A 57,671-nucleotide genomic window follows, 5' to 3' on the forward strand; every position below is an offset into this window, starting at 1 on the left:
AAGTTATAAATATTTATAAAAATGAAAAAGAATGTAGTATTTGGTTTTTTAGGAAATGTACTGGATCAACGTAGTAAAGGTAAACGGCGATGGTTACAATGGCGACCGACTATTGATTTATGTCATCGATCTGATCTACCACTAACTCGATTTGAATTACTCTATTATCAAAACGATTATCATCTGCTTTGTGAAGTTGTTAAAGATATTAAAATTTTATCACCACAAATTGAAGTAAGGCCAATTGCAGTAAATATAGATGATCCATGGGATTTTGAACAAGTTTATACCTGCCTTTTTGATATTTCGAAAAACTACTCATTTAATTCAGAACAAGAAGAGTATTATTTGCATATCACAACTGGTACGCATGTTGCACAGATTTGTTGGTTTTTGCTAGCAGAATCGCGCTATTATCCAGCTAAATTATTACAAATGTCTCCACCATCCAAAAAGGAGATAATGGAAAAAAAATATAACTTAGCGGAAGCCGATCTCATTGCGCAAGTACCTTGTGGTAAAATGAATATCATCGATTTGAATTTGCGTCGTTATGATAAAATCCTAACCCGTTTTCAACAATATGCCATTCAAGCAACGGATCTGTTAAAATCTGGTATCGCTACTCGTAACCAACAATTTAATCAATTAATTGCTGAAATAGAACAGGTTGCCAGCCGATCACATGCTCCTATTTTATTGTGTGGGCCAACTGGTGCTGGTAAATCATTTTTAGCTAAACAAATTTATTTACTAAAACACACTAATCATCAAATTAACGGTCAATTTGTCGAAATTAACTGCGCCACCTTACGAGGTGATAGTGCAATGTCAACCTTATTTGGCCATGTCAAAGGCGCATTTACCGGTGCAAATTCCGCTCGTAGCGGATTACTTAAAAATGCGGACGGGGGAGTATTATTTTTAGATGAAATTGGTGAACTTGGGCTTGATGAACAAGCAATGCTATTAAAAGCTATCGAAGAGAAACAATTTTATCCATTTGGTAGTGATAAACCGATTCAGAGTGATTTTCAATTAATAGCTGGAACTAATAAAGATCTTAAATTGGCTATTGTGAATGGCGAATTTCGTGAAGATCTGTTTACCAGAATCAATTTGTGGAGTTATCAACTGCCGAGTTTAGCCGAACGGAAAGAAGATATCGAACCGAATATTGATTATGAATTGGCGCGTTATGCTAAAGAATATGGCATTATGCCACGTTTTAATCAACAATCAAGGCGTGCTTATTTAGCCTTTGCTACCTCTCCAGAAGCCTTATGGTTGGGCAACTTCCGTGAATTGAATAGCTCGATTATTCGAATGGCAACGTTAGCACCACAAGCCAATATTACGTTGGAACAAGTAGAAAAGGAAATCTTGCGTTTAAAACAAAACTGGGGGAAACTCAAGTCAGATGATCCTTTAATTCCATTAGAAATAGATGAATTTGATCGCTACCAATTGGAAAAGGTAATCGAAATCTGCCAAAAAAGTAGCTGTTTATCTGAAGCAGGCAGACTATTGTTCGCCGTGTCTCGCATAAAAAAACAACGTAGCAATGATGCCGATCGATTAAAAAAATATTTGGCCAAGTTTGGTTTAAATTGGGATATGGTTAATAAACCTTAATCAATGTATCGGTAACATCTATCCCATAAATGCAAAGATTTTTACTGACAACTATATTTATACATTTAAACTAATTAAACGAGATTGTTCATCAAATTTAGCAATTATTCTTTGCTCACCTTTTATTGCAACAAGCTCTGTTTGAGCTGTCAAATTGCTTGGTTTGACTTGATAATCTTTAGCAATTAGATAGTATTTAAGCGCCTGATAATGATCCACATCAAAGTTTGAAATAAATTGAGAAAATATTTCAAAAATTTGGTTTTGATTATTTTTCTGCTCATGGTTATCACTTTCAGATGAAGAACGACCAAACAGATTTTTTATAAATTTTGGCAAAATTTTAGAGGTTTTATTCTGGTTATTATTTTCTGAGTTAATATGATCTTTTTTTATGGTTACCAATGCTATTCCTTGCCCAAAATCAGCAAGATAATACCCATCTGTGTTAAACATTCCTGTAGCAATTACCCCAATTTTGTATAACTCTTGTTGTGTAGTGTCAAATTGAGCAGTAGTGAATAAATTAATATTATTTTTTTCACCGTAGCTTTTTAAACTCAACGCTTGTTCAATAACCGATATGGGCAACTGCGATGCTTCATTATTCCAGGACCAAAGCCATGTTTCAGAAGATAAAGAAAAAGTACCTAATAATTGAATAGAAAAGGTTATATTATCATCAAAATAAATAACACCTTGATTAATATCTATTTTCCAATTGCTATCGCCAATTTTTTCATCAAAATTGAGTTGTTTTTCAAATCCATAACAACCAAAATGCTCTAACAACTCTTTTTCAGATTTGCATGGTGTTACCATTTCATAACAACCAAAATGCTCTAACAATTCTTTTTCAGATTTGTACGGTGTTACCATAACTTTTCCCCATACCCATAATAATTCATTATTTTCCCATTTAAATTTTATGTTTTGATTTAATACTGATATGAAACCCTATGATGCTAATATATTGTTTATTAAATATCAATATTTTTACCTTTACAGCTAAATATTTTTTGTATAGAATGCGCTCGCTTTCCTGAATCGTGCTGCTGCAGGAAAACAGTAATTATCTTCTCAACAGAGGAGACCGTTTTTTATTGTTTTCTAGGTGGCAATGATGTCTACATTTACCCGTTTACAAAAACGTTTATCCCGACTAGGGATTGAAAGTCATTTTTATAATGATATTTATACTTTTAATCAACAAAATACGACCGCTCAAGTTTTATTACCGCAGGCTTTACCTTTAGAAGAAAAAGCTGTCAAGCAGTTACTGGATTTTGCATCGGTCAAGGTACCTAATAGCTTAGGACACGTGTGTGCCGCTCGAGCTACTCCCGATTTTCACCCAGGTGCAATTGCGCCAGTGGGCAGTATTGTGGCAACAACGGAAGATTTAATTATTCCAGCAGCTATTGGCACTGATATTAACTGTGGTATGCGCCTTTTAACAACAGGCTTAAGCTATGATCAAGTGCATGACCAAAAATCAGCAATTATTGCGCAACTAAAACGTGTATTACTGCAAGATGAGCGAGATGTTCCTGTTACACCACAATCTTTTCAAGCGTTGTTTGATCAAGGAATCGCAGAATGGATTGCAGCATTACCACAACAAGATTTGTGGCAAGAGGTTAATGTTAAGCGATTACTTGCCGAAATTAATCAAATATCAGGACAGTCGTTAATCACTGCCGATAGCAAATACGCGCCAGAGGCCTTTTTTGAGTCACGCAGTATTATCCGCCCAGCAAGCTTAGGTACCGTTGGTTCAGGTAACCATTTTGTTGAGTTACAAATTGTTGATGAAATCCTTGATCGACACTTAGCTTATCAAATGGGGCTAAAGAAAGATGCTGTTGTGATAATGATTCATACTGGTTCACGGGATGTGGGATTTTATATTGGCAAGCGTTGGCAAGATAAAGCCAAAGAATTATGGCCAGTAAACGAAAAATATCCAACATCAGGATTATTTGGTTTGGCCGATGATAATGCTGAAAATTACTTACAAGCTATGGGCGTTGCTGCACGTTATGCTTGGATCAATCGAATTGTTATCACTGAATTGATACGTAAAGAATTCATGGCGATTTTTAAACACGATAATAGCCAGTTAATCGTGGATATTTCGCATAATATTATTTTACCTGAGCATGGCATGAATATTCACCGCAAAGGGGCAACGCCGGCTAACCAAGGGGAAATCGTATTAATTCCTGGCTCGATGGGCGATTACTCTTATGTGGCGGTTGGCAAAGGGAACTCAGATTGGTTATGGTCTTGCTCGCATGGTGCGGGTAGAGCTGAAAGACGGCAATCAATGCGTAGCAAAAAAGTGGTGTCTGATAAAGTTAATTTGCCATGGCAATGTGTTACCTTAAAAGAGGAACGTCTACGTGAAGAAGCTCCTGCGGCCTATAAACCGATTACGCCTGTAATCGAATCGCAAGAAAATGCTGATCTAATTCAGTCTGTGGTAAAACTTAAACCTTGGATCACGTTTAAAGCGTGATTAAGCAAACAGCCCAAGCTTTGTTAGTTTGGGCTGTTTTTATAATCAATTGCTATTTTTTAATTTTTACTATTGTATTATGTTTATGTTGCCGTATCACTAGGTATTGAGTGTGGAATAAATTGCGTAGTAAAAAGTTTTAAAGATTGAGCTTGTTTTACTCATCCAGCTCTCAGCATTATTACTTAATAAGTTTGAGGCAATATTTTTTAATCGATTTGGCATTCACATATAACAATCGGCAATTTCTATGTAAGTAAGAAAAATACAATAAGTAGGTTTATTATAGAATTTAGTGACAGAATTAACTGTCACTTTTATTATCCATTATTATTTTTTTCCTCTATACAGAAACAAGCAATTTTATGTTCGTTATAATTAATAAGTTGCGGTTGTTCAATTGTGCAACGTGGAAATGCTAAACGGCACCGAGCATTAAAAGCACAACCCAAAGGAGGATTAAGAGGACTTGGTAATTCCCCTTCTAATTTGATTCTATCTCGCCTAAGATCTGGATTTAATCTTGGTGTTGCTGATAATAGCGCTTGAGTGTATGGATGTTCAGGGTTACGATAGATTTCATCTTTCCGCCCTTGTTCAACGCAGCGCCCTAAATACATCACCATTACGTCATCAGCAATATGTTCAACAACCGAAAGGTCATGAGAAATAAAAACATAAGATAAACCTAGATCTTGCTGTAGATCCATCATCAGATTTAGCACTTGTGCACGCACAGAAACATCTAGTGCTGAAACGGGCTCATCAGCAACCACTATTTCAGGATCAAGCATTAAACCTCTTGCGATAGCAATGCGTTGACGTTGTCCTCCTGAAAACATATGTGGATAACGATTATAAAACTCTTCTTTTAACCCAACTTTTTTCATCATTGATAGTACTTTTGCTTTACGATCATTTGCTGTTAAATCGGTATTGATAATTAGCGGTTCTTCTAATATGGAACCGATTTTCTTGCGTGGATTGAGTGATGAGTATGGATTTTGGAAAACAATTTGGATCTTTTGGCGACGCAATTTTTTAGCTTGCAGATCATCATCCAATAGATTCTGATCTTTAAAATAAAGTTCTCCTGATGTGGGTTTTTCGATCATGGTCAATAATCTTGCTAATGAGGATTTACCACAACCCGATTCACCAACAATCGCCAGTGTTTTGGCTTTACCTAATGTAAAAGATACCCCATCAACAGCTTTAACTTGTTTAGCTTCAGAAAAGAGCCCCGTTTTAACATGATAATATTTTGTCAAGTTTCGAGCATCAAGCAGTAATTCTTTATTTTCCATATTATTGTTCATATTGTGGTAGTCCTTCGCTTGATAATGGATAATGGCATTTTACTTTTCTAGTTGTAGAATAACTCATTAATGCAGGTTCTTCGATATAACAGCGTTCAGTAGCATAAGGGCAACGTGGATTGAGTAAACAGCCTGTTGGCCGATCATATTTTCCTGGTACGACACCCGATAACGATGCTAATCGTTCTTTGTCTTGCGTAAATTCTGGCAGCGAGCGTAATAATGCTTGTGTGTAAGGATGTAATGGTTTTTTAAAGATGATTTCAGCATCACCTATTTCAACAACTTGTCCAGCATACATCACAATAATTTTTTGTGCCGCTTCAGAAACTAACGCTAAGTCATGCGTAATAAGAACTAATGCCATGTTATTTTTGCGTTGCAACTCTAGCAATAACTCGATAATTTGCCCTTGAATTGTAACATCAAGCGCAGTTGTTGGTTCATCAGCAATTAAGAGCTTTGGGTTACATGCAATGGCTATTGCGATCATGACGCGTTGGCTCATTCCACCAGATAACTGATGCGGATAAACATTTAATCGATTTTCCGCATCAGCAATACCCACTAATTTAAGCAGTTCAATCGCTCTTGCTTTGAGTGCCTTTTTACTGCCACCTTGGTGAATTTTTAATGTTTCAATGATTTGGTAGCCTATGGTAAAACATGGGTTTAAGCTTGTCATCGGATCTTGAAAGATCATTGCCACATCTGCACCCACAATTTTACGACGCATTTTGGTTGAGATCTGTTGCAGGTCTTTACCATCAAAATGTAATGCATTGGCATTGACTTTACCCGGTAAATCAATTAGCCCCATTATGGCGAGTGAACTCACTGACTTGCCTGAGCCTGATTCACCCACAATACCAACAACTTGTCCTTGTTCAACGTCATAACTAATGTGGTCTACCGCTTTAAATCCACCAAATTGAACAGATAATTCTTTTACTTCTAATAGTGCCATGACTGTATCTCCATTACTGCTTCAATTTAGGATCAAGTGCGTCTCGCAAACCATCTCCCATTAAGTTGAAAGCTAACACTGTCATTAAAATTACTAAGCCCGGAAAGGTAACTACCCACCATGCAGATTGTGCAAATTGCAATACGTCAGCAAGCATTGTTCCCCATTCTGGGATCGGTGGCTGTGCCCCCATTCCTAAAAAACCTAATGCCGCCATATCTAAAATCGCATTTGAAAATCCTAATGAAGCTTGCACAATTAATGGTGCTAAACAGTTTGGCAGAATATTTATAAACATCTGCCGTAAAGCACCTGCCCCAGCAACTCGGGAAGCAATTACATAGTCTTTATTAATTTCAGCAATCGCCGCTCCGCGGGTTAGGCGGATATAATGGGGTAATGCAACAAAAGCTAATGCGATTGAGGCATTCACAATCGATGGACCAAATATCGCGACTAAAACAAGTGCAAGCAGTAAACTGGGTAAAGCAAGCATGATATCGACAGCACGCATAATGATGTTGTCTAAAAAACCACCTACATAACCCGCAATCAATCCCACTGAAATTCCTAAAATCAATGAGATGATGACGACCAAGCAACCAACCAATAAAGATAAGCGGGCACCATAAATGAGCCTCGATAAGATATCTCTCCCCACATCATCTGTCCCTAATATAAATTGCCAGCTACCATCTTTCATCCAAACAGGTGGTGCTAATAAAGCATCTCTAAATTGTTCAGAAGGAGAATGTGGTGCAACTAAATTAGCAAAAACAGCAAGTAAAACAACAATAATAATAAAGGCTAATCCAACGACAGCACCTTTATTTTTTGAAAAATAAAACCAGAATTCACGCATAGGCGTTAATGGCTTAGGTTCAACCAAACTGATGTCTTTCGTATTGGTCGATTCAGTAATAACCTGTTTATTCATTTGTAAACACACTCTTATTTATGCCTAATACGCGGATTGATAACGCTGTACAACATATCAACTAATAAATTCACCAAAATAATCATGACCGCAACAAGTAAAACACCACTTTGTACTACGGGGTAATCTCGACGTTGTAGCGCTTCAATTAACCAACGACCAATTCCTGGCCATGAAAAGACTGTTTCGGTCAGTATTGCACCAGCAAGCATTGTACCAACTTGTAAACCGATGACAGTCATCACAGGGATCATCGCATTGCGTAATGCATGAATAAGGATGATTCGTATTCGACTAACGCCTTTAGCTCGTGCTGTTCGAATATAATCCTCACTCAACACTTCTAACATAGAAGAACGGGTCATGCGGACAATAACCGCTAATGGAATGGTACCTAATACAATGGTAGGTAAAATTAAGTGAGTAACTGCGTCTATAAAATCTTCTTTTTCACCCCATAATAAAGTATCAACTAACATAAATCCGGTTAAAGGTTTACTTTCATCTAAGAAAAGCATATCACTAACACGACCTGATACTGGCGTTAAATTTAAATGCACAGAAACTAACGTAATGAGCATCATTCCCCACCAAAAAATTGGCATGGAATAACCCGTTAAAGACAACCCGATAGCTGTGTGATCAAATATTGATCCGCGTTTTACTGCTGCAAGCACGCCAATTGGAATCCCAAAACTAGTTGCAAACAACATCGCGCAAAATCCAAGCTCAAAAGTTGCTTTAAATCGGGGTACAAATTCATCCCATACTGGGATTTGGCTTTTAAAAGAGATGCCTAAATCGCCATGAAACATACCTATAATGTATTGAAAATATTGCTCATACAGGGGCTTGTCTAAACCAAATTGTGTTATTAGTTCTGCATGGCGTTCTGGTGTTAAACCTCGCTCTCCTGCAAGTATCGTAATCGGATCGCCAGGAATAAGGTGAACGAAAATAAAAGTCAGCAGTGTAATGCTGATAAAAGTCGGGATAAGTACACCTAACCGTTTTAAAATAAATTGAAACATGTAGTGGCTCTTAAATATTGCTTCTAAACTATCGTTTATAAAATAGATAATTTTATATAAATATATTTATAGTACTCAATCAAACCTAATGTAGCGATTAACCACCTATGTGGTTAATCGCAAGGAATGTTATTTTTCAAGCGTAACTTGGTTAAAATTATGTAATGCTAAAGGAGCCATAATATAACCTTTAACCTCTTTACGTATCGGTAGATAAATCATTGAATGAGCAATCATTAGTGCAGGCGCTTGGTTATGCATCTCAACTTGTGCTTGTTTGTAAAGCTCAACCCTTTTTTCATGATTAGGCTCAACGCGAGCTTGCTGTAATAAATCATCAAATGGTTTATAACACCAGTGTGAATAGTTTGAACCTGCTTTAACTGCATCACAACTCATTAAAACAGAATAAAAATTATCAGGGTCACCATTATCTCCCGACCATCCCATTAGTACTGCATCATGTTCACCATCACGAATACGAGATAAATATTCTCCCCATTCATAACTCACAATTTTAGCTGTTACACCAATTTTAGCCCAATCAGCTTGAATCATTTCAGCCATACGGCGTGCATTAGGGTTATATGGACGTTGCACAGGCATTGCCCATAAATTGATAGTAAACCCTTTCTCTAATCCCGCTGATTTTAATAACTCTTTTGCTTGTTCTGGATCATAAGGATAATCTTTTACTTCATCGTTATAACCCCACATTGATGGTGGAATAAAGTTTTTAGCGGGTTCTGCCGCACCCTGAAAAACAGCTTTTATAATCGCATCTTTGTTCACGGCCATATTTAATGCTTGACGAACTTGCAAGTTATCAAGTGGTGGCTTATCCATATTATAGGCTAAATAACCAATATTAACTCCAGCCATTTCTTTAACAACAATATTCTTGTCAGATTTCATTCGTTCAATATCAGCTACATTTGGATATGGCATCGCATGACATTCTCCTTTTTGTAACTTGGCATAACGAATTGCTGGATCTGGTGTAATTGAAAATACTAAACGATCAAGCTGGGCTTTAGGTCCAAAATAATCGGGATTGGCTTTATAAAGAATTCTTGAATCTTTTTGGTATTGAACAAAAGTAAACGGCCCTGTGCCAATGGGGACTAAATCAACTTTTTCGGGTGTGCCATTTTTAAGCATAGCATCGGCATATTCAGCTGATAAAATGGAAGCAAATGACATTGCTAAATCAGCTAAGAAAGGGGCTTCTGGATGGTTTAATTGAAATACAACAGTATGGTCATCAATCTTTTTAATTTCTTTGATTAAATCTGGGAACCCCATGCTTTCAAAGTATTCATATTGTCCACCAGAAACTTTGTGATAAGGATGATTTTTATCTTTCTGTCGCATAAATGTAAAAATAACATCATCAGCATTTAAGTTTCGTGTTGGTTTGAATTCTTTATTACTATGCCACTTAACATCATCGCGTAGATGGAAAGTATAAGTCAAACCATCTTGGCTGATATCCCAAGATTTTGCTAAAGCAGGTTGGATTTCGGTAGTGCCTAATTTAAACTCCACCAAACGGTTAAAAACAGGCACTGCACTAGCATCCATTGAAATACCACTTGTCACTAACTGCGGACTAAATGTTTCAGGTGAAGCCTCTGCACAATAAACTAACGTTCCTGCAGCATGAAGTTGTGCGCTAGCAAGCATCGTTATTAGCCCCGCGCCCAATAAAAATTTACGTTTATATTTCCTTTGATTACTCATAAAACCACCCCAATTATTTAACTGTAAACCTATTTTGTAATAATTAAATAGAGTTAAGATCATTGTATTTCTAATATTTTTTAAATACAGATTTAGTAAAACACGCTAATTTTGATATTTACATCAATTAGCTTTTACTTTGTTTAAATTCATCTTTTCACTATTCGTTGCACCAATTTGGTGCAAGATGCACCATAATTAAAATTACGATATTGCCTAGGAATTTACAATATCATTCCATTTTTGATTGAAAATAATTTCTAACACAAGCATAACGGTAGTTCAATACTGTGTAACCGATATAAAATGCAAAAATCGTGCCATTTTCAATTCATATTAAAGGTATTACTAAAAAAGAACATATAAATAGATTCTTTGATTTGTTCTAAATTTATTATAGAGCTTGTGAATTAATAATTGATTTTTATAGAATGTATTATAATTATTGTAAATAAAATAATCATTAAATTAATCATGTAAAATTAACTTATTAGTTGATTTAACTTAATTTCAATTGAACACAGTTTAGCGGTAAAACAAGGTGAAAGGCTTATCTGAAAAGTATTTAGACATAAAAAAACTGCTAGACGCAGGCCTTAGCATTTGGTGATTGGTGCCTGGACGCGGAATCGAAGATGTGGGTTGAAGCCTTGTGGTTACTGGATTTGAGAAATTTAGATGAAAAATGTACCCGTATTTGTACCCTTAAATTGGTCTGCTTTAAAAATGTACAATTAAGCCCAATTTTATTACCATAAAGAGATTAGCATTGTTCTTGCCTGAATTCCAGAATCAACAAATCCAAATTTAATATAAAACGCATTGGCTTCATTTGTTAAGCTATGTACCAATAGTGCTCTAGAACCAACTTGTTTAGAGACTTCTTTCGAGCGTAATATAGCATCTTTTAATAATGCCGCACCTAATCCTTTTGCTTTGTAATTTTTATCAATAGCCAAACGGCCTAGAATAATAACAGGAATAGGATCGGGCATATTGCGCTTAAACCTACTCAATGTTAGTTGTCGATGCTGGATACTGCCTGTTGATAAACAATAAAAGCCGATTACTTTGTTATTGTCACAAATTACAAAAGTACGTGAAGCACCACTTTTTTGATTTTTTAAGGATTTTTTCTTCAACCATTCATTCAAAGACAACTCTTCACAATCAAATGACGTAACATCATGATCTTCATTCAATAAGTGCGGTGCTTCTATTTTTCCCATGGTGACTTCCGGGACAATAAAGCTTGAACTTTTTCATTACTATCAAAAGAGGCTTCTATTGCATGATTGAAGGCATTTATCTGTTCATCGTCGATTAAAAAAAGACGCTGATCAAGCAAAACATCTTCAGCCTTTGAGCAGGCCGCTTCTAAAATAAAATCAGTGCGTGATTTAGATAGTAAATGAGCCGCAATATCAATCAATTCTTTTTGGGATGCCTTAGCTCTAATATTAATAGGCGATTCTTTGGTTTCAGTTCTCATTTTAATTGACGTTTTTTATTTACTATGAATATGTATTGTATAGCAAATTGATATACGTGTAAAATGGATTAAAAATTTGCCAATTCTAAAGCCAGAGGTAAAGCTGAGTAAGTTATTAGGGTGCTAATGGAATGTGGTGTGAACAAGAGATATTTATGAGAACAATTTACTTATAAGTAAAATTACGTCGTTTTAATATGATTAGAACACATAGCAGTTTGAAGGATATAACACCTCATGAGATACTTGGGTTTCATTAAGTCTAAACGCTTTGATGTTCTCTAATTGATTAGGTTTACCCTATTCGTCAAGGCGTTTTAGTTCATTAAAAATAGCTCTAAAATAGATTAACTCTTTATTTAATGGCACTGCTTTCTTTTTTCTATCCGGAAAAATTCGTCAAGCATTCTTTTATTACGATAATTTGTAAATGTTTTAGTGGTAAAATCATCAACCAGTGGATTATTAATGCATTCACAGATAAAAGTTAAAATACCCTTTACTTTTTCACTGTTATCAAGTGTTTTGCCATGAGAATTAAACCAAGTATTGATTAAATAAGAAATACGTCACCTATCAATCTTCTCACTTAACCAATGTCTCTCCTTTGGTATTAAAACTCTTGCGAACTGACAAAATTGATTCCTTTTGAAATTATTATATTTATATATTTATGTATTTATATATTATAATGAATAGTTAATTTGAGTATAAAATTAAAAAACACTTAACGTATTGATTTATTTAAGGTCTGTATTATGAAGATAGAAGCGGTTGATTTGTTTTGTGGAGCTGGAGGATTGTCATACGGCTTAATGAAAGCAGGTATAACTGTGAATGCTGGCATTGATTTTGAAGAGGCATGTAAATACCCATTTGAACAGAATATGAATAATGCAAAATTTATTCATTACGATATAAGTAAAGTTCCTGAATCTTTAATAATTGAACAATACAATGCCGGTACAATAAAATTGTTAGCAGGTTGTGCCCCATGTCAGCCATTTTCATCGCTTAGTTACAGCCTCACCAAAGATCGAAAAAAATCAGACAAATGGCCTCTGTTGAACCATTTTTCTAGATTGGTAAAAAAAGTCAAACCAGATCTAGTAACGATGGAAAATGTACCTCAGTTAAGTAAAGAGGATATATTTAAAGTGTTTCTAGATACTTTAGAATCTGAAGGTTACCATGTATTTTATGAAGTTGTAAATGCGGAAAAATATGGTTTACCGCAAAGACGTAGAAGACTTGTTTTGTTGGCGTCTAAATTTGGTAAGATACGATTATTAACACCAGAAGAATTAAATATTTCCCGAAAAACAGTAAAAGATGCAATTTATGATTTACCAAAAATAAATGCAGGAGAGAAAGATCCTAATGACATGTTACACTTTGCTCGAGCGCTAAGTGATATTAATTTAAGAAGGATAAAAGCATCTAGACCTGGCGGAACTTGGAAGGATTGGCCTGAATCATTACGTCTAGAATGCCATAAAAAAGATTCTGGCAGTACATATACCAGTGTTTATGGTCGAATGGAGTGGGACAAACCATCATCGACAATTACAACTCAATCAACACATTTTGGTACAGGGCGATATGGTCATCCTGAACAGCACAGATCTATTACACTTCGAGAAGCAGCTATATTACAGTCATTCCCTAAAGATTATAAGTTTATTGAAAAAGAAGAGGATTTTTCTTTCAAGAAATTAGGTTTAATGATAGGTAATGCTGTTCCTGTTGATTTGGGCTATGCAATAGGAAAATCTTTTGAATTTCATATGAAAAATTATAACAAATACGAGGATTAGGTAACATGACAAAAAAACCTGATTTAACTTTTGAAGTAGATTTAAATGTTATTAACCACTTAGGCGTTGGGTTATACAGTTCAACACCTGCAGCCTTAGCAGAACTTGTTGCTAATTCTTGGGATGCGGATGCAAATCAAGTAAAGATTACTGTGATTGATAATGAAAATAAAATAATCATTGAAGATGATGGTCATGGAATGTCTTTTAATGATTTGCAGAATAAATTTTTAAAAGTTGGTTTCAGTCGAAGAGGATGTAACTCTCAAAATCATAAAAGCCAATCGGGTAAACGGTATGTTATGGGGCGTAAAGGTATTGGTAAATTATCTATGCTTGCATTATCTGAAATTGTGAAAGTTTATACTCAACAAAAAGGCCAAGACGTTGTTTCATTTGAGATAAATGTTCAACAATTTAAAAATGATATTCAAAACGGTCAAACTCATGTTCTTAAACAATTAAATGAGCATTTTAAATTTTCAAAAGAGAATGGAACTAGAATAGAATTAATTGGTGTCCCTAAAAAATTAGATAGGACTGCAAAAAATTTGAAACGCCGTTTAGCTAGGCGTTTTTCAGTAAAAACGGAGCAAGGTGATCATTTTGATATTTTTGTTAACAATGAACAAGTAACTGTTGCTGATAGAGATTATTACTCAAAAATATCATTAGCTTGGTTTTATGATAAAGATACAGAATCAGAAATAACGCAACATGCTACAAATATTCAAGAAGTTGATTCAAAGAAATGTATTGCTTACTTAACTAACACACTAAAAGATGAATCAGGTAAAGAATATAAAATTACAGGATTTATAGCTAGTGTTGAAAAGCCAAAAGATTTAGGAGAAAAAGAAGAAAATGCGAATATGATATCTATTTTCACGAATGGTAAAGTATTTGTTGAAGATGTTTTAAATAATGAGTTAAATACAGCAAAAATATTTCAAAGTTATTTAGTTGGTGAAATTCATGCTGATTTCCTTGACCGAGATGGTACTGACAGAGCAACAGCTAGTAGAGAATCAGCTTTTAGAGATGATCCATTATATCGAGATCTAATTGTAAAATTAAAATCAGATCTTACAACGATTGATCGACAATGGGATGAATGGAGAATATCTAGGCATCTAGACAAAGACGATACAAGTACTCAAGCGATTACCGAGTGGATTGATACTCTTTCTGATTCAAGAGATAAAAAATCAGCAAAAAAAATAATGCGAGTAATACAAAATACTCGTTTTGATGATGAAAATAAAGAAGAAGATTTTAAAAAATCATTATATAAGAATGTTATAGTTGGTTTTGAGACATTAAAATTAAAAGGGCAATTAGATAAACTAGAAAAAATAACTGATGTTCTATCACCTGAGTTTAACGAAATATTCATATCCTTAGAACAGCTAGAAGCAACTTGTTATGCACAAATAACTAAAGAAAGACTAGAGGTAATCAAAAAATTTAAGGATATCAAAGATGATCCAAATTCTTTAGAAAAGATAGCTCAAGAATATTTATTTGAAAATTTGTGGTTATTAGAACCATCATGGGATAGAACATCAGGTAAAGCTGAATTAGAAAAAACTATTACCACATACCTAAAAGATCACACTTCAGGTGAAACGTATTCTGGTTCAAGATTGGATATATCTTATAAAACAAGTTCTGGAAGACATGTTATTGTAGAATTAAAAAAACCTTCTATAAGTATTTCATCCGATGATATAACAAAGCAAGTTAGAAAATATCATAATGCCATACAGAAATATTATAAAGATAACTATCCTAATGAGCCCATTCCCCCATTTGATATATATATGTTAATTAAAAAAGCTCCTCATGATTGGGCTGAAGCAGAAAGAGAAGCATTGCTAAGATATAGTGGGATGATAATAACTTATTCTCAGTTAATTAACGACGCATACAACACATATCAAGAATATCTCAATCAAAACCAACACATTAGTAAAATTGATAATATCCTAAAAAAAGTTTAAATTTTATTAGACAATGTAAATAAGTTTTTGTTTTTACCTATTTTTAACGTACCCTAATATACAAAAAATAGGTAAATTAACTGGTTTTTTAAATAAGCTTACCATTGAAGCCGTACTAAATGCAGAAATGATTGGGCGCTTAGAGCATGATGAACATCATAAAAAGTCAGGTAGTAATCATCGTAATGGCTATAATAAAAAGACAGTCATTAGTGATGATGGTGAGTTAGAACTGATCCTCGCCAAAATACTAGGCAGAACGACCCTACCCTACAGCCAGTTAAAGATAACGAGTAATTCTGTCGCCAAATTCTATAATAAACCGACTTATTGCACTTTTCGAGTTTTGGAGCGGCATTGTCCATTTTTCTGATGGTTGTTCAATAGCTAAATATGGTATGTCTACACCTTTAGCACCCAAAAGATAAGATAGTCTCTTTGTGAATTAAGTTGGTACATAATTATAAACAGTTTCGATTAAAAATTTAAATTACTAATGAATTCCTCTTATAAAGCTTATTTAAAGCTTTATAAGAGGAATACTAATTATTTAATGATTTTTAAATAGAAATACAATACTCTTCAGGAACACTTTTCCCATCGTAATCGGAACTAAAAATTTCACCTGTATAATAGATATAATTACCAGAATAAAATGTGCCACTTTGTTCAAGTGCAATATCATGGCCATATCGTTCGTAATCAAAGTAATTAGTTAAGTTACCGAGTTCTTTTAAACTATAACAACCACTTTCAGCAATCCAGTAGAAACCTAAATCATATTCATTGCTGATGTTATATAGACATTGAAAACAATCTAAGTTATCCGTTAGATTAATTAAGTCTGTAATTGAATTAATATTTATTCCAATGTCAATGGCTGCTTCATAGATTTCCATTTCATCATGACTCAATTCATCAAGTTTACAGGCTAAATAATTTAGTTCATTAAGATTGCTCTTTTCAGAGATATAATTTGTTATGCCATATACAGACGATTTGTAACCACTTAAAAAGAACTCTTTGTAATTAACACTATCAATGCCAATTTGTTTAAAGCATTGTTTTACTTTTTCTGGTGTTGTTGGTAGCTCTAGCCATTCACCAATCAATTGTCCTTCTTTATATTTTCCTAAATGGGTGATAAATACTGAGATCATACCAGAACCCACCGTAGTGGATTTTAGGCATGATGATACACTAGGTAATGTTTGCATAAACAATTCCTTAATTTTTTGATATTAATTGATATTGAGAAATGAATTAAATAGTAGGGTATTTTTTAATTTGTTTTGAACTCATAAGGCATAATAAACTCAGTTCGGATTGAATCTAAGTAATCAGCCCACCATTGGATCATTTTTGTTCTTTCGATAATATGTTGTGCTTTGTGGATATAAGCCGCTCTAACGCCATTACGTTCTTGATGACTCATTTGGCGTTCAACAGCATCTCGTGACCAGAGGTTTGATTCCACTAGAGCACTACATGCCATTGTTCTAAAGCCATGCCCACAAAGTTTTGTTTTTGTATCATACCCCATAGAACGCAATGCTTTGTTTATTGTGTTTTCGCTCATTGGCTTTCGTGCAGAATGATCACCAATAAATACCAGTTCATACATTCCACTAATTTCATATATTTGTTTTAAAACTCCTATTGCTTGATCACTTAGTGGAACTAAATGAGGTGTTTTCATTTTGGAGCCTCGGTGAGAATGAGGGACACCATCAATTTCCTCCCTTTCTGCTGGAATAGTCCAAATCTTTTTATCGAAATCAATTTCTGACCAACGAGCAAATCGTAACTCACTAGAACGAATAAATATAAGTAGAGAAAGTTTAATTGCCAATTTGGTTAACTTTCGTCCTTTAAAATTATCAATGCGCTCTAAAAGTTCAGGTATTTGTTCAAGTTCAAGTGCAGGGCGATGATTCACTTTTACTTTACTTACCACGCCTTTTAAATCTTGAGCTGGGTTATAAGAGATATAACCATTTTGTACGGCATAACGCATTATTGCTGAAGTACGTTGTTGTAATCGGCTAGCAACTTCAAACCGACCATTTTCTTCAACCGCTTTAATTGGAACAATTAACTGGCGAGTAGTTAGTGCCGAAATAGAATAAGCGCCAATTTTAGGAAATAAATATAGTTCTAATGTTCGTAATACTTTTGCTCTATGTGGCTCAGACCAAGTTTTATTATTGGTACACCATTTACGTGCAACTTGTTCAAAAGTAACTTGTATTACTTCTTCAGACTGTTTTGCTTTCTTTTCTACCTGTGGGTCAATATTTTTAGCTAATAATAATTTGGCTTCATCTCGTAGCCTTCTAGCTTCGCTTAATAAAACATTAGGATATTGACCTAGAGACATTAATTTTTCTTTAGTATTGAAGTAATAGCGAAAACGCCAATATTTAGAACCATTGGCGTGAACGAGTAAGAACAAACCATCACTATCAGAAAGCTTATATTGCTTATTGTGTGGCTTGGCGGATTTAATTTTTAAATCGGTTAAGGACATAACGAATTCCTCAATTATAAAAATTTAGACATAAAAAAAGCCGCATATTTGACTATGCGGCCTTGGTTAATAGAAAGTTAACGGCTAATTAGCTTTGGTGTTTATCCATGCTTCAATCTCTTTTAGACGCCAACGAGAGGATCTTCCTAATTTGATAGGAGGTGGAAATTTATTTTGCTTTATCAAGGCATAAAACCATTTATCTGTCATGCCAGTGAGTGTGGTGATATATTTCATATCAATTAGGTAATCTGGATGTGTTTGTGCATCCAAAGGGGATAAGAATGTTGACATTGTTGTACCTCTATTGAGTGAAGTGGGTTAATTACATTCAATAGATAGGTAGAAACAATATTTTTTTACTACTTCGATCATAACGGCTTATTTTTACAAAGCCGTTTATAAGCATACTAATTGATTAATTTGCAACCTTATTTATAAAACTCATAATAGGTTGATTATAAATTTGATCAACATAGTTGCTTTTATAGGCATTTCGAAAGCAAGATGATGACATACTTGAGTCAGATTTTACAGGTGGATATCCATCGGCTTTAAACTCTAATTCACAACTCATCAATGATGGATTTCTTTCACCTATTAGAACCCATTTTATCTTTTGTTGATAACTTTCAGTTTTTATATCTTTTGTGCGTTTTTCAAATTGGTTGATTGTGTTAGTTATATTTTGATTATATGGATCAATTACTCTTTCTATAACATTTTTGATGATGCCATTTTCTATTCCTTCAATATAGGCTAAAATTTCCTGGTAATTTTTAACAGATAATGTCTTTTTACCATCCTTCGTATTTAAGGTTATATTCTTGGTCGAATTACCTTGAAGTAGATATTCGAAAGCCAATCTAGAATCATCATTATAAAGATTAACACTTTTATAACTCGGCTGCATATAGAAACTGAAATCATCATACTTGAACAATATTTTTTGGATAGAGGTTACATCTTCTTCAATTTGCTTTATTCTTTTAGCAAGATCTTTATTACTTAAACTACCATTTTTTGCATGGATATGGATTGTACTACCATGAAAATAACTGAACACAAAAAAAGGATTACAACTTAGTATTCCCGTAGTTGGATCATCATCATGGCCATAGATATCATCAACCAGATAACTAACCAGATAACTTTCTTCCATTTCTTCTATTTCTTTTATGATTATTGCTTTATTTGATAGAAAATATTTTCTATTTTCTTGATAGCGAGCGAAAGCATTGCTTTTTTCTATTTCAAGAAGCGCTTTCTTCAACTTGTCATAAATAAACAGTTTCGCTTTCGCTTCAATGTAACTTTTAGCCTTTGCATCAATGTAATTTTTATATACAGTATAATGGGGATATTTAACATTCTTATATCGTCTCTCTTCCTCTTTAAATTTTAGATAATCATCTAATGTAATATTGATATTTTTATCTACAAGCATAGTTTTTAAATTTCCAGCCATACCAGAAAACGTTAGCTTTAAAAATTGATTTGGATGATCCTTTTTAAATTCACAAGTATATTCAACAATATTTCGATCTCGTTCATCTTTATATGAATCCCATTTCGTTTTATTACAGATATTTCGGTTATCAAGCGCATTACCTACAGTAAGAGTTGAGTCGATATTGTCATACACATAATCTTTAACTTGCTTAACCTGAGATGAATCCCCGCACGCTGTGAGAATCAGTACGGATAAAACAATTGTTATTTTTTTCATTGTTATTCCTTATGGAAAAAAGAATTAATTAGTTTTACTTAAATTGTATTTTTGTGTGGTACCGAAAACTTAACTTGACACATACTAGCTATTGTTTTTAATTGAGTTTATATTTTCATCGATTATTTAAATAAAGTCATATTGTTTAAACAGATCAATAAGATCTTATTGATCGTTAAAAACGATCAATACATATACATTGAAGACTTTTTAAAATTAGAGCCAGCTTTGTTCTGCAAAGGAAAAATGCGATTGTCGACCAATTACAATATGATCTAATACTCGGATATCAACGATATTTAGTATTTCTATTAATTTTTGATTGATATTGCGATCTGCATTACTGGGCTGTGCTTCACCTGATGGATGATTATGGGCAAAAATAATGGCTGCTGCATTATGTTTAAGTGCTTGTTTAATTATTTCTCTGGGATGGATTTCGACAGAGTTAATTGTGCCCATAAAAAGTGTTTCTACTTTAAGTAGTTGATGTTGATTATTTAGATACATAGCAACAAAGTGTTCTCGTTCTTTTTGTGCTAATTTTAGTCTAAGATAATCAATAACCTGTTTTGTTTTGGTGAACTGATTTTTTTCTATTTTCATCTGCTTTTCAAGCAATTTTAACGCTGTTGTCACAATGCGCTTTGTTGAATAGTTGGTTTTCATTTTTTCTCCTGTTAAGCTTGGCCAAAGCACCATGTCTTTATGTAAAAACGGGAATAAATCAGATAAATTCATAACTAGATGAATTTTTAGATAAATGATTATTAGTGTTATTCGACTAATTGAATTGATTAAATTGATTTTTAGCAAATTGGCCAATGCGATAGGTAACTGTGCGATCAATAACCGCTCCCACTACACCGCCGAATATTGGGAGCATCTTAATTAACTTCACGCTATACTTTGCACTTAAAATAGTAATAAGTTGTTTAGTGATAGATAGATTTATTTTCCAAACCACTTCATTGGGTTGTTTGAGCAATGTAGCTAAGCAAAATTGCTGTAATTTTAATTTACTTGCCATCACACATAATGATAAGTAAATTAACATCTTAATTCGTTTGTCCTTCACATCTTGGCCTTGCAAAATAGCAATGGTTATAACGAGTCTCATTTGAATAAATAATACACTCAAAGCATTTGCAGGTAGAGTAATAGGTAAGCTTGCCATTCCACCCAACCCAGTAATAAATCCAGTTGTTCCAGCTTTATTAGCTTCCTGTTTAATTAGGTTATTAAGGCTATCTGAATAGAAAGGAAAGCGTGCTTTATGTTGTTCGGCTAATGTGTAAGCAGAAGCAAAACCATAGCCACCTGTTAAACAAATTTGATAGAGCCTATCAAGTAATAAAGATAATTTATCTGACATTTATACTTCCTTATTTAATGAATTAAATAAAGAATGAACATGATTGAAATAAGGTTCTAATGAATAAACTAAGGTGATTTGCGATATTTGATAATTTAACATGGTACACTCCTTATAAAAATATTAATTAAACAAACACATTGTGGTGTTCAACTAATGATATCTATTTAAAATTATTTATAATCAGAGTGTTGAGATACATTGAGAAAATATGAAGCAAACAAGATAAATGGGTTTGCTTCATGAATAAGATTGAGGAGCAGGAGTTTCAAGAGTGTTCAATATTCTGTGTCATTTCGGTAAACTATGTAACAAAAAAGAAATGACACAGAGTTATGAACAAAATTTTTGATTATTACTAATACTACTTCTTGTTTTTTTCATAACGAGCTAAACTTTTCTTAGCTCTTTCTTTTTGTTCCTCTGTTGCTTTATCTGAATTTAAAATCATTTTTGCAGATTTTTCAATAAATTCTGGAATTATTTCAGTCACTGCAAAGTGTCCTGCTTGGTAAAGTTTTTTACCCAACCACTTAATAGCCATACTTGTACTCCGAACATTCTGGGCATGGAGATGTAAAATTCGGATCTCCACCACACACAGGACAGCTTTCAGGATGAGGTTCGCCAGGATAATATTGTAATGGACAAGGAATTTCTCCCTTACCATTGCATTCGCCACAATCATGTTTAGTCATTTCATCTCCTTAAATTATTTTTGAACAAAAATTTATCATCATTATTAGAAAAATATTACGTATTGTCATATCGTTTGTAACGATCAATAAGATCACGACTGATCGTTACAAACGATCAATTGATTTAGCCGAGAGTATATATACTTTTAATATACAAAGTACGAAGAGGATTATGTTTTTCCCACGAGAGTTGTGCTAATTCAGATAAAGCATTCTTAGCTAGTTCTTGTTCAACATTAATACCATTTCCATCAGTTTGATTTTTCCAACAATCAGTAACTAATTTCATAATAACGTTATAATTTGCATATTGTTCTGAATCGAAATACAACATGGCAGGAAAATAAAAGCCATATTGCTCATCAAAAGCCATTACCCAAACAATGCTAAGAATATGGTTAGAAAGTAATGTTAAATCAGACAAGTTCAACATATCCATATACGCATCTATTCCGTGTTTCCTTTGATAGGCATCATTATGATAGGCAAAATTCATTCTGACTGGATATAGCTTCCCATAACGTGTAAGTAACGATTTATCATGAGTTTTTAGCTTATTTAGTATTAGATCATAATACTTATACATTTTTTATTCCTCTATATGAATTGGAGTTATATCAATAAGCTTGTTTTTTGTTTATTTGTCTAAACGTACTCTCAAAGACTCATTGTTATTTTCCAAAATTAAGTAAATTGCTTTTGTGTTATTAAATAGAGGAGGGTATTAAAAATTTACTTACACCAAGTGTTCTAGGCTTTCCTCGATGGCTAGGTGGAAGAACTTCGCTTAAAAAGAGACAATCACTATAACGTCTTTTAAAAGGCTCTTTTTGTTCTGTTTTAGCTAAATAACTGAGCATATAACATGTCGAACAAAATGCTTCATGATCATGATGGTTTATCATTTTTAACCCGTTGATACGATAATTATTGCGCTGACAGTCATATAAGTAACCATTAGTCAGTTCATGCCATAATCTTTCCAATACAGCATAAATTGGATAGTACTTTTGTCTTTTTTGTCCGTTTACATAAAAAATAGAATGGAAATGGATATGTTCATTTTGATTGAATTCCATAACAACAGCATACCCTACAATATCAAGTTCAAATTGCATAGCTTGCCAGAGGAAAAATGTTATTTCATTTTTTGTTGTTTCGATATCAGTACTTAATTCATCATCTTTAGCATAATGAATATCAGCTCTAATAGGTAATATTTTTGAGTATTTGTTTTGTAGATGATTTAGATGTGCAATGAGTTGACCATTGAGTTGTTTATCAATATTAAAATTTTTATTTTGCATTTAGTTTCCCTTATCAAATTAGAGTTATTTGATAAGAGGCAAGATTATTTTTTTATTGTCTTAGTAACTGATGATGTACTCAGATAACATAATATTAATGTTATATATCTAATAATTTTCTTTTATAGAATAATATTAATTAACCTTAATTATAAAAATTGAAATTTATCTAATTGATTATTAATATTAATTTAATTTTACTTATAATTATTAAATAACAAATCACTACGTAAAATTAAACATAAAAATGAGTGTAAATATGCTCAATAAAATATACGTGAATATAAACATAAAAATAGATATAATTATTTATATTGATTAGTGGTTTAAAAATCATACAGATACAAAAATAGGGAAGAATAAGAGTAAAATATTATGAAAATGAATATTGAAGAAGAAAGATTTAAATATCAAACAGATTACTTAAAAAAAAACCCAAGAGCTTGTTTTTGGATATTGCAAAAATTACGAGATAATTTCTTGGATAGCTTTTCACAAGAGCAAAGAGTAAGTATAGCATGTTCAAATAACCATTCATTGAGGGTCAAAATTTTATGTGATTATTTTAGCTCACCTGAAACACCTATTAGCCTTAGTTCATTAATAAGTGAATGGAATGAAATAGAAAAAAAAACTAAACCATTTCAATGGATAGATATTAAAAACAAAGATCAAGTATATTGGTTTTATATGCATATTAGAAGGAAAATAAATTCAAATAATTATGATTTCACCGCAATCACTGATTTAGTCCATATGGAACTTAGTGAGTTGTACTATATAGCGCATTATATTTTTGACGATTGGAGTTCTTCTCAAGAAAGTAAAGAACTTCTTCAAATTAAGATGAAAAAAAATTGGGAGCAAAAGAAATATAGAGGTAAAGTAAAAGGGAAAAAAGTATTAAATATTTATTTGGAATCTAAAGTTAAAGATGAGTTAAAGAAACTAGCAAAAGAAAATAATAAAACAATAACAGACTTTGTTGAAAATTTAATTCAAAAAGAAGTTAAATTAGTTAATGAAAGGAAAAGAAGAGAAGAAAATATAAAAAAAATGAATAAAAATAGGCGTCCTCTTCTAGGTAAAGATGCTTCATTCTCTCCTCCAGAGGGTCTTTTTAATCTTCCCAAAAAATATAGATAAAAAAATTTTACATCTAAGCGATCTTCATCTTTTCCAGTAAAGATAAGCCATCAAGACCATTTTATGGATACATACCATTATCGAACCAAATGTATCCGGATTTGTATCCAAAATTGTGCTTGATTTAGGGTAACTTCAATTGAGTTTGGTTGAGTAGTAAAACTTGGTGGAAGTCTTGTGCAAACAGCTTTTGTTAGAAATGTTAATAAATAATTGTTACAAATTAGTTCAAAATAAATCAAATCCAAGTGATTTCTCTTAAGCCTTGCAAACAAAGGCCTCAAGGCCATTTTATGGATACACGCCATTATCGAACCAAATGTATCCGGGTTTGTATCCGAAATTGTACTTGATTTGGGGTGATTTCAGTTGAACTCGGTTGAGTAGTGAATCTTAGTGAAAGTCTTATCTGAAAAGGCTTTAGATATAAAAAACCTGCTAGAAGCAGGTCTTAGAATTTGGTGATTGGTGCCCGGACGCGGAATCGAACCACGGACACGGGGATTTTCAATCCCCTGCTCTACCGACTGAGCTATCCGGGCAACAATGGATGCACATTAAACACGATTTGTAAGTGTCAGTCAATCCCTTTTGTAAAATTTTTTAAAAAATATTTATTGCTTGGTTGAAAATTAGCTAATCATCTTCATATTAATAGCTAATTTCTAATATTATTCCTTTGTGCTTATAGGATTGTTATATGCGATTTGTTGGTTTTATTCTCTTTTTTATTTATGTTTATTTTGAAATCAGTGTTTTTATAGCTGTTGCAAATTCAATTGGTGTTTTACTTGCATTAATCTGTATTATTGCAACGTCAATTCTTGGTTTTTCATTAGTTAAAACACAAGGTTTGAAAAATCTAAGTATTATGCAACAAAAAATCGCTAATCATCAAAGTGCTAAAGCTGAAATTATAAAAAGTGTATCTTTGCTTTTTTCTGGTTTTTTCTTACTTATTCCTGGTTTCTTAACTGATATTGTTGGCGCAATTTTATTAATTCCCCGTGTTCAAGATTATATTGTAGAATTTATAGTTCGAAAAATACCGATGAGATTTCAATTTTCATCATCGCAAACACATTATCAAGATAGTGATATTATTGAAGGTGAATTCAAACGTAAAGATGATTGATAAATAATCAATTAGACTTTTTTTAGTTTTCTTCCCTTGAAGAATTTAAAATTGTCCCCATATAGTTTGCACTACATTTGAAAATCATAATTGCATGATTTATTGATAATAATTGTTTTAATTAAAATTAGTGCTAGGAGATAACTAATGAAAATTCGTCCATTGCATGATCGCGTGATCATTAAACGCAAAGAAGTAGAATCAAAATCAGCGGGTGGTATCGTGTTAACAGGTTCAGCTGCTGGTAAATCAACACGAGGTGAGGTTTTAGCTGTTGGTAATGGTCGCATTTTAGAAAATGGTCAAGTACAGCCATTAGATGTGAAAGTGGGTGATATCGTAATTTTTAACGAAGGATATGGCGTTAAAACAGAAAAAATCGATAACGAAGAAGTGCTTATCTTATCAGAAAGCGATATTTTAGCCATTGTTCAAGCATAACTGGCAAATAATTAAACTATAGACAGAATTTAGGAGAAATACGAAGATGGCAGCTAAAGATGTAAAATTTGGTAACGATGCTCGCATCAAAATGCTTCAAGGTGTTAATGTATTAGCCGATGCAGTTAAAGTAACTTTAGGTCCAAAAGGGCGTAATGTAGTATTAGATAAATCATTTGGCGCACCAACTATTACTAAAGATGGGGTTTCTGTTGCTCGTGAAATCGAATTAGAAGATAAATTCGAAAATATGGGTGCACAAATGGTTAAAGAAGTGGCTTCAAAAGCAAACGATGCAGCGGGTGACGGTACAACCACTGCTACTGTACTTGCTCAAGCAATTGTTAATGAAGGTTTAAAAGCTGTTGCTGCAGGTATGAATCCAATGGATTTAAAACGCGGTATTGATAAAGCCGTTGTTGCAGCTGTTGAAGAACTTAAAAAATTATCTTCTCCTTGTGCTGACTCTAGAGCAATTGCACAAGTTGGTACCATTTCAGCTAACTCTGATGAAACCGTTGGTACTTTAATTGCTCAAGCAATGGAAAAAGTAGGCAAAGAAGGTGTTATTACTGTTGAAGATGGTACAGGTTTACAAGATGAGCTTGATGTTGTTGAAGGTATGCAATTTGATCGTGGTTACTTATCACCATACTTCATTAACAAACCTGAAACAGCAACAGTTGAATTAGATAGCCCATATATTTTATTAGCTGATAAAAAAATCTCTAATATTCGTGAATTATTGCCAGTGCTTGAAGCGGTCGCTAAAGCAGGTAAATCATTATTAATTATTGCGGAAGATGTTGAAGGCGAAGCATTAGCGACTTTAGTTGTAAATACTATGCGCGGTATTGTTAAAGTTGCAGCTGTTAAAGCACCTGGTTTTGGTGATCGTCGTAAAGCTATGTTACAAGATATTGCAATCTTAACTGCTGGTACTGTAATTTCAGAAGAAATTGGTTTAGAGCTTGAAAAAACAACACTTGAAGATTTAGGCCAAGCTAAACGTGTTGTTATCAATAAAGACAATACAACCATTATTGATGGCGTTGGTGAAGAGTCTTTAATTAAAGCGCGTGTTGAACAAATTCGTAAACAAATCGAAGAATCAACTTCTGATTATGATAAAGAAAAACTTCAAGAACGCGTTGCTAAATTAGCTGGCGGCGTTGCAGTAATTAAAGTTGGTGCAGCAACTGAAGTTGAAATGAAAGAGAAGAAAGCGCGTGTAGAAGATGCGTTACACGCTACTCGTGCAGCAGTTGAAGAAGGTGTTGTTGCTGGTGGTGGTGTTGCTCTTGTTCGTGCTGCATCAGCGATTTTAGAACTTAAAGGTGCTAACGAAGATCAAAATGTAGGTATAAAAGTCGCTCTTCGTGCAATGGAAGCGCCATTACGTCAAATCGTGACTAACTGTGGTGAAGAAGCATCAGTTGTGGTTAATGCGGTTAAAGGTGGCAAAGGTAACTATGGTTACAATGCTTCAACTGAAGAGTATGGTGATATGATTGCAATGGGCATCTTAGATCCAACTAAAGTAACTCGTAGTGCATTACAATACGCAGCGTCTGTTGCCGGCCTTATGATTACTACTGAATGTATGGTTACTGATTTACCTAAAGATGATAAAGCTGATTTAGGTGCTGCTGGTGGTATGGGCGGCATGGGTGGTATGGGCGGAATGATGTAATCTCATCTGTTGCTACTCCTTAAACTTATCAATATAAACCACTCGTTCATGCGAGTGGTTTTTTCTTATTAATTTCTTTCCTTATTTGTACCAAATAAAACAAATTAAAAATACGCCGTTAAATTGATTAAAGTTAAATATAAAGCTTGATAATACTTTCATATGTCAGTAAATGGCTTAAATTATATGTGTTGCTCATTTTCCTTTTTTATTATCAATAGCAGTTTTACTTGTCAAAATAAACTGTTAAATAGATAATAACATGATGAAAAGATGGCATTTGTCTTTTCTATAGGAGTAAATTAATTATTCCAAACTTTCTCCTTTTCATTTGAAATAGGATTTAAAATAGCTAAATAATAAGGAAAAAAACAATGAGTGTATCTTCTAAGAGAAAAGTAACTAGCACTGAACAAAATGATTCTTCAGTTAGGCAACGACAAAAAAGCACTAAAGTAGAAAATCCGCTTTCAAATATTCAACAAAATACTTTTTTTAAAGTTATTTTTTCAGATAATCTTTCACTTGAACAGAAAGTAGAAGAAGTCACTCATATTTTAGAATTTACTGATAATAAAGAAGCTGATAGAGCCAAAATTCAAGAATTTGATACATTTAAAGAATATCTACAATCCATTTCAGAAGAGATGTCTAAACAGCGCATCGAAATGACTGATACCGAAGTATTCGCTGAGTTACAGCGGGTATATTCTGACTTTAATAATGACCTTAATGACTTTATTGAAAAAATTAAACCACTTACTGAACTTACAGACGCACTGTATAACTTACGCCAAAATGGTGAGACTCGAAATGCTTTAGCGCAAATAAAAGCGGATCAACAATGGGATGAAGAAAAGATAGCGCAACAAGCAAGCGTGCAAAGCGAAATTACTAGTATTGAAGAGAAAATAACTAATTTGCAAAAAGAAATCGTTTTGTTACAAAATGATAGGAAATTTTTTGGTTTAGGAAAAATTAAAGTTGCATCACAAGCTAAAATCACTGCTAATGAGGAAACTATTGTACAGTTACAACAGCAAATACAAAATAAACAAAAAGAATTAAGTGATATTCAGATAGAAATTGCACAACGTCACGAGCAACGCAAGGATTCAATCGATGTTGAAAAACTAAAGGAGTTACTGAACCTAACTTCAGAACAGCATACATTACGCCAAGCTGATATGGTTGAATCGGCATTAAAATTTGTTAATCAAGGCAAAGAACGTTTTGGTGCAATTCGTAATCACCTTGAAAAAATGGTTAAACAAATAGAAGGGCTTAGCGATAATAATGGCAATATGATACAAATTTATGCCATTATGAACGAAGCGACTAAAAAAGTTGAGAAAGTTCACCGCGAACGTAGAGAAGAGCTTGAGCATAAAGATGTTGGTGACAACCTATTAGAATCAATGAAGCTTGATGAAGCTAGACGCAATTTAGATGAACATATCGATGCTGTATCAACAGCAACGGTTGATACCATGCAAACCTATGGTGAATTAACAACGGAAGCCATTAAAATTCGCAATATGCAAGCTGCAACCAAAAAACAAGTTGAAAGTGCCAGAGCAATGCATTCACGAGGAATTGCATCAGTTGCTTCACAACTTAGTGTTGTGGTTACTGCTGTTAACTCAGCAGCAATTAATGAGGCACAATCTATGGCAGGTAATACTCTAGCTGAAATGACACGAGTAACAAATGACATAGCTAAAAATGAAGCCATCCGAATCGCAACAGGTCGTGATGAAATTAATAATGATTTAGAAGCGATGTTACAGAACTTAGCAGAATTTGGTGACACTCAAAAAGAAGCTACTGAAATTACACGTTCAGCATTAGAAACAATGCGAGCAAATTTAGAAGAAATTGAAAGAATGTCTAAAGATGTTCAAAATGATACGCGAGAATTTATTGCTGTGACAGGTGATGTTTTATCAGAAAAATCTGAGAATAAAAAAGAGAGCTCGCAAACTGCCTCTCCCTTTAAACTATAATAAAGGAATGCACAATGTATTTAGTTAGAGGGCGTGAATATTTAGCGCAATACCCTAATTTTACTTTAGTGGGTCGGGAACATGATTTAGAAAGAATATCATCTATTCTTATACGAAAATCATCAAATTCACTTTTGCTAACAGGTCCTGCTGGTGTTGGTGTTTCAATGCTTACCCTTGGTTTGCAAGCAGCTAAAAACAGCCCAGATACACCGTTTGATTTGATTGTAAAAAAACTGTTTTGGTTAAATTGTGATGCGCTTTTTTCTAGTGGTGATAGCGCTAAGATAAACAATGAGTTTCAAAGTATTTTAAAAAAGCTAATGCAAACTCCAGAATCAGTATTGATTATTACTGATACGGCTAATTTTTTAGAAGCAGCACATAATACTGGCAATGCTCATTTTATCAATGCATTAAATAACGCAGACAAAGCAAATAATTTCCAAGTTATTTTAGAAGTCCGCGATGATAAATTGAGTAATGTATTAAAAGCCAGTACAAACATGCCAGAGCTTTACACTCTTTATGATGTTAAAGAGCCGATTGGGGATGATTTAAGATCGATTGTTTCTAGTGTTGCTAAAGAGCTATCTGCATACCATAAAATTGAAGTTGATGAAGATGCTGTTGAAGAAGCGATACATTTAACCAGTAAGTATCGAGATAGTTTAGGTTTAGGTGGAGCACAACCGCAACGAGCGATTGCTCTACTTGATCGTGCGCTTGCAAGTTATCGCCAACTTACGCATAAACAGCATCCTAAAATAATTGAGCTAATGAATAAGATAGCCAAAAGTACCAATGAAACAGAAAAGCAAGATTTGCAACAACAACTTGAACAATGGCAACAAGATTGGCAAGAATTAAAGTCAGAAATCAATAAAACTTACCAATATCAACGTGAGGCCGAAACATTACGCTTTAAATTGCAAGATGAGATCAACCAATTGCAAGAAGAAGAGGATAATAATAAAAATTCGGAATCAACAACAATAAAAACCTTTGCACAGCTAACCGCTGGTGGATTTGACTCACCGGCTGTTACCAAATTAAAGGAAAAGATTCGACAGATTGATGCAGAAATAGTACAAAATAACGAACAACACCAAAAATTGGTTATGCTAGCTAACAAAGATTTACGGCTTAACCGTCAAGAAGTTATCACTGAATTTAGCAAAGTTTCAGGAATACCTACAAACAAACTAGATGAAAATGAAGTTGAAAACTTGATTAATTTAGAGGCAAATTTATTATCGAGAATTTTTGGTCAAGATAATATTGTTAAACATGTCGCTAATTCGGTAAAAGTCGCTAAAGTCGATGCGCTAGAAGAATCAGGTCCAGCCATGTCTTACCTATTTTTAGGTCCATCCGGTGTAGGTAAAACTGAGATGGCTAAAGCCTTAGCGCAATATGTCTATGGTGATGAAAAATCATTGGTACGTTTTGATATGTCTGAATACATGGAAAAACATGCTGTTGCTAAATTGATTGGTGCGCCACCAGGATATGAAGGATTTGAAGCTGGAGGCATTTTGACAAACTCTGTTAGAGCAAAACCAGTTGGAATCTATCTATTTGATGAGATTGAAAAAGCACATCCTGATGTATTTAATATCTTTTTACAGATTTTATCGGATGGACGATTAACTGATAATATCGGTCGAACAGTCGATTTTTCTGATATTATGATTATTATGACTTCAAATATCGGGCAACCTTATTATTTAGATCCAAACCTTTCTGATGAAGCTGCGTGTGAATTGGCAACAAATGACCTGAATAACACTTATCGTTCAGAACTACTTAATCGTTTTAACGGACGAGAAAATATTCTCCATTTCAAACGCTTGCCAATGGTCGTTATCGAGCGAATTATTCGCCGTGAAATTGACAAATTGAATCAAGCATATCAACCTCGAGGTTTTTCTGTAGAAATATCTGATTCTTGCATAAGCTCATTTTGTCATGATCACTACGATTTAATTCGTGGTGCGAGAGGATTACCTGGTTATATTAAAGCAAATATTAGACCAGTTATCGTCAATCATATTTTGCAAAATCCTCATGACAAAGGTGCCTTTAAAGCGGTCTATAATCAACAGGCTCGTAGCTTTGATATGACATTTTGTAAAATTTAAAAAGATTTAAATAGAAGTATTTTCCATAAACTGTTACCTATAACAGGTAACAGTTTAGTTAACTAAATTGGTTTCAATCTTATCTATTAGATACTTTAACGTGATAAATGCTATTATGATAGTCCTGTTTGAAAAGCTAAGCGATGTTACTAGATGAAAACAAGTGAAAGTCTAATTAGATAGATGTTGATAAAGCGTAATTGTGCCAATCATAATAAGCGCTAAACCGCCTAAAAATTCTGCTCGTTTACCAATTAAACAGCCTAATTTATTACCTAATAATAATCCAATCGTTACCATTAAACAGGTTGCTATGCCAATCATTGTTGCAGCCCAATAAATATTCACGCTTGCTAACGCTAATCCAATACCAACAGCAAATGCATCTATACTGGTTGAAATAGCTGTAAAAATTAGCATTAGAAAGGATTTTTTTGATGATGTTTCTCTATCCTCTAGGCAATCTTCATCAGTTTTTTTAAAGCTGTTGTAAATCATGTTAATACCTAAAAATAACATGACAGTAAAAACAACCCAGTGATCCCATTGTTCGATATATTTCAGTGCAATATAGCCAACTAACCAGCCGAGGATTGGCGTAATAGCTTCAACAACACCAAATAAAATACCGACTTTGAGTGCACCTAAAAATGGGGTTGATTTAAGCGAAACCCCGCGGCATACAGCGACAGCAAAGGCATCGGTCGACATAGCCAGTGCTAATAATAAAATAGCCCAAAAACTCATGATATCTTCTTTAAAAAATTATAATGATGATGTTATTACGGTTTAAATAATAATATTTTATAGCTTACTATTTTGTGACTGAAAACAAATAATTGGCAACTTTCATATCGCCCTTTTTCTGATAAATCTCAGCTATTTTTTTCACATTATCACGCCGATTTGCGTCGTATTGAAAAAGTTGCTTAAACATTAACTCAGCTGTTTTTTTATCATTATTTTGGATAGCACAATATCCATATTGTTCATAGGTATCAGCTTTCCAACGGTGGCGATCTAAATCAAGACTTTGCTTAAATTGTTGCTGTGCTTCTTGGTAACGATCTCGCCCACATAAAAAAGAGCCATAATGCACATGATATAATCCATTACCAGGTTGCATAAAAATAATGCGCTTATAGATCATCTCGGCTTCCTCGTATTCACCAACATGTTGATCAAACATTGCCATTGCTAGCATAATTTGTGGGTTATTTGGTGAGTATTGTGCCGCTAATTTGAGGTTATAATGTGCTGCTTTGACATTAGCTTCAGATCCATTTGCGTTGGCAAGATAGCCTAACCCAAGGCGCATTCTTGCTAAAGCGGCTTTTTCTGGATCAAATTCATCGCTGTTTTTGATTTGACAACCAGATAAAATGATCAGAGCAAAACAGTTTAATATCAAGCTTCTTTTCATCAACTTCCCCTTTTTGCTGTTTTTTTCCTTTATAATGTTTGTTGCACCAAGCTTTGTTTTTTATACAGCGTTCTTTTGGTACGATCAACAACTTCACCAGCTAATTGGCCACATGCGGCATCAATATCGTCACCGCGCGTTTTTCGAACAATTACAGTAAAACCATATCCCATCAATGTTTTCATAAATCGATCGATACGCGAATTAGAGCAACGAGAATAAGGCGCACCAGGAAACGGATTCCAAGGAATTAAGTTAATTTTACTTGGTACATTTTTTAGGAATTTAGCAAGTTCGTGTGCGTGTTCAACACCGTCATTAACTTGATTAAGTAATACATATTCGATAGTAACTTTTCCATGATTCGCATTTGAACAAGAAAGGTAGCGTAAAATTGAATCACGCAACATAGTCATATTGTATTTTTCATTAATTGGCATGATTTCACTGCGAATAGTATCGTTAGGCGCATGAAGTGATATCGCCAGTGCCACATCAATCATACCCGCGAGCTTATCTAAAGCAGGAACAACCCCTGAGGTGGATAGTGTTACACGCCTTTTTGACAAACCATAGCCAAAATCATCTAGCATAATTTCCATCGCGGGCACTACATTAGATAAATTAAGTAACGGCTCTCCCATCCCCATCATAACGACGTTGGTAATTGGTCTATCCGCCAGTTTGCCTGTTACACCAATAGCATTTGATGCGCGCCATACTTGGCCAATAATTTCAGAAACGGTTAAGTTTCGGTTAAATCCTTGTTGTGCGGTAGAACAGAATTTACATTCTAATGCACAACCAACTTGTGATGAAACACATAATGTTGCACGATCACGTTCTGGAATATAAACCGACTCAATCATTTGGTTATTGCCCACATCAAGCGCCCATTTAATTGTGCCATCAGATGAACGTTGCTCCATTGCAATCATTGGCGCTTTAATTTCAGCTAACGTTTTTAGTTGTTCTCTTAGCTTTTTATTGATATCGGTCATTTGGTCAAAATCATCTACCCCAAAATGGTAGATCCATTTCATCACTTGATCGGCTCTAAATGGTTTTTCACCTAGTGAAATAAAAAACGCTCTTAATTGTTGGCGTGTAAAATTGAGTAAGTTTACTTTTTCTTTACTTGGGTTCATTGTGGTTAGATTTATTGAGTTTGAAGTATCTGATAAATTTACAGACATATTTGACGTACATAGTGTTGACATAAGGCCTCGTTTTTACACATTATGGCTATTTCAATTTTTAGGAAAAAGATTATACTGTTTTTCATCTCATCTTACTATAAAGAATATATGTAATATTTAAAATGAAAAGTAAATTAATAAATTTAAAAACACTTCTTATTTTAATCTCATCATTAACGTTAATTTTATGTTCGAGTATTACCATGGCGCAAACAATTCCATTAAATAAACTAACAGGGCAGTTTGATGAAAAAAAAGATAGTGATTTTATTGCATTGGATTTAACTCAATTACCAGTTAATAAAAAGGGAATGTATTTACAAAAAGAAGTTGCTGATCAGCTAATAAAAGCGTTTAAAGACTTCAAAAAAGATCACCCCAATATTCCTTTTATTGTGGTAAGTGCAACACGTAATTACGCTTACCAAAACGGGATTTGGCAACGAAAATGGGATGCTTTATCTCATAAGCTCAATGACCCAGAGAAAATTGCCCGAGAGATTTTAAAATACTCATCAATGCCAGGCACATCAAGGCACCACTGGGGTACAGATATTGATATTACTAGCGTTTCATCTGCATATTTTAAAAATGATAAAAAGGGCATCATTCTTTACAAATGGTTGCAAGAAAACCTACCCAAATATGGATTTTGCCAAGCATTTAATGAGGGGCGAAAAGGCGGATATCAACCCGAAGAATGGCATTGGTCCTACAAGCCCATCGCTAGCCAATATATTGCGCAGTACAAAGCGATACTAGAAAGTGATCCAGACGCTATTATAAAAACTTTAGATTTTATAGGTCACGATAAAATTAAGCTAGAAAGTCTAGTTAAACAGTACGTGCTCACCATTAATAGCGACTGTTATTAATCGTTAATTACTGCTTCTCCAATAAGGCAATTCGATTGTTACAACTAATCCACCACCATCACGATTGGTTGCTTGAATAGTGCCGTTATGCATAATAACGGTCTTTCTTGCAATCGCAAGGCCTAACCCGTAACCTTTGCCTAATTGAGGAGACTGGATACGGACAAATGGCTCAAAAATACTCGATAGTTTATTAGCTTCTACACCAGGCCCACGATCTTTAACTTCAATTTGTAAATACTTGCCTGCTTCTTTTAATGAAACTTCGACAGCTTGTCCAGCTTTAGAGAAGCGAATCGCATTACGAATAATGTTTTCTATAGCTCGGCGAATTTGCTCTGAGTTACCTTTAACAATAGAATGAGCAACGGGCGATAAGTTGAAATGCACATCAATGAGCTGATGATTAGCCTCATAGTTAGCATCATTAATTACTACACTTATTAAGTCTTTTAAATCAAAATATTCATCGGTACGATTATTCATTTCAGCACGAGAATAGTTTAGAATCTCACCGATTAGCTGATCTAATCGTTCTGACTCTAATTCGATTCTAGCTAATGCGGTATCAATATTTTGTTTGTTTTGTTGAGCAAGCCCAATCGCTAGTTGCAAACGAGCAAGTGGTGTTCTTAGCTCATGTGAAACATCATGAAGAAGAGCTTGACGATCTGAGATAAGAATATTAAGTTGCTCAACCATCATATCAAAATCTTTACCTAATTCGCTAAGCTCATCACGCCTAGGTTTTAATTTTTGGAATAATCGAACAGAAAGATCACCCTGAGATACGCGAAAAAAACCTTGTCTTAATAACCGCATGGGTCTAGTTAGATTCCATGCCAAAAACAAGCTAAAAGCTAGCCCAACACATATTCCCATTAACACAATTGGCATTGGCATATTGAATAATGTCTTTTTATCATCTTTATCCTTATCTTCTTTAAATGAAATAGAATAAAGCGTGCCATCAGGCGCGACAGCCATGCGTTGATAGACATAGGTTGGTGTTTCTAATTCGTCGGTCAAAATATTGACTTGCTCATTGATTGGAGAAACTAATTTTATTGATAATAAAGCCCTTTCTCGTTCAGGTAAATGGGCTATAAAATTAAGCGTCTCATCTTCGCCTGCTACATGTAATAGCTGGGCTATCATATCCACTTTTGTCGGCATATGATTCAGAAATTTTTGATTTTTATTTTCTACATAAACAGAAAATGCAATCCAAGTTAATTGGAAAGTGAGGTAGAAGATAACCCAAAATATAATGAGTATTTTCCAAAATAATCGACGATTCATAGCAAGCCTATTGGTTGTTAGCGGATACGATAACCGACAGCCCTAATTGTTTCAATTGTCACATCATTTTGTGCTATCTGATGTAGTTTTTGTCGAATGTTACTAATATGAACATCAACACTACGATCATAAAGTTCTCGTGCTCGGCCAAGACCGATCTCTGATAACTCCTCTTTAGTTACTACCCGCTCGCTATGTTTTACTAATAAAACTAATAAATTAAACTCGGTTGATGTTAAATCAATAGCTTTTCCATTCCACGTGCATAAACGTTGGGGAAGATCTAAGGTTAAGCCATTAAAATGGTATTTTTTATCATCAACTGTTTCTACTGAACGTTCATCAAAACGACGTAAAACAGCACGTAATCGGGCTAACAACTCACGCGGATAACAAGGTTTTGGGATATAATCATCAGCGCCTAATTCTAATCCTAAAACGCGATCAATATTATCGCCTTTGGCCGTTAACATAATAACTGGCATATTACGCTGTTGCCGTATGCTTTTAAGGACATCAATACCATTAATGTCAGGTAACATCACATCTAAAATTGCAGCACGGTATTTTCCTGACAATGCTTCATCAATACCATCTTTACCCAAATAAACACTCTTGATATTGAAACCTTCATTAGTCAAATATTCACTAAGCATTTGTGATAGTTCAATATCATCATCAATTAATAAAATATTTATCATAATCGCAATCGCCATTGTTATCTAATTTTAGGTTTTTACATTATTGCAATAATAAAAAAAAAGTCAGGCTCCTTTACTAAAATATTACATATTTTTGAACGAGTAATGATAATGTAATTTACTATTATTAATAATATAAATAGTTTTTAAAGTAGCTCTATGTTACAGCATATATTTTCAAATCAAGTTAATAAGTGGCATTGAGTATTGGTTATGCCAGCGCACTAATTAATTCTAAGTAAAGATACAGTGAAGTAATATTTTTAAAGACCTATACTTTATGAATAAAATATGGAGATAAAAATTGAAACAACAAGTAATTAGGCAAGAAAAATTTAGTGTAGCTATTTAGTGTAGTTAAAAAGAACGCTAGCTATTAGTAAGCAGTAAGTTTGCATTGAAAGTAATTAAATTTTATACTTTTAACGCTTTTTATATAACCAGTTGGCGTATTTTTTTAAAAATATGCTGGACAATATTGTTTTTTATGCGTAATATTTCGTCCTGCTTCTATGGTGGCTATAGCTCAGTTGGTAGAGCCCTGGATTGTGATTCCAGTTGTCGTGGGTTCGAATCCCATTAGCCACCCCATTAACTTATAACGGCGAGTAGCGCAGCTTGGTAGCGCAACTGGTTTGGGACCAGTGGGTCGGAGGTTCGAATCCTCTCTCGCCGACCATTTTTAAATAAAATTCTACTTGTTAGCATTTAGCTATTTTCAGCCCTTGCCTGATATTTTTATTAAATTTATTACAAACCTTTGAAACCAGTTCCTCTCTCAATTTTTGTTATTTTGATTAAATATCGTATTAATATATAATGTCATGTTATCATCTCCTTATTTACAATAATAATTCTTATCTGGCTTGTTTTATGATGATATTTTGTTTTAATAATAAATATCTCTTTATATAAACGCTAATTATTGGAAATAAAATATGAAAAATGTCGGTTTTGTCGGTTGGCGCGGAATGGTTGGTTCCGTTCTTATGCAACGTATGGTTGAAGAGCACGATTTTGATTATATCAATCCTGTTTTCTTTTCTACATCTCAAGCGGGTCAAGCTGCGCCTACTTTTGGCGGTAAGACAGGGATATTACAAAGTGCAGATAATATTGATGCGTTGAAAGCATTAGATATTATTGTTACCTGCCAAGGTGGTGATTATACTTCTGAAATTTATAAAAAATTGCGTGCAACAGGTTGGCAAGGTTATTGGATTGATGCAGCATCAACACTTAGAATGGAAGATGATGCGATTATCGTGCTTGATCCTATTAATAAAGCTAACATCCATACTGCTTTAGATAGAGGAATTAAAACCTTTGTTGGCGGTAACTGTACGGTAAGTTTAATGTTGATGTCACTGGGTGGATTATTTGCTGAAAACTTAGTTGATTGGGTATCGGTTTCAACCTATCAAGCGGCTTCTGGTGGCGGTGCGCGTCATATGCGTGAGTTGCTTACCCAAATGGGGATGTTAAATGCGGAGGTTGCTAAAGAACTACAGGATCCTAATTCTTCTATTTTAGATATTGAGCGAAAAGTGACGCAAAAAATGCGTGACGGTAGTTTACCAACTGATAATTTTGGTGTGCCATTAGCAGGTAGTCTGATCCCTTGGATTGATAAAGCACTTGATAATGGGCAAAGTAAAGAAGAATGGAAAGGCCAAGCTGAAACCAATAAAATTTTAGGGACTGACGAGATTATTCCAGTTGATGGACTTTGTGTCCGTATTGGCGCATTACGTTGTCATAGTCAATCGTTTACGATTAAATTGAAAAAAGATATTAGCGTGCCAGAAGTTGAAAAACTACTTGCTTCCCATAATGATTGGGTTAAAGTTGTTCCAAATGAACGTGAAATTTCGATGCGAGAGCTTACTCCTGCCGCAGTAACAGGCACTTTAACAACGCCTGTAGGCCGCTTACGTAAACTTAAGATGGGCAAAGATTATTTATCAGCTTTTACTGTCGGTGACCAATTATTATGGGGGGCAGCTGAACCATTGCGTAGAATGTTACGCATTTTAGCTTAAACTAGATATAAAAAGTAAAGCCCGATTTGTTGGGCTTTATTTTTATAACTATATTTTTATAACTATAGGCTATGATTCTTTATCTTCCAGCAATGTCATTAATAATGAACCATTAAATAAAGCTTGTTGCACTAATGCAAATGCACCAATTGCTGAACGGTCATTGAGCGATGAACAATGAATAGTAAGATTTTTTCTTAATTCTTCTAAACTTTGTGCGTTTAATGCACTATTTACCGCATGCAATAGTATTTCGGGCGATTTTGTCAATTCACCTGCTAATACAATACTCTGTGGGTTAAAAATATTCACCATCATAGCAACTGCTCTACCAAGATTTTCACCGGCATCTTTGACTAACTTAATTGCCAATTCATCTCCTTGGTTAGCATATTTACAGATATTGGCAATATTACAATTATTCAAACTTAATTTAGTTGGGTAACCTTGCTCAATCATTTGTTTGGCTCGATGCTCAATTGCTTTATTAATAACTCGATTTTCTAAACAACCAAAGTTACCACAATGACAGCGCTCACCTAATGCATCCACTTGGATATGACCAACTTCACCCACCGTTTGATTATGATTAGTTAACAGTTGTTGATTAATAATGATGCCTGATCCAACACCACGGTGTACACGAATCAAAATTGAGTCATCTACATCTTGGGTTGAGCCAAAATAACTTTCCGCTAAAGCTAAACTTTGAATATCATTACCAATAAAAATCGAAATATTAAACTTATGGTGTAATGCTTCGGCTAAAGGCCATGCTTTAACTGGAATATGCGGTGTATAACGAATAATTCCGCGTACAGAGTCGACCAAACCAGGTAGTACAACAGATATTGCCACAAGGTGTTTTATCTTTTTACTATTCTGTTCTATAAATTGTTCAATTAACGCGATTAAATACTCTTCAGCCAATTGCTGGGTAAATGTAGTTAGTGGGTAAATTTCGGTAACTAGATTTTTAGCACCAAGATCATAAAGTTCAATGGTAACACGGGAACGACTTAATTGAACAGCAATTGTTTGATAATAATCAAATTTTGCTTGTATTGAAACGGCTGGTCGCCCGCCTGTTGATTGTTGTGCATCAACTTCTTTTATTAGATTGCTTTTAAGAAGTTGACGAGTAATTTTAGTTATACTTGCTGGTGCTAATTGGCTAATTTCCGCTAGTTGAATTCGAGATACAGGCGCTTGCTGAACAATCAAACGGTAAATCATGGCATAATTTAATTGTTTGATTAATTCAGCATTACCAACTAGATTTAGATAATTAAAGGTCATATTTTATCTCAATATTTTCGTTAACTATCTAGCATTCTAGCTGTTCATCTCTCCATTAACAATCGTTTTCACGTTTGAAAAGTCACGATCAAAAATAACCAAGTTCGCAATTTTATTTTCACTAATTGAGCCAAGTTGTTTATCAACACCAATTGCTTTTGCTGGGTAAAGTGTCGCCATTCTTAATGCTTCATCTAAGGCGATACCCACATATTCGACTGCATTTTTTACAGCTTCTATCATGGTTAAGGAAGAGCCGCCTAACGTCCCATTTTCATCAACACATCGACCATCTTTATAATAAATGGTTTTACCTGCAAATACACCAGATTCTAAGTTTGATCCAGCAAGTAACATTGCATCGGTAATTAAAATTAAATGATCTTGTTTAATTTTGTGGCTATTGCGAATATTTGCCCAACTTACATGTTGACCATCAGCAATAACACCAACATAAACTTCAGGTTCATCATAAATAGCGCCAACAACACCAGGTTCACGCCCAGAAATATAAGGCATGGCATTAAACAGATGCGTTCCCAAACGAATACCATCGTTAAATCCACGACGGCAATCATCATAATGGCCATTAGAATGGCCAACAGACACATGAATACCTGCATTAACCAATTGTTTGATGAAGTGGCTTTCTACTTTTTCTGGCGCTAAAGTAATAATTTTAATGACATCAGCATTTTCACATAAAAAATCAATCATTTCTTGCGATGGTTGTCGAATAATATTTTCATCATGAATACCTTTCTTTTCAGGGCTAATATAAGGCCCTTCAAGGTGCAAGCCAAGTGCTTGGTTTTTATGCGTCGTTAGATATTCACGCATCACTTTAACCGCTTTTATCATGAATTCATCAGTCGATGTGATTAAAGTGGGTAAATAACTAGTACAACCAGAGATAAGATTTGTTGCCTGCATTGCTTCTAAGGTTTCAACACTTAGTGCATCAAGCGTTTCATTAAATTGTACACCACCACAACCATTGACTTGAATATCAATAAACCCAGGCGCAACTATTGCGCCTTGTAAATTTTTAATGGTGATGCCCACCGGCAATTCGTTTTGTTTACAGATTTTTGCAATCTTATCACCGTCGATAATAACAGCGTGATTTTCAAGGATTTCATAACCTGTATAAATACGGCAATTTGTTAATGCGTACATAAGTTTATCCTTTATAAAATGGTTACTTTAAGATTATCAGTTTCCATCTGTTTAAAATATTTTAAGGTTTTCACTTTAAGATCATCAGTACTTGGTTCATCACAAACAATAATTGATGCAGGGTGCATTTGTAGTGCAGTTACGGTCCAAAGATGGTTAACACTACCTTCAACACCTGCTTGCAGCGCTAAGCTTTTGTTATGACCGCAAACTAACAAAATCACTTCTTGTGCATCCATTAAAGTTGCAACACCAATAGTTAATGCATGTTTTGGCACTTGATTGACATCATTATCAAAAAAGCGAGAGTTAGCAATGCGTGTGTCTTCAGTTAATGTTTTAATACGCGTACGAGAACAAAGTGAAGATCCTGGTTCATTAAAGGCAATGTGTCCATCTTGGCCAACGCCACCGACAAAAATATTAATTTTGCCATAAGCTTTAATTTTCGCTTCGTATTGACGGCATTCTTCATCAATATCAGGTGCATTACCGTTTAGTATATGGATGTTATTTTTGTCAATATCAATATGGTTGAAAAAATTTTCATACATAAAAGTATGATAACTTTGCGGGTGATCTTCTGGAAGTCCTACGTATTCATCCATATTAAATGTAACAACATGTTTAAAGCTAACATTTCCGGCTTTATACTGTTTGATGAGTTGTTGATACATAACTAATGGTGAACTTCCTGTTGGTAAACCTAGCAAAAAAGGGCGCTCAGCTGTTGGTTTAAATTGGTTAATTTTATTAACAATACGCTCTGCAACCCAAGCGCCGACTTCTTGTGCATTTTCTAAAGGAATAAGTCTCATGAGATATCACCTCTTTTGATATAATTAAATAAACTCTTTTTTTTTTAAGTAAAAAATGTTGAATATATTTTACTATATTAAGACAATAAATCAAAAAATATAGTGATTTTAGTCACAAAAAAGCAATAATTAATTTGCGAAGTAAAATAATATAAGATGAAATATAATAACCAAGCTGTTTTTACTTAAAAATATATAATTACACATACTTCTTTAAGTACCATTTCAACAAATATGAGGTAACACTTATGGGAATTTTAGCTTATATGCAACGTATCGGGCGCTCACTGATGGTGCCTGTTGCAGTTCTGCCGGCTGCGGCAATACTCCTCGGGTTTGGCTATTGGATTGATCCCAATGGTTGGGGGCAAAACAATATTTACGCCGCTTTTTTAATTAAATCTGGTGGTGCAATTATTGAAAATATGCCAATACTTTTTGCTATTGGTGTTGCTTACGGCATGTCTAAAGATAAAGATGGTGCGGCTGCCTTGTCTGGTTTGGTTGGTTTTTTAGTTGTTACAACCTTACTTTCTCCCAATTCTATTGCCTTATTTAATGGCATTGACACCAGTTTAGATGGGTGGGATGCCCAAGTTCCAGCGGCATATAAAAAAATAAATAACCAATTTATTGGTATACTTGTCGGTATTATTGCTGCGGAACTTTATAATCGTTTTAGCCAAGTTGAATTACATAGAGCATTATCTTTCTTCAGTGGTAAAAGGCTTGTACCTATTATTGTTTCAGTTGTTATGCTATTAATTTCAGCTATTTTATTTTTTGTTTGGCCGACTATCTATGATGCACTGGTCGCTTTTGGTAAATATATTAAAGAATTAGGTGCTGTTGGTGCAGGTATTTATGGGTTCTTCAACCGCTTACTTATTCCGGTTGGTTTACACCATGCTTTAAACTCAGTATTTTGGTTTGATGTGGCTGGAATTAATGATATTCCAAACTTCCTAGGTGGACAAAAATCTATTGAAAGTGGGTTAGCAACAGTAGGTATTACTGGCCGTTATCAGGCAGGATTTTTCCCTGTGATGATGTTCGGCTTGCCTGGTGCAGCGTTAGCTATGTATCATACAGCTAAAAAAGGTAATAAAGATAAAACGGCATCAATCATGTTAGCTGCTTCATTTGCTGCATTTTTTACAGGCGTTACCGAGCCGTTAGAATTTGCCTTTATGTTTGTTGCACCTATGCTTTATTTTGTACACGCTGTTTTGGCTGGTATCTCACTTTATATTGCTGCTGCAATGCAATGGATTGCAGGATTTGGTTTTAGTGCTGGTTTAGTGGATATGCTACTTTCAAGTCGTAATCCGCTTGCTGTTCACTGGTATATGTTAATTCTTCAAGGATTAGTGTTCTTTGTTGTTTATTATGTGGTATTCCGCTTTGTTATTGTTAAATTTAACCTTAAAACACCGGGTCGTGAAGACGATGATACTACTGTTTCATCAACTGAAAATGTTCAGCAAAAGCAAACTGTTGGTGATATTTCTAAACTTGCCGAGCAATATTTAGCAATTGTAGGTGGTAAAGAAAACCTAACTAATATTGATTCTTGTATTACACGTTTGCGTTTAGGTGTAAATGATTCTGATCTAATTGATGAACCAGCAGCCAAAGCACTAGGAGCAATGGCAGTTATTAAATTAGGTAAAACGGGCGTACAAATTGTCGTTGGAACGCAAGCTGAAAAAATTGCCGACGGGATGAAAAAGCTAGTCTAATTAAGTTAAAATAAAACTTATTCGATTAAATCGACTTAACATGGTAATCCATCTTATTAATCAGCTTTGCTGAAAGGTAAGGTGGATTATTTATACTATATGAATTTATATCGTATAAAAATATAGCTAATAAAAATCAGATTAGTTTTATTGTTGAATATTATATTTGTAAAGAAGTTTCAGGAAATATATACTTTTCACTATAAAATCAAAACCGTAAGATGACATCTTGAATAGAAAGTAGTTGACTTATAGATAGCGCATCAAGCACTTTATTAGGAATATTTAATGTGGCATTTGCTAAATTTCGTGCTTCTAATGAAGATTCGCATACATAAACATCTTCGATATCATAAAGCTCAAGCATATTAAGTGTAGCAATATAATCACGCATTAAAATTTGATTAGGTTGTTGATTAGGCAATAAATGCAATACCCCATTATTTATGAAAAAAACCGAAACATGATTGATGGCTGATACAGCTAAAGCTACATCGAGCGCTTCTCGACCTTTAGCATTTCCATGCGGTGGTGAGCTAATAATAATTGCCACTTTTTTCATTCTAACGACCTTAAATCAAAATTGAACCGTACGATCTGACATAGCAATTGATTCACTCAGTTCACCAAGCCCTGTTAATTCAAAATGTTCAGCAATATTACCCTCAGTAACACCACGTCTTTGCGCTGCTGCGACACACACAGCTAATGTTAATGAATATTTCTTTGCTAACTGTTGCCATGCTACAACTAAATTAAACTCATCATTAGCTGGATCTGTATAATGATTGGCATTATATATGCCATCAGCATAAAAAAAGATATTTTTAATTGAATGAGAAGTTTTTGTCAGCAATGTATGCGCAAATTGGTAAGCGCAATAAGCAGATTGGGTCCCATAAGCAGGACCCAAAACAACAAGTGTATAATTTAATGAATTCACAAAATTATTTTGCTTTCTGTGAGTTAGTTTCTTGTGAATTTTGGTCTTTGGTATTACCATTATCAATACCCAATAATTCAACTTCAAAAACCAAGGTTGAGGCAGGTTGAATAGAGGCTTTATCATTTTGACCAGGGAAACTCTGATCTCCATAAGCTAATTCAGGTGGAACCACTAGTTTAATTTTACCGCCAACGCCAATTAATTGAATGCCTTCTGTCCAACCTTTAATTACGCCGTTAAGTGGGAATGTTGCTGTTTCACCTCGATCATAAGAGCTATCAAATTTACGCCCATCAGTTAATGTCCCTGTATAATGAACAATAACGGTATCTTCAGCTGTTGGATGGCTCTCTGAACCCTCTTTAATGATTTGATAAAGCAATCCAGATTTGGTTTTTTTAACGCCATCTTGTTTAGCAAATTCTTCACGAAATTTATTGCCAGCAGCTGTATTATCTGCTTTTTCTTTTTCAAAACGTGCTTTACTTTCTTCTTGAATACGTTTACCAAAAGCATCTAAAACATCTTTAACCTGCTCTTTTGAAAGCTGAGATGCATCACGGAATGTTTCATTGAAACCACTGATTAAATATTCTTGATCAGGCTTAATTTCATTTTGTTCCAAATTTGATTTCATATAGGTTGCGAATGATGAACCTAAAGCATAAGCTTCTTTTTGTGCATCAGTTGAAAGAGTGACTTTGCTTTCCGTTGTTTCAGTATTCGATTCAGCTGTTTTTTTATCATCACATCCCGATAATGCTAAAACAATGGCGCCACTTACTAAGGTCATTTTAATCAATGATTTCATTATACTTCTCCAAGTTATAAACTTTTTAGTTGATTATTTTAATTATTATATATGATTTGGTATAGGATAATATAGTGCTTGTGGATCATTTATTTTATAAATTTGTATTAATATGTTGATAACAAATTAGAGTAGACAATATTTCGCAATTTAAATCATCCTTGAGTGAAAGCGGTATCCTCAGTTATAATGTATAGAATTTAGAGTAAATAATGTATAAGGATAGCTATTTTGACTACCGAACTTAATGCCCTTGATATTGAAGAGATCATCAGTTTATTACCCCATCGTTACCCATTTTTAATGGTTGATCGCGTGATTAGTTATGAAAAAGGTAAAACATTAAAAGCGATAAAAAATGTGACGGTGAATGAGCCATTCTTTCAAGGACACTTCCCAAACAAACCAATTTTCCCTGGTGTATTAATTTTAGAAGCCATGGCACAAGCAACGGGTATTTTGGCATTTAAAAGCATTGAAGAGCTGTCTCCTGGGCAACTTTATTATTTCGCTTCAATTGACAAAGCGCGTTTTAAACGCCCTGTTGTACCTGGTGATCAGCTTGTACTTGATGTTGAGTATATTAAAGAGCGTCGTGGTATTGCGCTATTCCATGGTGTTGCAACTGTTGATGGCAAGTTAGTTTGCGAAGCCGAAATGATGTGCGCTCGTAAATAACATTTGGTATTTAAAATATTCCAAATTGTTTTAAGGAAATACTATGGCAACTGAAATACATCCAAGTTCAGTCATTGAGAAAGGCGCTAAAATTGGCGATAACGTCAAAATTGGACCTTTTTGTTTTATTGGTGAAAATGTTGAAATTGGTGACGGAACCTTTTTAAAATCACACGTTGTCATCAATGGTCACACCAAAATTGGTAAAGATAACCAAATTTATCAATTTGCTTCAATTGGTGAAGTAAACCAAGATCTTAAATACCGCGGTGAGCCAACACGCACTGAAATTGGGGATCGCAATATGATCCGCGAAAGCGTAACCATTCACCGTGCTACCATTCAAGGTGGCAATTTGACTCGCATCGGTAGTGATAATTTATTTATGATCAATGCTCATGTTGCACACGATTGTCATATTGGCGACCACTGTATCTTAGCCAACAATGCAACGCTCGGTGGGCATGTTCAGTTAGATGATCATGTGATTATTGGCGGTATGACCGCAGTGCACCAATTTTGTGTTATTGGATCGCATGTGATGGTTGGTGGCTGTTCAGGCGTTGCGCAAGACGTTCCACCTTATGTTATTGCTCAAGGTAATCATGCAATACCTCATGGCGTAAATTACGAAGGCCTAAAACGTAGAGGGTTTAGCAAAGAAGCTTTACAAGCGATTCGTAACTGCTATAAAACCCTTTATCGAAATGGCCTAACGTTAGAAGAAGCCAAAGTTCAAATTGAAGCTGTTGCAAAACAACAGCCTGAAGCCCAACTTTTTATTGACTTCTTTACCCGTTCAACGCGAGGCATCATCCGTTAATGGTCAATAAACCGTTAACTATTGCTCTAGTTGCTGGAGAAACCTCTGGTGATATTCTTGGCGCAGGATTGATTCGTGCGCTGAAAAAACATCATCCCAATATTGAATTTGTTGGTATTGCTGGCCCTCAAATGCAAGCCGAAGGTTGCCAAGCTTGGTATGAAATGGATGAATTGTCAGTTATGGGCATTGTTGAAGTATTGGGGCGTTTACGTCGTATTTTATCAATCCGTCGAGATATCACTCAACGCTTAATTCAGCTTAAACCTGATATATTTATTGGTATTGACGCGCCTGATTTTAACCTTTCTTTAGAAGGTAAATTAAAGCAAGCAGGTATAAAAACCATTCATTACGTTAGCCCTTCGGTTTGGGCTTGGAAACAAAAACGTGTTTTCAAAATTAAACGCAATACCAATCTTATTTTAGCTTTTTTGCCATTTGAAAAAGCGTTTTATGATAAATTTGATGTACCTTGCCGTTTTATCGGTCACAAAATGGCGGATGACATTGCACTTAACCCAAATCAACACGCTATGCGCCAACAATTAGGTATTCCGCTTAATAGTCGTTGTATAGCTTTATTACCTGGTAGTCGTCATGCTGAAGTTGCATTATTATCAGCACCTTTTTTAAAAGCGGCAATACTCTTGCGTAAGCGCTATCCTGATCTACATATTGTTGTGCCACTAGTCAATGCGAAAAGACGACAAGAGTTTGAACAAATTAAAGCCGAAATAGCACCAACACTTGATGTACAATTATTAGATGGACATGCCCGTGAAGCAATGATTGCCAGTAATGCCGCAATTTTAGCTTCAGGCACAGTAGCACTAGAATGTATGTTAGCTAAATGTCCGATGGTTGTTGGCTATAAAATGAAGCCTTTCACATTTTGGCTCGCTAAAAAATTAATTAAAACACCTTATGTTTCTTTACCTAATATTTTAGCGGGTAAAGCGATTGTGCCAGAGCTATTACAGCAAGATTGCACACCTGAAAATATTACTAATCATATTATTTCTTTTTTAGAAAGCGACAATAGTATATTGAAGGAAACCTTTCTATCTTTACATAATCAAATTCGTTGTAATGCCGATGAACAAGCAGCACAAGCGGTAATTGATGTAATTAGAGGATCCACATAGTTGTTAGATTTTACTTACCCAAATGCAACACTGATTGCTGGCGTTGATGAAGTTGGTCGAGGTCCGCTTTGTGGTGATGTGGTTACCGCTGCGGTTATCTTAGATCCTAACAAGCCCATTATAGGCTTAACTGACTCTAAAAAACTAACTGAAAAAAAGCGTGAGCAATTATTTGATATAATTAAGCAAGATGCTTTAGCTTGGAGCATTGCAAGGGCATCTGTAGACGAAATAGATAAATTGAATATACTACATGCTACCATGCTTGCTATGCAACGTGCGGTATCGGCATTACCCATAAAGCCCAATTTTGTGTTAGTTGATGGCAATCGTTGTCCAGATTTTGGTATTCAAACTCAAGCGGTAATTAAAGGGGATTTGTTGGTGGCCGAAATCAGTGCAGCTTCCATCTTAGCTAAAGTTACTCGTGATCGTGAAATGGTTGAGCTTGATAAGTTGTATCCACAATATGGTCTTGCTAAGCATAAAGGTTATCCAACTAAAGCGCATTTAGCTGCAATAAAAGAACATGGTATTAATCATTTATATCGTAAAAGTTTTGCACCAGTTAAGCGTTTAGCCGTATTTTAATTTACCATTGTTTGTCAACTGTTGTCAGTAAGGGGGAATTAAAAATAGAAACTGGTGAAATAACCGTTTCTTGATAAGGAATTTTGTTTCCATAACGCTCTTTTAATTTTTTCTTCACGACAGGTGATGAAAGATTAAAATCTTTGATAGTTTGTAATTGACCAATTTTCAATTTCAAAGCCTTATCATAAATTTTCCAGATTAACTCAGAACAATAGATATAATTATTGTCCCAACCAAACCAGATATCATAAGGTTTGCCTTCAAAACTACTTGCGACTTGCTTTAATTTAGCAATTTCGCTATGGGATAGATTGTGATTTTTTAAACGTTTTATGATGTAGTTTTTATTTTTACCACGTGCAATCCAACTATTTAGTGGTGTATAAACGACTTTATTAGCAGCTTCAAAAACATATGGCTTACCATTATTTTTAATAAAAATAATTCCCATATGACTGTATGGAGAGTTTGTAGCTTGTTCAACTGCCAGGCTTTGTCTTGATTGTGAGGATTGAAAAATAATATCCCCATCTTGAGGTTTATAACTAGCAATACTAATAAAGCTAGCTAAAGACAGCATAAACAATATAACAAAACGCATTAAATTTACCTTTAGCTGTAAATAATGCTATAAAATAAAATAGCCACTTATAAAATAGTGTTTTGTAAGTAGCTATTTAAATGGGAAACTAGTCTTGATGAGTAAAGATAGAAGCAAATTTATTTTTATACGTTTCTTTACTGGTTTTAGCGAATTGAATTGTTTTGAATATACCCAATAAGCTTGCTTGATGCATGCGGTACAATAGGCGATGGATCGTTAAAGCAAAAAAGCCTTTAACGCTCATTTCTCCTTTTCCAGCAATTTTAACCACACCTTGAGCGGTATCATGCAAAGAAATAATTGTTCCGTTATCTGTATAACTGAATGATTTCATGGATTTATTATTTAACATGTTAACAATGTTTTCATAACAAATTTTTGCCATTTGATGTGCGGCTTGTGCGGTAGCGGGAGCGGCTCGTCCGCTGTCTTGCATTGCGTAAGCACAATCACCAATAACAAAAATATTATCATCACGTGTTGTTTGTAATGTTGGTTTTACTACAAGCTGATTAGAACGACTTGATTCTAATCCGGCAATATCTTTTAAATAATCGGGTGCTTTTACCCCAGCAGTCCAGATCATAATATCTGCGTGAATGGTATCGCCTTCTTTTGGATAAAAGCCATCACTTTCCGCTTTAGTGATCATGGTTTTTGTTAATACGCGAATGCCACGGTTTTGTAAAGTTTCAGTGATACTTAATGCTGTTTTTTCAGGTAGGGCAGGTAAAATACGATCAGTTGCTTCAATAACGGATACATCTAGTAAATCTGAACACATTTTATTGTGACCACAAGCGCCGAATGTTTCAACCATGTGTGGTAATTCAGAGGCTAATTCAACACCTGTTGCACCGCCACCAACAATAGCAATACGAATTTTATCTTCAGTTTTTTCTTGTTTTTCATCAATAATTGAACAAAAACCAGCAAATTTGGCAATCAGTGTTTCACGTAAACGAATTGCAGCATTTTGGTCATCTAAAAAAATACAATGCTCTTTAACACCAGGTGTGCCAAAATCGTTTGAGGTACTTCCTATTGCTACAACTAAAATATCATAGGGTACAGAGATAGATTCGTTGTTTAAATCTTCAATAATAACTTGTTTTTCTTCACGGTTAAGATCTTTAAATGTACCTTGTGTAAATTGGAAGCTGTGTTGTTGCCCTTGTGTAGCATAATCAATTTTATCAGCTTGTTCGTTCAAAACACCTGTGGCAAATTCATGTAATAAAGGTTTCCACAAGTGATAGCTGTTTTTATCAATTAGTCTAATTTCGGCTTGGTTGTCTTTACCTAGTTTATCGCCAAGGTCTGTAGCTAGCTCTAAACCACCGGCTCCACCACCAATAATTATTATTTTTTTCATAAATTTCGAACCTTATCGTATATTAATTGAAAATATCATACTAAATAAGTAGGTTTTTATCTATTTCTTTTAACTAATATCAATTATAAATAAAACCTATTAAAGTGATGTTTTATAATTATCAAAATTTATTTAAAAGTTAAATAGAATATAGCCATATTGACTATTCATAATGTTAATATATTCTTATTTTTTAAAATAAAAATTCTGCTTTAGTTGTTGAAATAAAGCATTTTTGGTATAACCTATAATATAGTAATCGTTACAATTTAAGTATGTAAAATCTGTAATGCATACCATCGTCCTAATTGTTTAGGTCTTATCTAATCATTATCACTCTATACAAAATTTATGAATAAAAAAATTTTTATTACGATTGTGTTAATTGTTATTTTAATCTCAATGACAATTTTAATTCGCTCACACAATAGTCAGCTTATCTTACAAGGTGAGGTTGATGCGCCTAATGTTAGTATTTCGTCAAAAGCTAAAGGACGGGTGCAGGCTATCCATGTTAATCGAGGCGATGATGTAAAACCAAACGATATATTAATAACGCTCGATAGCCCAGAGTTATTAGCACAAGTTAAAGCCGCACAAGCAGCATGTGATCAAGCTCAAGCTCAAGTTACACTTTCTAAGCACGGCACACGTGAAGAAAGTATTCGCTACTATCAAGCATTACTTCAACAAGCTAAAGTTGCTTATGCTAATGCCACTAAAGAGTATGATCGCAATAAAGCTATTTTTAGTAAGGGTTATGTTTCTCAATCAATCTTAGATAATGCATTAAAAATACGTGATGAAGCCTTTCAACAAGTTCTGTCGGCACAAGCTAATTTAGATCAAGCGCAAAATGGGGATCGCATTGAGCAACGTGAAATTTACGATGCAAAATTAAAAGAGGCGCAAGAGCAACTTAAACAATTACAAATTCAATATGATGATTTACAAGTAAAAGCACCTGTCGCAGGTGAAGTTGGTTCGATACCTGCTGAAGTTGGTGAGTTATTTAATGCCAATAGCCCACTGTTAACTGTCATTCAGCTACCACAGGCTTACTTTATATTTAATATTCGCGAAAACATTATGCCCAATATTCATAAAGGTGATCATGTTAAGCTTGAAGTGCCCGCACTCGGCAATAAAAAAATTGAGGCTGAAGTTCGTTATATTGCGCCCATGGGTGATTATGCAACAAAACGGGCAACGCGAGCTACTGGTGATTTTGATTTAAAAACCTTTGAAGTTAGGCTTTATCCAACAAAGCCTATTACTAATTTACGTGCAGGTATGAGCACATTATGGAAAATAGACAATTAATTGGGGATTTTTGGCACCGCTTTAAACAAGCGTTTAATGCTGAAATACCTACCATTTTTAAACGATTTACTTTCCATTGGCTAATGTGGATTTTGCCACTAATTATTTTTGTATTAATCAGTAGCATATTCCACCGCGGTGTGCTATTTGATCTACCTGTTGGCTATATAGATCATGATAAAAGTGTTTTATCACGTGAAATTGTGCGCAATCTTAATTCGGGTGCACATGCAAGCCTTGTTAACTATGATAGCCAGCTTTCAGAGGCCGAGCGCGATTTGCGAAAAGCAAAAATTTACGCCATTTTGTATATTCCCCCTAATTTTGAAGCAGATGTATTAGCTGGCCGTCAGCCCACTCCAATGCTATATTACAATGCGTTATACTATAGTGCGGGCTTGTATTCTATTATGGACTATTCTGGCCTTATTGCCGCATTAAATACTCAATACCGTACCACAATGGCAACCAGCATTGGGATAGCAGTCCCCAAGCTTGCAAAAGTGAATTTTAATTATGATGGACTGTTTAATGCCAGCGGTAATTCTATGTACTTTCAGCAATTCTCGGCTGTGGTACATTTACTACAGTTATTTGTTGTTACAACAACGATTCATATATTAGCGCAATTACCTAAACGAACTCGTCCAAACTACCCTTTTGTTTTAGGTAAATTAGCCCCTTATACCATTTGGTTTACGATGTTACTTATTTTTGAAATTGCTATGCTGGTTTTATTTTCTGATGCGCGTGTATCAGGATCCCCCTTTGCAATGATGATAGTGGTGTTTTTCTATGTTATTGCTGCGCAAAGTATCGGTATTTTGCTGTATACTTTTACAAAAACGCCAATTGACGCTTATTCCTATATCGGCCTTTTAGTTGGGTTGGCGCTAACTTATTCGGGCATTGTTGTGCCAGAACTATCAATGCCATGGATTGCCAGATTCATTTCATCTTTAGAGCCATTAACTTATGCACTTAATAAACTGTTTGATCTGTTTTTACGTCACTCTAGCTATCTTTCAGTGCTAAAAGTCTGTGGTATTTTAATGATCTATCCAATAATTATTACTGTGTTAGTAAGAAAACGTCTAGTAAGACGACTACATTCACAGTAAGGGGAAAAACCAAGATGCTTAAAATATTTTGGTCTTCATTTGTAAAAATATTTTTGCTTATGTTAGTGAGACCAAGGTGGTTATTGTTAATCTTATCTGTCTCATTGATGAGTTTAGTTTATAGTAATGGAACTATAACCAGCTTGCCAGTAGCCATCGTCGATCAAGATCATACACCAACAAGTCGAGGTTTAATTCGCTCTTTAAATACTAGCTCTAAAATCGAGACCATCATATATGAAAGCTCTCTACAAGCTTATGATGATATTAATAATCATAAACTGTTTGCGGTATTTACTATTCCAAGAGATTTTGAAAAACGATTATTAAAGGGCGAAGAGGTCACAATTCCTGCATACGGCGATGCCTCAAGCCGTTTAGCTAATGGCTTAATACAAGTTGATATAAAAGGAATCTATCAACAGATATTAACTGAATATAATACTAGAATAATGCGTAATAGTGGTTTTTCAGATAAGCAGATTAAGATTATTTTATCGCCAATTAATGGTCAAACTGAACCACTTTATAATGCGGGGGTTAGCTTTGCTGCCATTACTTTTCCTGGCTTATTAGTGATGTTATTGCAACACTCATTTTTAATTGCTTCAACGCGTACTAACATTACTTTAAACTCACTACCGAAAGGTAAACCACCGAAAATAGTCATATTTGGTAGTTTATGTGGTCTTATACCGATCTGGTTATTTTTATCCATTGTTCTGTTTGGTTTATGGCCTTGGGCACTTGGCTATCGACAACTCGCCAATATTCCAGAAATTTTAATCATGACATTTCCATTATTGCTTGGTGTTTTAGGGCTCAGTAAATTGCTGACTGAATGTTTACGTAAAACCGAAATGATCTATTTGACACTCGCATTTTTGACAACACCCGTATTTTATTTATCGGGTACAATTTGGCCGCTTGATGCCATGCCTTTTGGGGTACAAATAGTTTCTAAAATGTTACCATCAACTTGGGCAACTAATATGATAGCAGGTGTCAATCAAATGGGATTAAGCTTAAAAGATAATTTATTTAATGTATTTATGATTTTGTTGCTTGGGATTATATACGGTTTACTAGGCTTTTTTATTGCAGCATTGCGAGAAGGTCGAGTAAGAAAATTTTTTAAAAACTCAACGTCTAAATATAGAAAAATATAATAATCAATAGATTATCAATAATATAAAATATAAATCCAGTAGCTTATTGTTATTGGCTTTACTGATTGATATTAAATATTGCTATGATGATTTAAATTGATCGTTAATAACTTTTGATTAGTACAAGAGTGGTACAAGCTTAGTACAAGCAGTTCGGCTTGTTTTATTGGTTAATTTATTTTATTGTTTGAGAATTATCTTGAATTAGCATTTGTTTATTTAAATTTAATATCGTTTTACTTGTATTCGCGTTATACTAAATAAACTTATATACCACAGCAAAAGGAGACTTGATAATGGAGTTTGATACTTCAGTTCTTTGCGATTATTACCCAGAAGATGTTAACGTTGTTGAACCGATATTTAGTAATTTTGGCGGTGTGACATCATTTTCAGGTCAAGCTGTAACAGTTAAATGTTTTGAAGATAACGGGCTACTATACGAAATTTTACAATCGGACGGTTCAGGTAAAATACTTGTTATTGATGGTGGTGGTTCTGTTCGTCGTGCATTAATTGATGCAGAGCTAATCGATATTGCCGTTCAAAATCAGTGGGAAGGGATTATTGTTTATGGCGCTGTTCGTCAAGTTGATCACCTAGCTGAAGCTGACATTGGTATTCAAGCGCTGGCAGCAATTCCAGTTGGCGCTGAAGATCAAGGCATAGGTGAAATCGATATTCGAGTTAACTTTGGTGGCGTAACTTTCTTTTCTGGTGATTTTATCTATGCTGATAACACTGGTATTATTTTATCTGAAATTGCGCTCGAAATTGAAGATAAATAAAAAATAACCTATACCGCCGAAGCCTATCGGCGGGTTTTATATTTAAATGCGCACTTTTCTAAAATTTTTAACAAGGATTTTGTTAATGCTAAATTATTCGATTACGAATATAACCGCCAGTTACTGTTTTAATCAGTCCCTCTAATTCCATATCTAATAATTTCGTTGTCACTTCGGAAATCGGTAAATTGACTTGCTGAGCAATAATATCAATAGGAATAGGTTGGTGGTGAATCACAGCAAAAATTTCCGGGTACAAAATAGAATGGCTTGGTGCTTCTTTAATTGAATTAAGCGAGTTATTTACTACTGATAAATAGTTATAATAATGCTCTAAAATATCAGTAGGCTTAGAAACCAAATAAGCGCCTTGTTTAATTAAATAATGAGTTCCACTACAGTTTTCATTATCAATATCGCCAGGTAAGGCAAAGACATCGCGATTTTGTTCAAGTGCATAGCGTGCTGTAATTAGTGAACCACTTTTTTCTGATGCTTCAATCACAAAAGTACCTAAACTTAATCCGCTAATAATTCGGTTTCGACGAGGGAAATAGACTGATCTGGCTTTTTCAAATGGTAGAAATTCAGAAACAATGGCGCCACCTTGTGACAAAATATCATTGGCTAAGCTTAAATTTGATCTTGGGGCAATCTTGGCTAATCCACTGCCTAGAACTGCAATAGTCGGGCCAGATACTTCAAGCGCACCACGATGGCAAATTGCATCTAACCCTAATGCCAGACCACTGGTTATAGTTAAACCATTCATAGCTAGTTCACCAGCAAAATATCGCCCCCATTGTGCTCCATATTCACTAAATTCGCGGCTGCCCACCATTGCCAATTGAGGAGAATCTAATAACTGCCGATTACCTAAAACAAATAATAATAAAGGCGGAGAATCAATTTGCTTAAGTAGTAAGGGATAATCATTATCGCAATAGGCAATAAGATATTTTGGTGGAAAAGGTGAATCTAACCATTCAAGTATTGGCTCAAAATGTAGGTATGATGTTTCATAAAAAAGCGCTAATTGAATGTCTGATAATCCTAGTTTATTTAATAGAAGAGAAACATCTTTTATGCTACTAGGTAAACCGTTAGCAAAAAGTTGCATAATTTTTTCAAAAATGGCTCGTTTTCCATATCTAAGCATTGAAATTCGTAATAAAAATTCATATTTACTCATCATAACCCTTTTTTATATACAGCTTAAACAGGCGTCATATCTTGAATTGATAAGATATATTTTATCAATAGCCAACAAGGGCTATTCATCAGTATGATAAATGTTTACAATGAATAATAGATGGAATAAACCCGAAATTTGAGGAGTAGATCGAATAATTTATGGCTATTTTACCAGTATTACGTTTTCCTGATGAGCGACTTCGCAAAGTTGCTAAGCCTGTTACCAAATTTACACCAGAGTTACAAACCATTATTGACAACATGATTGAAACCATGTACGCCGAAAATGGTATTGGCCTGGCTTCTACCCAAGTCGATGTGCATGAACAAATTATCGTAATTGATGTATCAGAAGACAAAAGCCACGTTTATGTGATTATCAACCCAGAAGTCATTAGCCAAGAAGGTGAGACAGGTATTGAGGAAGGCTGTCTATCGGTACCTGATTGCCGTGGTTTTGTGCCAAGAGCTGAAAAGATTAAAATTAAAGCACTTGATCGTAATGGCAATCCTTACGAAATTGACGCTGATGATCTATTGGCTATTTGTATTCAACACGAAATGGATCACTTAAAAGGTAAGCTTTTTGTCGATTATCTTTCACCATTAAAACGCCAACGAATCGAACAAAAAATGAAAAAACTTGCCCGAGAAGAGCAACGCAGTAAATAAAATTAACCGCCAGTACTTGGCGGTTAAACTCATTACGCTTAGCTATTTAGCGACAATAACCATGGCAGGGCGAATTAAACGGCCATTTAAGGTATAGCCTTTCTGAATGGTATTAACAATTTGTCCTGACTGATGTTCAGGTGATTCAACCATGCTAATTGCTTGATGCATATCAG

The 57,671-nt window shown here is 34.4% G+C and carries 56 protein-coding genes and 3 tRNA genes (1 of these 59 running past the window's edge); 25 read left to right on the forward strand and 34 right to left on the reverse strand.

Translation table 11 applies throughout. The features are described 5' to 3' along the window. Positions 1-21: 21 nt before the first annotated feature. A complete protein-coding gene (gene rtcR, locus A9G28_RS03800) occupies positions 22-1,635 on the forward strand; it encodes an RNA repair transcriptional activator RtcR (protein WP_065579812.1) in 1,614 nt (537 codons plus the stop codon). Positions 1,636-1,692: 57 nt separating this feature from the next. On the opposite strand, the gene A9G28_RS03805 is transcribed toward rtcR, so the two are convergent. Then, a complete protein-coding gene (locus A9G28_RS03805) occupies positions 1,693-2,514 on the reverse strand; it encodes a DUF6882 domain-containing protein (protein WP_065579813.1) in 822 nt (273 codons plus the stop codon). Positions 2,515-2,758: 244 nt separating this feature from the next. On the opposite strand from A9G28_RS03805, the gene A9G28_RS03810 reads away from it, so the two are divergent. Further along, positions 2,759-4,156, forward strand: a complete 1,398-nt coding sequence (locus tag A9G28_RS03810; RefSeq protein ID WP_065579814.1) for an RtcB family protein — start codon at positions 2,759-2,761, stop codon at positions 4,154-4,156. Positions 4,157-4,476: 320 nt separating this feature from the next. Here the strand turns inward: A9G28_RS03810 and A9G28_RS03815 are convergent, their stop codons facing one another. The 8 genes from A9G28_RS03815 to A9G28_RS14020 form a co-directional block, all read right to left on the reverse strand. Then, positions 4,477-5,475 (reverse strand): peptide ABC transporter ATP-binding protein, encoded by a 999-nt coding sequence (locus tag A9G28_RS03815; RefSeq protein ID WP_065579815.1) that lies wholly within the window; start codon positions 5,473-5,475, stop codon positions 4,477-4,479. Then, positions 5,465-6,442, reverse strand: a complete 978-nt coding sequence (dppD, locus tag A9G28_RS03820) for a dipeptide ABC transporter ATP-binding protein (RefSeq protein ID WP_065579816.1) — start codon at positions 6,440-6,442, stop codon at positions 5,465-5,467. Before dppD ends, A9G28_RS03815 begins: the two co-directional genes overlap by 11 nt. Before the next feature lie 13 nt (positions 6,443-6,455). Next, positions 6,456-7,379, reverse strand: coding sequence for a dipeptide ABC transporter permease DppC (dppC, locus tag A9G28_RS03825; protein WP_065579869.1), 924 nt, complete (start codon positions 7,377-7,379; stop codon positions 6,456-6,458). 14 nt (positions 7,380-7,393) lie between these two features. After that, positions 7,394-8,410 (reverse strand): dipeptide ABC transporter permease DppB, encoded by a 1,017-nt coding sequence (gene dppB / locus A9G28_RS03830; protein ID WP_065579817.1) that lies wholly within the window; start codon positions 8,408-8,410, stop codon positions 7,394-7,396. A gap of 129 nt (positions 8,411-8,539) precedes the next feature. Then, positions 8,540-10,153 (reverse strand): ABC transporter substrate-binding protein, encoded by a 1,614-nt coding sequence (locus A9G28_RS03835; RefSeq protein WP_065579870.1) that lies wholly within the window; start codon positions 10,151-10,153, stop codon positions 8,540-8,542. 749 nt (positions 10,154-10,902) lie between these two features. Beyond that, a complete protein-coding gene (locus A9G28_RS03840; protein WP_176702111.1) occupies positions 10,903-11,373 on the reverse strand; it encodes a GNAT family N-acetyltransferase in 471 nt (156 codons plus the stop codon). Beyond that, a complete protein-coding gene (locus tag A9G28_RS03845) occupies positions 11,370-11,645 on the reverse strand; it encodes a type II toxin-antitoxin system TacA family antitoxin (RefSeq protein WP_065579819.1) in 276 nt (91 codons plus the stop codon). Before A9G28_RS03845 ends, A9G28_RS03840 begins: the two co-directional genes overlap by 4 nt. Before the next feature lie 359 nt (positions 11,646-12,004). Beyond that, positions 12,005-12,211, reverse strand: a complete 207-nt coding sequence (locus tag A9G28_RS14020; protein WP_442903256.1) for a phage integrase — start codon at positions 12,209-12,211, stop codon at positions 12,005-12,007. Positions 12,212-12,403: 192 nt separating this feature from the next. Between A9G28_RS14020 and A9G28_RS03850 the strand changes: the two genes are divergently transcribed. From A9G28_RS03850 to A9G28_RS13265, 3 genes are all read left to right on the forward strand, one after another. Next, entirely contained in the window at positions 12,404-13,462 is a 1,059-nt protein-coding gene (locus A9G28_RS03850; RefSeq protein WP_065579820.1) for a DNA cytosine methyltransferase, read from the forward strand. Positions 13,463-13,467: 5 nt separating this feature from the next. After that, positions 13,468-15,465 carry a BbrUII/HgiDII family restriction enzyme gene (locus A9G28_RS03855; protein WP_065579821.1) on the forward strand — a complete coding sequence of 666 codons (1,998 nt, stop codon included), beginning with the start codon at positions 13,468-13,470 and terminating at the stop codon, positions 15,463-15,465. Positions 15,466-15,592: 127 nt separating this feature from the next. Further along, positions 15,593-15,838: a hypothetical protein gene (locus A9G28_RS13265; protein ID WP_141674680.1), complete on the forward strand. Its 246-nt coding sequence runs from the start codon at positions 15,593-15,595 to the stop codon at positions 15,836-15,838. Between the two features lie 187 nt (positions 15,839-16,025). On the opposite strand, the gene A9G28_RS03860 is transcribed toward A9G28_RS13265, so the two are convergent. The 9 genes from A9G28_RS03860 to A9G28_RS03900 all read right to left on the reverse strand — a co-directional run bounded on the left by A9G28_RS03860 (position 16,026) and on the right by A9G28_RS03900 (position 23,104). Further along, complete coding sequence (locus A9G28_RS03860; protein ID WP_081301497.1) at positions 16,026-16,682, reverse strand: antirestriction protein ArdA; 657 nt, start codon at positions 16,680-16,682, stop codon at positions 16,026-16,028. Positions 16,683-16,747: 65 nt separating this feature from the next. After that, complete coding sequence (locus A9G28_RS03865) at positions 16,748-17,995, reverse strand: tyrosine-type recombinase/integrase (RefSeq protein WP_065579822.1); 1,248 nt, start codon at positions 17,993-17,995, stop codon at positions 16,748-16,750. Positions 17,996-18,079: 84 nt separating this feature from the next. Further along, positions 18,080-18,289: a helix-turn-helix transcriptional regulator gene (locus A9G28_RS03870; protein WP_065568227.1), complete on the reverse strand. Its 210-nt coding sequence runs from the start codon at positions 18,287-18,289 to the stop codon at positions 18,080-18,082. 124 nt (positions 18,290-18,413) lie between these two features. Further along, positions 18,414-19,724, reverse strand: a complete 1,311-nt coding sequence (locus tag A9G28_RS03875) for a hypothetical protein (RefSeq protein ID WP_065579823.1) — start codon at positions 19,722-19,724, stop codon at positions 18,414-18,416. 216 nt (positions 19,725-19,940) lie between these two features. Beyond that, positions 19,941-20,393: a RadC family protein gene (gene radC / locus A9G28_RS03880; protein WP_065579824.1), complete on the reverse strand. Its 453-nt coding sequence runs from the start codon at positions 20,391-20,393 to the stop codon at positions 19,941-19,943. A 115-nt stretch (positions 20,394-20,508) separates the two neighbouring features. Continuing rightward, a complete protein-coding gene (locus tag A9G28_RS03885) occupies positions 20,509-21,099 on the reverse strand; it encodes an EcsC family protein (protein WP_065579825.1) in 591 nt (196 codons plus the stop codon). A gap of 364 nt (positions 21,100-21,463) precedes the next feature. Then, on the reverse strand, positions 21,464-21,643 hold the full coding sequence (locus A9G28_RS13270; protein ID WP_131798866.1) for a hypothetical protein: 180 nt from the start codon (positions 21,641-21,643) through the stop codon (positions 21,464-21,466). Between the two features lie 278 nt (positions 21,644-21,921). Next, on the reverse strand, positions 21,922-22,383 hold the full coding sequence (locus tag A9G28_RS03895; RefSeq protein WP_065579826.1) for a hypothetical protein: 462 nt from the start codon (positions 22,381-22,383) through the stop codon (positions 21,922-21,924). A gap of 121 nt (positions 22,384-22,504) precedes the next feature. Continuing rightward, positions 22,505-23,104, reverse strand: a complete 600-nt coding sequence (locus A9G28_RS03900) for an inovirus-type Gp2 protein (protein WP_065568236.1) — start codon at positions 23,102-23,104, stop codon at positions 22,505-22,507. A gap of 375 nt (positions 23,105-23,479) precedes the next feature. Here A9G28_RS03900 and A9G28_RS03905 point away from each other — a divergent pair, with 375 nt between their 5' ends. Continuing rightward, positions 23,480-24,250, forward strand: coding sequence for a hypothetical protein (locus A9G28_RS03905; protein WP_065579827.1), 771 nt, complete (start codon positions 23,480-23,482; stop codon positions 24,248-24,250). A gap of 466 nt (positions 24,251-24,716) precedes the next feature. On the opposite strand, the gene A9G28_RS03910 is transcribed toward A9G28_RS03905, so the two are convergent. Beyond that, positions 24,717-24,792, reverse strand: a tRNA-Phe gene (locus tag A9G28_RS03910). A gap of 158 nt (positions 24,793-24,950) precedes the next feature. Between A9G28_RS03910 and A9G28_RS03915 the strand changes: the two genes are divergently transcribed. The 5 genes from A9G28_RS03915 to A9G28_RS03935 all read left to right on the forward strand — a co-directional run bounded on the left by A9G28_RS03915 (position 24,951) and on the right by A9G28_RS03935 (position 31,669). Continuing rightward, a complete protein-coding gene (locus tag A9G28_RS03915; RefSeq protein ID WP_065568238.1) occupies positions 24,951-25,385 on the forward strand; it encodes an FxsA family protein in 435 nt (144 codons plus the stop codon). Positions 25,386-25,532: 147 nt separating this feature from the next. Further along, entirely contained in the window at positions 25,533-25,826 is a 294-nt protein-coding gene (locus A9G28_RS03920) for a co-chaperone GroES (RefSeq protein ID WP_034915350.1), read from the forward strand. Between the two features lie 46 nt (positions 25,827-25,872). After that, positions 25,873-27,519 (forward strand): chaperonin GroEL, encoded by a 1,647-nt coding sequence (groL, locus tag A9G28_RS03925; RefSeq protein ID WP_065568239.1) that lies wholly within the window; start codon positions 25,873-25,875, stop codon positions 27,517-27,519. A gap of 374 nt (positions 27,520-27,893) precedes the next feature. Next, a complete protein-coding gene (locus A9G28_RS03930; protein WP_065579828.1) occupies positions 27,894-29,525 on the forward strand; it encodes a hypothetical protein in 1,632 nt (543 codons plus the stop codon). A 14-nt stretch (positions 29,526-29,539) separates the two neighbouring features. Beyond that, the gene (locus A9G28_RS03935; protein WP_065579829.1) at positions 29,540-31,669 is read left to right on the forward strand and encodes an AAA family ATPase; all 2,130 of its coding nucleotides are present in this window, start codon (positions 29,540-29,542) and stop codon (positions 31,667-31,669) included. Between the two features lie 171 nt (positions 31,670-31,840). On the opposite strand, the gene A9G28_RS03940 is transcribed toward A9G28_RS03935, so the two are convergent. From A9G28_RS03940 to A9G28_RS03950, 3 genes are all read right to left on the reverse strand, one after another. After that, a complete protein-coding gene (locus A9G28_RS03940) occupies positions 31,841-32,416 on the reverse strand; it encodes a manganese efflux pump MntP (protein WP_065579830.1) in 576 nt (191 codons plus the stop codon). Positions 32,417-32,483: 67 nt separating this feature from the next. Next, positions 32,484-33,092: a hypothetical protein gene (locus tag A9G28_RS03945; RefSeq protein ID WP_065568243.1), complete on the reverse strand. Its 609-nt coding sequence runs from the start codon at positions 33,090-33,092 to the stop codon at positions 32,484-32,486. Positions 33,093-33,121: 29 nt separating this feature from the next. After that, entirely contained in the window at positions 33,122-34,240 is a 1,119-nt protein-coding gene (locus tag A9G28_RS03950; RefSeq protein ID WP_442903050.1) for a bifunctional tRNA (adenosine(37)-C2)-methyltransferase TrmG/ribosomal RNA large subunit methyltransferase RlmN, read from the reverse strand. Between the two features lie 173 nt (positions 34,241-34,413). On the opposite strand from A9G28_RS03950, the gene A9G28_RS03955 reads away from it, so the two are divergent. Then, positions 34,414-35,166, forward strand: a complete 753-nt coding sequence (locus A9G28_RS03955; RefSeq protein ID WP_065579831.1) for a M15 family metallopeptidase — start codon at positions 34,414-34,416, stop codon at positions 35,164-35,166. 3 nt (positions 35,167-35,169) lie between these two features. On the opposite strand, the gene A9G28_RS03960 is transcribed toward A9G28_RS03955, so the two are convergent. Both A9G28_RS03960 and A9G28_RS03965 read right to left on the reverse strand, forming a co-directional pair. After that, positions 35,170-36,468, reverse strand: a complete 1,299-nt coding sequence (locus tag A9G28_RS03960) for an ATP-binding protein (protein ID WP_065579832.1) — start codon at positions 36,466-36,468, stop codon at positions 35,170-35,172. A 17-nt stretch (positions 36,469-36,485) separates the two neighbouring features. Then, entirely contained in the window at positions 36,486-37,166 is a 681-nt protein-coding gene (locus A9G28_RS03965; protein ID WP_065568294.1) for a response regulator transcription factor, read from the reverse strand. Positions 37,167-37,684: 518 nt separating this feature from the next. Here A9G28_RS03965 and A9G28_RS03970 point away from each other — a divergent pair. From A9G28_RS03970 to asd, 3 genes are all read left to right on the forward strand, one after another. Beyond that, positions 37,685-37,760 (forward strand) — tRNA-His (locus tag A9G28_RS03970). A gap of 11 nt (positions 37,761-37,771) precedes the next feature. Further along, a tRNA-Pro gene (locus A9G28_RS03975) sits at positions 37,772-37,848 on the forward strand. A 259-nt stretch (positions 37,849-38,107) separates the two neighbouring features. After that, positions 38,108-39,211 carry an aspartate-semialdehyde dehydrogenase gene (gene asd, locus A9G28_RS03980; RefSeq protein ID WP_065579833.1) on the forward strand — a complete coding sequence of 368 codons (1,104 nt, stop codon included), beginning with the start codon at positions 38,108-38,110 and terminating at the stop codon, positions 39,209-39,211. Between the two features lie 69 nt (positions 39,212-39,280). On the opposite strand, the gene A9G28_RS03985 is transcribed toward asd, so the two are convergent. The 3 genes from A9G28_RS03985 to nagB are packed head-to-tail and all read right to left on the reverse strand — an operon-like array spanning position 39,281 to position 42,507. Then, positions 39,281-40,510 carry an ROK family protein gene (locus A9G28_RS03985; protein ID WP_065579834.1) on the reverse strand — a complete coding sequence of 410 codons (1,230 nt, stop codon included), beginning with the start codon at positions 40,508-40,510 and terminating at the stop codon, positions 39,281-39,283. A gap of 36 nt (positions 40,511-40,546) precedes the next feature. Further along, on the reverse strand, positions 40,547-41,689 hold the full coding sequence (nagA, locus tag A9G28_RS03990) for an N-acetylglucosamine-6-phosphate deacetylase (RefSeq protein ID WP_065579835.1): 1,143 nt from the start codon (positions 41,687-41,689) through the stop codon (positions 40,547-40,549). Between the two features lie 11 nt (positions 41,690-41,700). Next, positions 41,701-42,507, reverse strand: a complete 807-nt coding sequence (nagB, locus tag A9G28_RS03995) for a glucosamine-6-phosphate deaminase (protein ID WP_065568249.1) — start codon at positions 42,505-42,507, stop codon at positions 41,701-41,703. 248 nt (positions 42,508-42,755) lie between these two features. Between nagB and nagE the strand changes: the two genes are divergently transcribed. Further along, positions 42,756-44,249 carry an N-acetylglucosamine-specific PTS transporter subunit IIBC gene (gene nagE, locus A9G28_RS04000; RefSeq protein WP_065579836.1) on the forward strand — a complete coding sequence of 498 codons (1,494 nt, stop codon included), beginning with the start codon at positions 42,756-42,758 and terminating at the stop codon, positions 44,247-44,249. Positions 44,250-44,457: 208 nt separating this feature from the next. Here nagE and tusC read toward each other — a convergent pair whose 3' ends face one another. From tusC to fkpA, 3 genes are read right to left on the reverse strand one after another with little or no spacing between them, the layout of a single operon-like run. Continuing rightward, positions 44,458-44,811, reverse strand: a complete 354-nt coding sequence (gene tusC / locus A9G28_RS04005; protein WP_065568251.1) for a sulfurtransferase complex subunit TusC — start codon at positions 44,809-44,811, stop codon at positions 44,458-44,460. A 15-nt stretch (positions 44,812-44,826) separates the two neighbouring features. Further along, positions 44,827-45,192, reverse strand: coding sequence for a sulfurtransferase complex subunit TusD (gene tusD, locus A9G28_RS04010; protein WP_065568252.1), 366 nt, complete (start codon positions 45,190-45,192; stop codon positions 44,827-44,829). A 4-nt stretch (positions 45,193-45,196) separates the two neighbouring features. After that, entirely contained in the window at positions 45,197-46,006 is an 810-nt protein-coding gene (fkpA, locus tag A9G28_RS04015; protein ID WP_065579837.1) for an FKBP-type peptidyl-prolyl cis-trans isomerase, read from the reverse strand. A 231-nt stretch (positions 46,007-46,237) separates the two neighbouring features. Here fkpA and fabZ point away from each other — a divergent pair, with 231 nt between their 5' ends. From fabZ to rnhB, 4 genes are read left to right on the forward strand one after another with little or no spacing between them, the layout of a single operon-like run. After that, positions 46,238-46,684 (forward strand): 3-hydroxyacyl-ACP dehydratase FabZ, encoded by a 447-nt coding sequence (gene fabZ, locus A9G28_RS04020; protein ID WP_065568254.1) that lies wholly within the window; start codon positions 46,238-46,240, stop codon positions 46,682-46,684. A 43-nt stretch (positions 46,685-46,727) separates the two neighbouring features. Beyond that, entirely contained in the window at positions 46,728-47,507 is a 780-nt protein-coding gene (lpxA, locus tag A9G28_RS04025; RefSeq protein ID WP_065579838.1) for an acyl-ACP--UDP-N-acetylglucosamine O-acyltransferase, read from the forward strand. Continuing rightward, positions 47,507-48,655: a lipid-A-disaccharide synthase gene (gene lpxB, locus A9G28_RS04030; protein WP_065579839.1), complete on the forward strand. Its 1,149-nt coding sequence runs from the start codon at positions 47,507-47,509 to the stop codon at positions 48,653-48,655. The genes lpxA and lpxB overlap by 1 nt, the downstream gene beginning before the upstream one ends. Continuing rightward, on the forward strand, positions 48,656-49,246 hold the full coding sequence (rnhB, locus tag A9G28_RS04035; RefSeq protein ID WP_065568257.1) for a ribonuclease HII: 591 nt from the start codon (positions 48,656-48,658) through the stop codon (positions 49,244-49,246). Between the two features lies 1 nt (position 49,247). Here the strand turns inward: rnhB and A9G28_RS04040 are convergent, their stop codons facing one another. Together A9G28_RS04040 and A9G28_RS04045 are read right to left on the reverse strand one after the other, a co-directional pair. Then, on the reverse strand, positions 49,248-49,850 hold the full coding sequence (locus A9G28_RS04040; protein ID WP_065568258.1) for a YiiX family permuted papain-like enzyme: 603 nt from the start codon (positions 49,848-49,850) through the stop codon (positions 49,248-49,250). An 88-nt stretch (positions 49,851-49,938) separates the two neighbouring features. Then, positions 49,939-51,228: an NAD(P)/FAD-dependent oxidoreductase gene (locus tag A9G28_RS04045; RefSeq protein WP_065579840.1), complete on the reverse strand. Its 1,290-nt coding sequence runs from the start codon at positions 51,226-51,228 to the stop codon at positions 49,939-49,941. Positions 51,229-51,579: 351 nt separating this feature from the next. On the opposite strand from A9G28_RS04045, the gene A9G28_RS04050 reads away from it, so the two are divergent. The 4 genes from A9G28_RS04050 to rraA all read left to right on the forward strand — a co-directional run bounded on the left by A9G28_RS04050 (position 51,580) and on the right by rraA (position 55,629). After that, complete coding sequence (locus A9G28_RS04050) at positions 51,580-52,551, forward strand: HlyD family secretion protein (RefSeq protein ID WP_065568260.1); 972 nt, start codon at positions 51,580-51,582, stop codon at positions 52,549-52,551. After that, complete coding sequence (locus tag A9G28_RS04055) at positions 52,533-53,672, forward strand: ABC transporter permease (RefSeq protein WP_065579841.1); 1,140 nt, start codon at positions 52,533-52,535, stop codon at positions 53,670-53,672. Before A9G28_RS04050 ends, A9G28_RS04055 begins: the two co-directional genes overlap by 19 nt. A 14-nt stretch (positions 53,673-53,686) precedes the next feature. Beyond that, on the forward strand, positions 53,687-54,841 hold the full coding sequence (locus tag A9G28_RS04060; RefSeq protein ID WP_065579842.1) for an ABC transporter permease: 1,155 nt from the start codon (positions 53,687-53,689) through the stop codon (positions 54,839-54,841). Between the two features lie 296 nt (positions 54,842-55,137). After that, positions 55,138-55,629 carry a ribonuclease E activity regulator RraA gene (gene rraA, locus A9G28_RS04065; RefSeq protein ID WP_065568263.1) on the forward strand — a complete coding sequence of 164 codons (492 nt, stop codon included), beginning with the start codon at positions 55,138-55,140 and terminating at the stop codon, positions 55,627-55,629. Positions 55,630-55,717: 88 nt separating this feature from the next. Here rraA and dprA read toward each other — a convergent pair whose 3' ends face one another. Next, positions 55,718-56,821: a DNA-processing protein DprA gene (dprA, locus tag A9G28_RS04070; protein ID WP_218056978.1), complete on the reverse strand. Its 1,104-nt coding sequence runs from the start codon at positions 56,819-56,821 to the stop codon at positions 55,718-55,720. A gap of 161 nt (positions 56,822-56,982) precedes the next feature. On the opposite strand from dprA, the gene def reads away from it, so the two are divergent. Further along, complete coding sequence (gene def / locus A9G28_RS04075; RefSeq protein WP_065568264.1) at positions 56,983-57,495, forward strand: peptide deformylase; 513 nt, start codon at positions 56,983-56,985, stop codon at positions 57,493-57,495. Between the two features lie 42 nt (positions 57,496-57,537). On the opposite strand, the gene grpE is transcribed toward def, so the two are convergent. Continuing rightward, a protein-coding gene (gene grpE, locus A9G28_RS04080; protein WP_065568265.1) for a nucleotide exchange factor GrpE crosses the window boundary here: on the reverse strand, positions 57,538-57,671 show its 3' portion. 451 nt of this gene lie beyond the right edge of the window; 134 of the gene's 585 nt are visible here — the last part of the coding sequence; its start codon lies beyond the right edge, outside the window; its stop codon occupies positions 57,538-57,540.

Source organism: Gilliamella sp. Fer1-1 (genome assembly GCF_001690825.1).
In the GTDB taxonomy this organism is placed as follows: domain Bacteria; phylum Pseudomonadota; class Gammaproteobacteria; order Enterobacterales; family Orbaceae; genus Gilliamella; species Gilliamella apicola_C.

Bases quoted from the DNA above. Each gene is read 5' to 3' on its own strand.
- groL (WP_065568239.1), top strand. From the start codon at position 25,873: ATGGCAGCTAAAGATGTAAAATTTGGTAACGATGCTCGCATCAAAATG.
- A9G28_RS03805 (WP_065579813.1), bottom strand. From the start codon at position 2,514: ATGGTAACACCGTACAAATCTGAAAAAGAATTGTTAGAGCATTTTGGT.
- dprA (WP_218056978.1), bottom strand. From the start codon at position 56,821: ATGAGTAAATATGAATTTTTATTACGAATTTCAATGCTTAGATATGGA.
- A9G28_RS03815 (WP_065579815.1), bottom strand. From the start codon at position 5,475: ATGAACAATAATATGGAAAATAAAGAATTACTGCTTGATGCTCGAAAC.
- A9G28_RS04040 (WP_065568258.1), bottom strand. From the start codon at position 49,850: ATGCGTTTTGTTATATTGTTTATGCTGTCTTTAGCTAGCTTTATTAGT.
- A9G28_RS03930 (WP_065579828.1), top strand. From the start codon at position 27,894: ATGAGTGTATCTTCTAAGAGAAAAGTAACTAGCACTGAACAAAATGAT.
- A9G28_RS03950 (WP_442903050.1), bottom strand. From the start codon at position 34,240: ATGAACCCAAGTAAAGAAAAAGTAAACTTACTCAATTTTACACGCCAA.
- def (WP_065568264.1), top strand. From the start codon at position 56,983: ATGGCTATTTTACCAGTATTACGTTTTCCTGATGAGCGACTTCGCAAA.
- A9G28_RS03850 (WP_065579820.1), top strand. From the start codon at position 12,404: ATGAAGATAGAAGCGGTTGATTTGTTTTGTGGAGCTGGAGGATTGTCA.
- radC (WP_065579824.1), bottom strand. From the start codon at position 20,393: ATGAAAACCAACTATTCAACAAAGCGCATTGTGACAACAGCGTTAAAA.
- A9G28_RS03960 (WP_065579832.1), bottom strand. From the start codon at position 36,468: ATGAATCGTCGATTATTTTGGAAAATACTCATTATATTTTGGGTTATC.
- asd (WP_065579833.1), top strand. From the start codon at position 38,108: ATGAAAAATGTCGGTTTTGTCGGTTGGCGCGGAATGGTTGGTTCCGTT.
- A9G28_RS13270 (WP_131798866.1), bottom strand. From the start codon at position 21,643: ATGGCTATTAAGTGGTTGGGTAAAAAACTTTACCAAGCAGGACACTTT.
- lpxB (WP_065579839.1), top strand. From the start codon at position 47,507: ATGGTCAATAAACCGTTAACTATTGCTCTAGTTGCTGGAGAAACCTCT.
- A9G28_RS03985 (WP_065579834.1), bottom strand. From the start codon at position 40,510: ATGACCTTTAATTATCTAAATCTAGTTGGTAATGCTGAATTAATCAAA.
- nagB (WP_065568249.1), bottom strand. From the start codon at position 42,507: ATGAGACTTATTCCTTTAGAAAATGCACAAGAAGTCGGCGCTTGGGTT.
- A9G28_RS03845 (WP_065579819.1), bottom strand. From the start codon at position 11,645: ATGAGAACTGAAACCAAAGAATCGCCTATTAATATTAGAGCTAAGGCA.
- A9G28_RS03855 (WP_065579821.1), top strand. From the start codon at position 13,468: ATGACAAAAAAACCTGATTTAACTTTTGAAGTAGATTTAAATGTTATT.
- A9G28_RS03835 (WP_065579870.1), bottom strand. From the start codon at position 10,153: ATGAGTAATCAAAGGAAATATAAACGTAAATTTTTATTGGGCGCGGGG.
- A9G28_RS03810 (WP_065579814.1), top strand. From the start codon at position 2,759: ATGTCTACATTTACCCGTTTACAAAAACGTTTATCCCGACTAGGGATT.
- dppB (WP_065579817.1), bottom strand. From the start codon at position 8,410: ATGTTTCAATTTATTTTAAAACGGTTAGGTGTACTTATCCCGACTTTT.
- A9G28_RS03920 (WP_034915350.1), top strand. From the start codon at position 25,533: ATGAAAATTCGTCCATTGCATGATCGCGTGATCATTAAACGCAAAGAA.
- A9G28_RS04055 (WP_065579841.1), top strand. From the start codon at position 52,533: ATGGAAAATAGACAATTAATTGGGGATTTTTGGCACCGCTTTAAACAA.
- A9G28_RS03945 (WP_065568243.1), bottom strand. From the start codon at position 33,092: ATGAAAAGAAGCTTGATATTAAACTGTTTTGCTCTGATCATTTTATCT.
- A9G28_RS03870 (WP_065568227.1), bottom strand. From the start codon at position 18,289: ATGTCAACATTCTTATCCCCTTTGGATGCACAAACACATCCAGATTAC.
- lpxA (WP_065579838.1), top strand. From the start codon at position 46,728: ATGGCAACTGAAATACATCCAAGTTCAGTCATTGAGAAAGGCGCTAAA.
- A9G28_RS03895 (WP_065579826.1), bottom strand. From the start codon at position 22,383: ATGTATAAGTATTATGATCTAATACTAAATAAGCTAAAAACTCATGAT.
- fkpA (WP_065579837.1), bottom strand. From the start codon at position 46,006: ATGAAATCATTGATTAAAATGACCTTAGTAAGTGGCGCCATTGTTTTA.
- dppD (WP_065579816.1), bottom strand. From the start codon at position 6,442: ATGGCACTATTAGAAGTAAAAGAATTATCTGTTCAATTTGGTGGATTT.
- A9G28_RS04050 (WP_065568260.1), top strand. From the start codon at position 51,580: ATGAATAAAAAAATTTTTATTACGATTGTGTTAATTGTTATTTTAATC.
- A9G28_RS03955 (WP_065579831.1), top strand. From the start codon at position 34,414: ATGAAAAGTAAATTAATAAATTTAAAAACACTTCTTATTTTAATCTCA.
- A9G28_RS03915 (WP_065568238.1), top strand. From the start codon at position 24,951: ATGCGATTTGTTGGTTTTATTCTCTTTTTTATTTATGTTTATTTTGAA.
- tusC (WP_065568251.1), bottom strand. From the start codon at position 44,811: ATGAAAAAAGTGGCAATTATTATTAGCTCACCACCGCATGGAAATGCT.
- rraA (WP_065568263.1), top strand. From the start codon at position 55,138: ATGGAGTTTGATACTTCAGTTCTTTGCGATTATTACCCAGAAGATGTT.
- rtcR (WP_065579812.1), top strand. From the start codon at position 22: ATGAAAAAGAATGTAGTATTTGGTTTTTTAGGAAATGTACTGGATCAA.
- A9G28_RS03860 (WP_081301497.1), bottom strand. From the start codon at position 16,682: ATGCAAACATTACCTAGTGTATCATCATGCCTAAAATCCACTACGGTG.
- nagA (WP_065579835.1), bottom strand. From the start codon at position 41,689: ATGTACGCATTAACAAATTGCCGTATTTATACAGGTTATGAAATCCTT.
- A9G28_RS04060 (WP_065579842.1), top strand. From the start codon at position 53,687: ATGCTTAAAATATTTTGGTCTTCATTTGTAAAAATATTTTTGCTTATG.
- A9G28_RS03940 (WP_065579830.1), bottom strand. From the start codon at position 32,416: ATGAGTTTTTGGGCTATTTTATTATTAGCACTGGCTATGTCGACCGAT.
- A9G28_RS13265 (WP_141674680.1), top strand. From the start codon at position 15,593: ATGATTGGGCGCTTAGAGCATGATGAACATCATAAAAAGTCAGGTAGT.
- A9G28_RS03885 (WP_065579825.1), bottom strand. From the start codon at position 21,099: ATGTCAGATAAATTATCTTTATTACTTGATAGGCTCTATCAAATTTGT.
- A9G28_RS03865 (WP_065579822.1), bottom strand. From the start codon at position 17,995: ATGTCCTTAACCGATTTAAAAATTAAATCCGCCAAGCCACACAATAAG.
- A9G28_RS03905 (WP_065579827.1), top strand. From the start codon at position 23,480: ATGAAAATGAATATTGAAGAAGAAAGATTTAAATATCAAACAGATTAC.
- A9G28_RS03875 (WP_065579823.1), bottom strand. From the start codon at position 19,724: ATGAAAAAAATAACAATTGTTTTATCCGTACTGATTCTCACAGCGTGC.
- A9G28_RS04045 (WP_065579840.1), bottom strand. From the start codon at position 51,228: ATGAAAAAAATAATAATTATTGGTGGTGGAGCCGGTGGTTTAGAGCTA.
- A9G28_RS03935 (WP_065579829.1), top strand. From the start codon at position 29,540: ATGTATTTAGTTAGAGGGCGTGAATATTTAGCGCAATACCCTAATTTT.
- nagE (WP_065579836.1), top strand. From the start codon at position 42,756: ATGGGAATTTTAGCTTATATGCAACGTATCGGGCGCTCACTGATGGTG.
- A9G28_RS03900 (WP_065568236.1), bottom strand. From the start codon at position 23,104: ATGCAAAATAAAAATTTTAATATTGATAAACAACTCAATGGTCAACTC.
- dppC (WP_065579869.1), bottom strand. From the start codon at position 7,379: ATGAATAAACAGGTTATTACTGAATCGACCAATACGAAAGACATCAGT.